The 57671-nt window shown below is 36.0% G+C and carries 58 protein-coding genes, 5 tRNA genes, 1 pseudogene and 1 riboswitch (1 of these 65 running past the window's edge); of the genes and pseudogenes, 46 read left to right on the top strand and 18 right to left on the bottom strand.

The annotated features are described in order from the left end of the window. The 4 genes from AC1DKZ_RS24500 to proC all read right to left on the bottom strand — a co-directional run. On the bottom strand, positions 1 to 1189 hold the 5' portion of the coding sequence (locus AC1DKZ_RS24500; RefSeq protein WP_476997229.1) for a peptide ABC transporter substrate-binding protein. 452 nt of this gene lie to the left of the window's left edge; 1189 of the gene's 1641 nt are visible here — the first part of the coding sequence; its start codon is at positions 1187 to 1189; its stop codon lies beyond the left edge, outside the window. A gap of 501 nt (positions 1190 to 1690) precedes the next feature. Further along, positions 1691 to 3331: a peptide ABC transporter substrate-binding protein gene (locus tag AC1DKZ_RS24495; RefSeq protein ID WP_113938329.1), complete on the bottom strand. Its 1641-nt coding sequence runs from the start codon at positions 3329 to 3331 to the stop codon at positions 1691 to 1693. 132 nt (positions 3332 to 3463) lie between these two features. Next, a riboswitch (SAM riboswitch) is annotated at positions 3464 to 3568 on the bottom strand. A gap of 154 nt (positions 3569 to 3722) precedes the next feature. After that, on the bottom strand, positions 3723 to 4556 hold the full coding sequence (locus AC1DKZ_RS24490) for an aldo/keto reductase (RefSeq protein WP_002063472.1): 834 nt from the start codon (positions 4554 to 4556) through the stop codon (positions 3723 to 3725). A 1-nt stretch (position 4557) separates the two neighbouring features. Then, positions 4558 to 5361 (bottom strand): pyrroline-5-carboxylate reductase, encoded by an 804-nt coding sequence (proC, locus tag AC1DKZ_RS24485; protein ID WP_002091431.1) that lies wholly within the window; start codon positions 5359 to 5361, stop codon positions 4558 to 4560. A gap of 196 nt (positions 5362 to 5557) precedes the next feature. Between proC and pnuC the strand changes: the two genes are divergently transcribed. Next, complete coding sequence (gene pnuC / locus AC1DKZ_RS24480; protein ID WP_002091429.1) at positions 5558 to 6208, top strand: nicotinamide riboside transporter PnuC; 651 nt, start codon at positions 5558 to 5560, stop codon at positions 6206 to 6208. Positions 6209 to 6275: 67 nt separating this feature from the next. On the opposite strand, the gene AC1DKZ_RS24475 is transcribed toward pnuC, so the two are convergent. From AC1DKZ_RS24475 to modA, 3 genes are all read right to left on the bottom strand, one after another. Beyond that, positions 6276 to 7127, bottom strand: a complete 852-nt coding sequence (locus AC1DKZ_RS24475) for a GRP family sugar transporter (RefSeq protein ID WP_002009926.1) — start codon at positions 7125 to 7127, stop codon at positions 6276 to 6278. A gap of 297 nt (positions 7128 to 7424) precedes the next feature. Beyond that, on the bottom strand, positions 7425 to 8099 hold the full coding sequence (gene modB / locus AC1DKZ_RS24470) for a molybdate ABC transporter permease subunit (RefSeq protein ID WP_002029397.1): 675 nt from the start codon (positions 8097 to 8099) through the stop codon (positions 7425 to 7427). A gap of 5 nt (positions 8100 to 8104) precedes the next feature. Further along, on the bottom strand, positions 8105 to 8911 hold the full coding sequence (gene modA, locus AC1DKZ_RS24465; protein WP_476997228.1) for a molybdate ABC transporter substrate-binding protein: 807 nt from the start codon (positions 8909 to 8911) through the stop codon (positions 8105 to 8107). A 144-nt stretch (positions 8912 to 9055) separates the two neighbouring features. On the opposite strand from modA, the gene AC1DKZ_RS24460 reads away from it, so the two are divergent. Further along, positions 9056 to 10003, top strand: coding sequence for a substrate-binding domain-containing protein (locus tag AC1DKZ_RS24460; RefSeq protein WP_404449348.1), 948 nt, complete (start codon positions 9056 to 9058; stop codon positions 10001 to 10003). 66 nt (positions 10004 to 10069) lie between these two features. Here the strand turns inward: AC1DKZ_RS24460 and AC1DKZ_RS24455 are convergent. Together AC1DKZ_RS24455 and AC1DKZ_RS24450 are read right to left on the bottom strand one after the other, a co-directional pair. Continuing rightward, positions 10070 to 10150 (bottom strand): annotated as a pseudogene (locus AC1DKZ_RS24455) (DUF3948 family protein); the annotation flags it as partial. Positions 10151 to 10575: 425 nt separating this feature from the next. Then, entirely contained in the window at positions 10576 to 11442 is an 867-nt protein-coding gene (locus tag AC1DKZ_RS24450) for a LysR family transcriptional regulator (protein ID WP_002063480.1), read from the bottom strand. 127 nt (positions 11443 to 11569) lie between these two features. On the opposite strand from AC1DKZ_RS24450, the gene AC1DKZ_RS24445 reads away from it, so the two are divergent. Further along, on the top strand, positions 11570 to 12538 hold the full coding sequence (locus tag AC1DKZ_RS24445) for a DMT family transporter (protein ID WP_476997227.1): 969 nt from the start codon (positions 11570 to 11572) through the stop codon (positions 12536 to 12538). Positions 12539 to 12559: 21 nt separating this feature from the next. After that, positions 12560 to 12700, top strand: a complete 141-nt coding sequence (locus AC1DKZ_RS24440) for a YrzO family protein (RefSeq protein WP_002063481.1) — start codon at positions 12560 to 12562, stop codon at positions 12698 to 12700. A gap of 69 nt (positions 12701 to 12769) precedes the next feature. On the opposite strand, the gene AC1DKZ_RS24435 is transcribed toward AC1DKZ_RS24440, so the two are convergent. Continuing rightward, positions 12770 to 12865, bottom strand: a complete 96-nt coding sequence (locus tag AC1DKZ_RS24435; RefSeq protein ID WP_002124767.1) for a DUF3948 family protein — start codon at positions 12863 to 12865, stop codon at positions 12770 to 12772. A 336-nt stretch (positions 12866 to 13201) separates the two neighbouring features. Here AC1DKZ_RS24435 and AC1DKZ_RS24430 point away from each other — a divergent pair, with 336 nt between their 5' ends. After that, on the top strand, positions 13202 to 13807 hold the full coding sequence (locus AC1DKZ_RS24430; protein WP_002063482.1) for a lysophospholipid acyltransferase family protein: 606 nt from the start codon (positions 13202 to 13204) through the stop codon (positions 13805 to 13807). Positions 13808 to 13877: 70 nt separating this feature from the next. Here AC1DKZ_RS24430 and AC1DKZ_RS24425 read toward each other — a convergent pair whose 3' ends face one another. Continuing rightward, positions 13878 to 13970 (bottom strand): DUF3948 family protein, encoded by a 93-nt coding sequence (locus AC1DKZ_RS24425; RefSeq protein ID WP_012260201.1) that lies wholly within the window; start codon positions 13968 to 13970, stop codon positions 13878 to 13880. A 305-nt stretch (positions 13971 to 14275) separates the two neighbouring features. On the opposite strand from AC1DKZ_RS24425, the gene AC1DKZ_RS24420 reads away from it, so the two are divergent. From AC1DKZ_RS24420 to AC1DKZ_RS24400, 5 genes are all read left to right on the top strand, one after another. Next, complete coding sequence (locus tag AC1DKZ_RS24420) at positions 14276 to 15253, top strand: LacI family DNA-binding transcriptional regulator (RefSeq protein WP_404449355.1); 978 nt, start codon at positions 14276 to 14278, stop codon at positions 15251 to 15253. A 160-nt stretch (positions 15254 to 15413) separates the two neighbouring features. Continuing rightward, positions 15414 to 15743 (top strand): PH domain-containing protein, encoded by a 330-nt coding sequence (locus tag AC1DKZ_RS24415; RefSeq protein ID WP_404449357.1) that lies wholly within the window; start codon positions 15414 to 15416, stop codon positions 15741 to 15743. 117 nt (positions 15744 to 15860) lie between these two features. Then, a complete protein-coding gene (locus tag AC1DKZ_RS24410; protein ID WP_002009911.1) occupies positions 15861 to 16697 on the top strand; it encodes a YitT family protein in 837 nt (278 codons plus the stop codon). A 260-nt stretch (positions 16698 to 16957) separates the two neighbouring features. Next, positions 16958 to 17314 carry a YxeA family protein gene (locus AC1DKZ_RS24405; protein WP_002009906.1) on the top strand — a complete coding sequence of 119 codons (357 nt, stop codon included), beginning with the start codon at positions 16958 to 16960 and terminating at the stop codon, positions 17312 to 17314. Between the two features lie 745 nt (positions 17315 to 18059). Further along, complete coding sequence (locus AC1DKZ_RS24400) at positions 18060 to 18830, top strand: TatD family hydrolase (protein WP_404449361.1); 771 nt, start codon at positions 18060 to 18062, stop codon at positions 18828 to 18830. 31 nt (positions 18831 to 18861) lie between these two features. Here the strand turns inward: AC1DKZ_RS24400 and AC1DKZ_RS24395 are convergent, their stop codons facing one another. Further along, complete coding sequence (locus AC1DKZ_RS24395; RefSeq protein ID WP_476997226.1) at positions 18862 to 20511, bottom strand: DUF2334 domain-containing protein; 1650 nt, start codon at positions 20509 to 20511, stop codon at positions 18862 to 18864. 248 nt (positions 20512 to 20759) lie between these two features. Between AC1DKZ_RS24395 and AC1DKZ_RS24390 the strand changes: the two genes are divergently transcribed. Further along, positions 20760 to 21293: a transglycosylase SLT domain-containing protein gene (locus AC1DKZ_RS24390; RefSeq protein ID WP_000713256.1), complete on the top strand. Its 534-nt coding sequence runs from the start codon at positions 20760 to 20762 to the stop codon at positions 21291 to 21293. Between the two features lie 11 nt (positions 21294 to 21304). Here the strand turns inward: AC1DKZ_RS24390 and AC1DKZ_RS24385 are convergent, their stop codons facing one another. Together AC1DKZ_RS24385 and AC1DKZ_RS24380 are read right to left on the bottom strand one after the other, a co-directional pair. Next, on the bottom strand, positions 21305 to 22099 hold the full coding sequence (locus tag AC1DKZ_RS24385; protein WP_476997225.1) for a DUF4931 domain-containing protein: 795 nt from the start codon (positions 22097 to 22099) through the stop codon (positions 21305 to 21307). A 133-nt stretch (positions 22100 to 22232) separates the two neighbouring features. Beyond that, positions 22233 to 22361, bottom strand: a complete 129-nt coding sequence (locus AC1DKZ_RS24380) for a hypothetical protein (RefSeq protein WP_002029408.1) — start codon at positions 22359 to 22361, stop codon at positions 22233 to 22235. Between the two features lie 420 nt (positions 22362 to 22781). Here AC1DKZ_RS24380 and AC1DKZ_RS24375 point away from each other — a divergent pair, with 420 nt between their 5' ends. From AC1DKZ_RS24375 to AC1DKZ_RS24345, 7 genes are all read left to right on the top strand, one after another. Next, entirely contained in the window at positions 22782 to 22916 is a 135-nt protein-coding gene (locus AC1DKZ_RS24375) for an RAxF-45 family protein (protein ID WP_002139888.1), read from the top strand. A 124-nt stretch (positions 22917 to 23040) separates the two neighbouring features. Then, a complete protein-coding gene (abc-f, locus tag AC1DKZ_RS24370; protein WP_113938338.1) occupies positions 23041 to 24927 on the top strand; it encodes a ribosomal protection-like ABC-F family protein in 1887 nt (628 codons plus the stop codon). Positions 24928 to 25080: 153 nt separating this feature from the next. Further along, on the top strand, positions 25081 to 26274 hold the full coding sequence (locus AC1DKZ_RS24365) for a sensor histidine kinase (protein WP_476997224.1): 1194 nt from the start codon (positions 25081 to 25083) through the stop codon (positions 26272 to 26274). Further along, positions 26271 to 26927 (top strand): response regulator, encoded by a 657-nt coding sequence (locus tag AC1DKZ_RS24360; RefSeq protein ID WP_063218196.1) that lies wholly within the window; start codon positions 26271 to 26273, stop codon positions 26925 to 26927. Before AC1DKZ_RS24365 ends, AC1DKZ_RS24360 begins: the two co-directional genes overlap by 4 nt. A 138-nt stretch (positions 26928 to 27065) precedes the next feature. Then, on the top strand, positions 27066 to 27998 hold the full coding sequence (locus tag AC1DKZ_RS24355; RefSeq protein ID WP_426951040.1) for an ABC transporter ATP-binding protein: 933 nt from the start codon (positions 27066 to 27068) through the stop codon (positions 27996 to 27998). 15 nt (positions 27999 to 28013) lie between these two features. Then, positions 28014 to 29210 carry an ABC transporter permease gene (locus AC1DKZ_RS24350; RefSeq protein ID WP_219300616.1) on the top strand — a complete coding sequence of 399 codons (1197 nt, stop codon included), beginning with the start codon at positions 28014 to 28016 and terminating at the stop codon, positions 29208 to 29210. Positions 29211 to 29221: 11 nt separating this feature from the next. Further along, a complete protein-coding gene (locus AC1DKZ_RS24345; RefSeq protein WP_219300614.1) occupies positions 29222 to 30367 on the top strand; it encodes an ABC transporter permease in 1146 nt (381 codons plus the stop codon). A gap of 15 nt (positions 30368 to 30382) precedes the next feature. Here AC1DKZ_RS24345 and AC1DKZ_RS24340 read toward each other — a convergent pair whose 3' ends face one another. After that, positions 30383 to 30580, bottom strand: coding sequence for a hypothetical protein (locus tag AC1DKZ_RS24340; RefSeq protein WP_000369259.1), 198 nt, complete (start codon positions 30578 to 30580; stop codon positions 30383 to 30385). A 348-nt stretch (positions 30581 to 30928) separates the two neighbouring features. Here AC1DKZ_RS24340 and AC1DKZ_RS24335 point away from each other — a divergent pair, with 348 nt between their 5' ends. The 5 genes from AC1DKZ_RS24335 to AC1DKZ_RS24315 all read left to right on the top strand — a co-directional run bounded on the left by AC1DKZ_RS24335 (position 30929) and on the right by AC1DKZ_RS24315 (position 36606). After that, on the top strand, positions 30929 to 32656 hold the full coding sequence (locus AC1DKZ_RS24335; protein ID WP_113938341.1) for an ABC transporter substrate-binding protein: 1728 nt from the start codon (positions 30929 to 30931) through the stop codon (positions 32654 to 32656). A gap of 107 nt (positions 32657 to 32763) precedes the next feature. Then, entirely contained in the window at positions 32764 to 33720 is a 957-nt protein-coding gene (locus tag AC1DKZ_RS24330) for an ABC transporter permease (protein ID WP_061689743.1), read from the top strand. A gap of 12 nt (positions 33721 to 33732) precedes the next feature. After that, the gene (opp4C, locus tag AC1DKZ_RS24325) at positions 33733 to 34653 is read left to right on the top strand and encodes an oligopeptide ABC transporter permease (RefSeq protein WP_476997223.1); all 921 of its coding nucleotides are present in this window, start codon (positions 33733 to 33735) and stop codon (positions 34651 to 34653) included. Positions 34654 to 34663: 10 nt separating this feature from the next. After that, positions 34664 to 35644 (top strand): ABC transporter ATP-binding protein, encoded by a 981-nt coding sequence (locus tag AC1DKZ_RS24320; protein ID WP_002091396.1) that lies wholly within the window; start codon positions 34664 to 34666, stop codon positions 35642 to 35644. Beyond that, the gene (locus tag AC1DKZ_RS24315; protein WP_476997222.1) at positions 35641 to 36606 is read left to right on the top strand and encodes an ABC transporter ATP-binding protein; all 966 of its coding nucleotides are present in this window, start codon (positions 35641 to 35643) and stop codon (positions 36604 to 36606) included. The genes AC1DKZ_RS24320 and AC1DKZ_RS24315 overlap by 4 nt, the downstream gene beginning before the upstream one ends. Positions 36607 to 36786: 180 nt before the next feature. On the opposite strand, the gene AC1DKZ_RS24310 is transcribed toward AC1DKZ_RS24315, so the two are convergent. Further along, positions 36787 to 37659 carry a Cof-type HAD-IIB family hydrolase gene (locus AC1DKZ_RS24310; protein ID WP_476997221.1) on the bottom strand — a complete coding sequence of 291 codons (873 nt, stop codon included), beginning with the start codon at positions 37657 to 37659 and terminating at the stop codon, positions 36787 to 36789. Positions 37660 to 38132: 473 nt separating this feature from the next. Here AC1DKZ_RS24310 and AC1DKZ_RS24305 point away from each other — a divergent pair, with 473 nt between their 5' ends. The 11 genes from AC1DKZ_RS24305 (at position 38133) to uvsE (ending at position 49452) form a co-directional block, all read left to right on the top strand. Next, positions 38133 to 38243, top strand: coding sequence for a DUF3948 family protein (locus AC1DKZ_RS24305; RefSeq protein WP_001058532.1), 111 nt, complete (start codon positions 38133 to 38135; stop codon positions 38241 to 38243). Between the two features lie 34 nt (positions 38244 to 38277). Next, positions 38278 to 38397: a DUF3948 family protein gene (locus AC1DKZ_RS24300; RefSeq protein ID WP_002074222.1), complete on the top strand. Its 120-nt coding sequence runs from the start codon at positions 38278 to 38280 to the stop codon at positions 38395 to 38397. A gap of 42 nt (positions 38398 to 38439) precedes the next feature. Next, positions 38440 to 38550: a DUF3948 family protein gene (locus AC1DKZ_RS24295; RefSeq protein ID WP_001083697.1), complete on the top strand. Its 111-nt coding sequence runs from the start codon at positions 38440 to 38442 to the stop codon at positions 38548 to 38550. 310 nt (positions 38551 to 38860) lie between these two features. After that, positions 38861 to 39979, top strand: a complete 1119-nt coding sequence (hppD, locus tag AC1DKZ_RS24290; protein WP_002140158.1) for a 4-hydroxyphenylpyruvate dioxygenase — start codon at positions 38861 to 38863, stop codon at positions 39977 to 39979. Between the two features lie 66 nt (positions 39980 to 40045). Continuing rightward, positions 40046 to 41002: a fumarylacetoacetate hydrolase family protein gene (locus AC1DKZ_RS24285; protein WP_476997220.1), complete on the top strand. Its 957-nt coding sequence runs from the start codon at positions 40046 to 40048 to the stop codon at positions 41000 to 41002. Next, positions 40968 to 42140 (top strand): homogentisate 1,2-dioxygenase, encoded by a 1173-nt coding sequence (locus AC1DKZ_RS24280; protein WP_113938346.1) that lies wholly within the window; start codon positions 40968 to 40970, stop codon positions 42138 to 42140. The genes AC1DKZ_RS24285 and AC1DKZ_RS24280 overlap by 35 nt, the downstream gene beginning before the upstream one ends. 233 nt (positions 42141 to 42373) lie before the next feature. Next, the gene (locus AC1DKZ_RS24275) at positions 42374 to 43648 is read left to right on the top strand and encodes an MDR family MFS transporter (protein ID WP_476997219.1); all 1275 of its coding nucleotides are present in this window, start codon (positions 42374 to 42376) and stop codon (positions 43646 to 43648) included. 300 nt (positions 43649 to 43948) lie between these two features. Then, positions 43949 to 45037 carry a D-alanine--D-alanine ligase gene (locus tag AC1DKZ_RS24270; protein ID WP_002009961.1) on the top strand — a complete coding sequence of 363 codons (1089 nt, stop codon included), beginning with the start codon at positions 43949 to 43951 and terminating at the stop codon, positions 45035 to 45037. Between the two features lie 60 nt (positions 45038 to 45097). Continuing rightward, positions 45098 to 46474: a UDP-N-acetylmuramoyl-tripeptide--D-alanyl-D-alanine ligase gene (gene murF / locus AC1DKZ_RS24265; RefSeq protein ID WP_219300598.1), complete on the top strand. Its 1377-nt coding sequence runs from the start codon at positions 45098 to 45100 to the stop codon at positions 46472 to 46474. A gap of 306 nt (positions 46475 to 46780) precedes the next feature. Further along, positions 46781 to 48397 (top strand): degradosome RNA helicase CshA, encoded by a 1617-nt coding sequence (gene cshA / locus AC1DKZ_RS24260; RefSeq protein ID WP_002063522.1) that lies wholly within the window; start codon positions 46781 to 46783, stop codon positions 48395 to 48397. A gap of 92 nt (positions 48398 to 48489) precedes the next feature. Next, positions 48490 to 49452, top strand: coding sequence for a UV DNA damage repair endonuclease UvsE (uvsE, locus tag AC1DKZ_RS24255; RefSeq protein WP_002029436.1), 963 nt, complete (start codon positions 48490 to 48492; stop codon positions 49450 to 49452). A gap of 183 nt (positions 49453 to 49635) precedes the next feature. On the opposite strand, the gene AC1DKZ_RS24250 is transcribed toward uvsE, so the two are convergent. Next, on the bottom strand, positions 49636 to 50184 hold the full coding sequence (locus AC1DKZ_RS24250) for a rhomboid family intramembrane serine protease (RefSeq protein WP_002139859.1): 549 nt from the start codon (positions 50182 to 50184) through the stop codon (positions 49636 to 49638). Positions 50185 to 50276: 92 nt separating this feature from the next. Between AC1DKZ_RS24250 and acpS the strand changes: the two genes are divergently transcribed. The 6 genes from acpS to AC1DKZ_RS24220 all read left to right on the top strand — a co-directional run bounded on the left by acpS (position 50277) and on the right by AC1DKZ_RS24220 (position 56221). After that, the gene (gene acpS / locus AC1DKZ_RS24245; protein ID WP_002029438.1) at positions 50277 to 50636 is read left to right on the top strand and encodes a holo-ACP synthase; all 360 of its coding nucleotides are present in this window, start codon (positions 50277 to 50279) and stop codon (positions 50634 to 50636) included. Between the two features lie 156 nt (positions 50637 to 50792). Next, positions 50793 to 51743, top strand: coding sequence for a LolA family protein (locus AC1DKZ_RS24240; RefSeq protein WP_002091373.1), 951 nt, complete (start codon positions 50793 to 50795; stop codon positions 51741 to 51743). 117 nt (positions 51744 to 51860) lie between these two features. After that, a complete protein-coding gene (gene alr / locus AC1DKZ_RS24235) occupies positions 51861 to 53030 on the top strand; it encodes an alanine racemase (protein WP_476997218.1) in 1170 nt (389 codons plus the stop codon). 311 nt (positions 53031 to 53341) lie between these two features. Beyond that, the gene (locus AC1DKZ_RS24230; RefSeq protein ID WP_000004570.1) at positions 53342 to 53629 is read left to right on the top strand and encodes an antitoxin EndoAI; all 288 of its coding nucleotides are present in this window, start codon (positions 53342 to 53344) and stop codon (positions 53627 to 53629) included. A 4-nt stretch (positions 53630 to 53633) separates the two neighbouring features. Further along, positions 53634 to 53984, top strand: coding sequence for a type II toxin-antitoxin system endoribonuclease NdoA (ndoA, locus tag AC1DKZ_RS24225; RefSeq protein WP_000635965.1), 351 nt, complete (start codon positions 53634 to 53636; stop codon positions 53982 to 53984). 68 nt (positions 53985 to 54052) lie between these two features. After that, entirely contained in the window at positions 54053 to 56221 is a 2169-nt protein-coding gene (locus AC1DKZ_RS24220) for a Tex family protein (RefSeq protein ID WP_002029442.1), read from the top strand. A gap of 57 nt (positions 56222 to 56278) precedes the next feature. Here the strand turns inward: AC1DKZ_RS24220 and cmpA are convergent, their stop codons facing one another. Then, on the bottom strand, positions 56279 to 56395 hold the full coding sequence (cmpA, locus tag AC1DKZ_RS24215; protein WP_001143642.1) for a cortex morphogenetic protein CmpA: 117 nt from the start codon (positions 56393 to 56395) through the stop codon (positions 56279 to 56281). 210 nt (positions 56396 to 56605) lie between these two features. Here cmpA and AC1DKZ_RS24210 point away from each other — a divergent pair, with 210 nt between their 5' ends. From AC1DKZ_RS24210 to AC1DKZ_RS24185, 6 genes are all read left to right on the top strand, one after another. Further along, positions 56606 to 57061, top strand: coding sequence for a SprT family protein (locus tag AC1DKZ_RS24210; RefSeq protein WP_016095131.1), 456 nt, complete (start codon positions 56606 to 56608; stop codon positions 57059 to 57061). Between the two features lie 114 nt (positions 57062 to 57175). Further along, a tRNA-Asn gene (locus tag AC1DKZ_RS24205) sits at positions 57176 to 57250 on the top strand. Between the two features lie 3 nt (positions 57251 to 57253). Beyond that, positions 57254 to 57344, top strand: a tRNA-Ser gene (locus AC1DKZ_RS24200). 8 nt (positions 57345 to 57352) lie between these two features. Then, positions 57353 to 57427, top strand: a tRNA-Glu gene (locus AC1DKZ_RS24195). 4 nt (positions 57428 to 57431) lie between these two features. Next, positions 57432 to 57507, top strand: a tRNA-Val gene (locus AC1DKZ_RS24190). Positions 57508 to 57531: 24 nt separating this feature from the next. Beyond that, a tRNA-Met gene (locus AC1DKZ_RS24185) sits at positions 57532 to 57608 on the top strand. Positions 57609 to 57671 lie beyond the last annotated feature (63 nt).

Below are 57671 nucleotides of genomic sequence, written 5' to 3'. Positions count from 1 at the left end.
AAGCATTATCACTTGTTAATAGTTCAATTGTTACTTTGTCAGTACCAAGTTCTTGTTTCGCTTTTTTCCAGTTTTCTTTTGCGGATTTCACATCATCTTTGACTAGATTTCCATTCTCTTTACGGAAGTCATTACCGTCTGGACTTTTTGCGAATTTCGCAGGAACCATTCCTTCTGCTGGGATTGCACCGTTATTTAAAATTGTTTCTACGTACGCTTTTTTATTCATTGCTTCGTTAATAGCGAGGCGTGCATGTTGATTTTTTAATACTGCATTTTTCTGATTTAGTCGTAAGAATTGGATACCGACTTCAGCACGTTCCTTGAAGTTGGTATCGTTCTTATACTTATCAACAAACTCCGCAGTTAAAGCAACGCGATCAATTTGTCCTGAATCATATAAGTTAACTTCTGTAGATTTATCTTTAACGACATTGAAGTTGATTTCTTCTAGTTTTACAGTTTTAGCATCCCAATAGTTAGGGTTCTTCTTCAATTGGAAGCTTTGTTCATGTTTCCAGTTATCTAATGTGAAAGCACCATTGTAAATTAAATGATTTGTTTCTAAACCGTATTTATCGCCTTGAGATTTTAAATAGTCTTCATTAATTGGTAAGAATGTTGAGAATGTCGTTAAGCTTAAGAAGTAGGGAACAGGGCGGTCCAGTTGTACTTCTAAAGTTTTATCGTCAAGAGCTTTAACGCCTAATTGATCGATCGCTGCTTCTTTTTGATTTATTTGTTTCGCATTTTTTATATCAAAGAATAAGAATGCATATTCAGCTGCTGTTTCAGGGTTTACGGCACGTTGCCAAGCGAATACAAAGTCTTTTGCTGTTACAGGAGTACCGTTTGACCATTTTGAATCACGCAGGTGGAATGTATATTTTGTTTTATCGGGACTTACGTCAACCGACTCAGCAACACCAGGAATCGGTTTATTATCTTCTCCCATTGCATATAAACCTTCAAAAACATTTCGCATTACGTTCATGGATTCCCCATCCGTTGCTTTTGCAACATCCATTGTTGGAATTTCTGAAGCAAATGATAAGTTAATCGCTTGTTTATCAAGTGCTTTATCATTCGCTTTTGCTCCGCCTGCATTATCTTTATTTCCCCCGCAAGCAGTTAGTAGTAGACTTGCCCCTAAAACAGATGCAACAACAGGTACAACTTTTTTCTTCATTGTTCTTTCCTCCCTAAATGTGTTGTTCGTAACGCCATAATGTCCATGTCTTGAAGTGTAGCTACAGAAGAGAAAACCTATTATAAATATGTGTATATAGGTAATCAGGTATTCTATATGTATATACATGTTGAACTATAATCTGACGTTATATGTTTCAACTTTGTAGACATTACATTTTGATGGTTAAATATTTCGTCTCTTTGATTATTTAGAATATTAACACTGGAAAGAACTATATGTCAATAATAAAAAGTGGAGTGTTAATTTCTTGGAATAATATATTGAAAAAGCAGATTTCCTCATATTAGGGAATCCGCTTTTAATATATTTTGCTAAAAAAACAATGGGTGTGGGTGGGAACACAATGATCTAAGTTGCATTTTATCCCGCATTAGCGGGCAGTAAGATCCTCACCTCAAAATTCAGTGAAAGCAAAGAAGTAAGGGGGGGCAACTGTCCGTAAAAGCCCGATTGGTGAGGGCTGATTAAAGTTTCACTTTATTTTTCGATTTTTGCCCACTTGAAGTTTAACTGGCCTGCAAAGTCTACTTGCACAATTCCTTTTACATAAGAACGTTCTAGATAAGATTCTCCTTTTTGGTAAAGAGGAGCGATAACAGAGTCCTTAAATAAGATTTTTTCTGATGCTAGTAACGCTTCCCAGCGAGCTTTTTCATCACCAGCCAAAGTAGTTTTAACTTTTTCAATTGTGTCATCAAACTCTTTATTAGAGTAATGATCTAAGTTGTAAGGGTTATTCGTCGTAAATAGTTCAAGGAATGTAATTGGATCAGCAAAGTCAGGGCTCCAACCGTCAATTCCAATCTCGTAGTCACCTTTTAATAAGAGTGAAACTTGTTGTTTACGTGGTTGCGGTTTTATATTTACTGTTAAGCCATCTAAATTCTTTTCTAGTTGCCCTTTTAGGAATTCACCAGTTTTCTTCTCAAGGTCACCATCACTTGTTAATAATTCTAATGTTATCTTTTCAGAACCAAGTTCTTTTTTTGCTTTCTTCCATAATTCTTGTGCAGATGTTGTATCAACTTTTGTTAAATCGCCGTTTGCAGTACGGAAGTCTTTTCCATCAGGCCCTTTTGCAAAGTTTTTCGGCACGAGACTAAAGGTTGGTGTAGAGCCATCATTTAATAACGTATTTACAAAGGATTTTCGATCAATTGTTTGATCGATTGCTTGGCGTGCAGAAACGTTTTGAAGTACTTTGTTTTGTTGATTCATACGTAAAAACTGTACGCCTACGTTCGGGCGTTCTTTAAAGTTAGCATCCTTTTTATATTTATCAACGAAGTCAGATGTTAGTTTTATACGGTCTAATTGTTTGGATTCGAATAAATTTACTTCTGTTGATTTTTCTTTCACAACGTTGAAATTGATTTCTTCGAGTTTGACATTATCTTTATCCCAATAGGTAGGGTTTTTCTTAAATTTAAAGCTTTGTTCATGCTTCCAATCGCTTAGTGTAAAAGCTCCGTTGTATAAGATTTTGTTATCTTCTAAAGCGTACTTATCACCTTGTGCTTTAAAGAATTCCTCGTTGATTGGTAGAAATGTTGGGAACGCCGTTAAGCTAATAAAATACGGAACAGGGCGCTCTAATTCTACTTCAAACGTATGGTCATCAACTGCTTTTATACCAAGTTGATCGGCAGGAAGTTCTTTGTTGTTAATTTTTGTTGCATTTTTAATATCAAAGAATAGAAATGCATATTCAGAGGCTGTTGCTGGATCGACAGCTCTTTGCCAAGCGAAGACAAAATCTTTCGCTGTAACAGGAGTGCCGTTTGACCATTTTGAATCTCGTAAATGGAATGTGTATTTCGTTTTATCGCCATTTATTTCATGAGATTTTGCAACGCCAGGGACAGGCTTGTTACCTTCGCCAAGATTATACAAACCTTCAAATACGTTTCTCATTACTTGACCAGAATCAGTATCTGTAGCACGAGCCGTATCCATTGTTCGTATTTCGGTAGGTGAAGATAAGTTTAAAACCTGTTTACTAGGTGCCTCGTCTTTTGCATTTGCTCCGCTCGCTTCGTTTTTATAACTACCGCAACCAGTTAATAAAATACTTACTCCTACAACTGATGCAATACCGGGTACAAACTTCTTTTTCATTTGATTTTCCTCCTAAATAATTAAGCTTGGATGATGATGAGGGAAATGAAAAATAAAAAATCCCTCTTTTCGTATTGAGAAAGAGGGATTTTTACGTACAAGTTATGCACCCGTATATAAACGAAGTCCCTCATTCTATCTTTCAAGCACAAAGCTTGCAGGAAGTGGCACAGTATTCAAAATGAACCTGCTGCCGAGGTTTCAAAGGGCCAGTCCCTCCACCTCTCTTGATACAATGAGTAAACAAATGAATTTTATTAATTTTTGTGTTTCTTTGATAATTCAAAATCTTACACCTTAGATAATGAAGTGTCAATCAAATGGAATATAGTTTAAATTTTCAGTTTTATTAAAAATAAAAAAACCACTGCATATGGCAGTGGTTTCCCTACTAGAAGTTAAAGTTATCAGGATCTGGACCAACGCGATGATTTTCATTTAAAGCTTGAATTGCTTTCATATCATCCGAGCTTAATTCAAAGTCAAAGATGTTTGCATTTTCAATAATGCGGTGTTCTTTAATAGACTTAGGGATTGTTACAACTTCATTTTGCAGATCCCAACGTAAAATAACTTGTGCAGTCGATTTATTATATTTCGTAGCGATTTCTTGTAATGTTGGGTGATTAAGTAGCTGCCCCTGCATTAATGGTGACCAAGCTTCAAGCTGGATGTTATGTTCTTTACAGAAGGCATGTAATTCTTCTTGTGCTAAACGTGGGTGGTATTCCACTTGGTTAACCATTGGTTTAATTTCTGCAATTTCAAATACGTCTTGCAAATGGTGAATATGGAAATTACTCACACCGATAGCACGAACACGACCATCTTTATAAAGCTGCTCTAAAGCTTTCCATGATTCAGTGTATTTTCCTTTTACAGGCCAATGTACTAAATATAGATCTAAATATTCTAGACCTAATTTTTCTAATGTAGTTTCAAATGCTTGTAGTGTTGACTCGTAACCTTGATCACTATTCCACACTTTTGAAGTGATGAATAACTCTTCACGAGGAATACCAGATTCTTGAATTGCCTGTCCAACGCCTTCTTCGTTTTTATATATCGCAGCAGTATCGATACTACGGTATCCATTTTTTATAGCTGCTTTTACAGAATCAATTACTTCTGTACCATCTTCAACTTTAAAAACACCCAAGCCGAACCAAGGCATTTTCACGCCGTTATGTAATGTTGTATAGTCGTTTAAACTTGTTAAAGTCATATTAATTCCCCCTAGCTTTTTTATTGGTCGCTTCAACTGCTTGTTGAATGACTTCTGAAAAATTATTTTCATATAGAACTTTTAAGCCTTCAGCCGTTGAACCTCCTGGTGTTGTTACTTGTTCGCGGAGCATAGCTGGATCCTGATTTTGCTGGAGCATAGCGGCAGAGCCAGCAATCATTTGAATGACAAGGTGTTTTGCTGTTTCCTCATCAATACCATAGCTTTTCGTTGCTTCAATTAACCCTTCAGCAAAGTGATAGAGAAAAGCGGGTGCACTACCAGTAACTGCGGTAAGTTGGTGAACTTCCTCTTCGGTACAAAACTGTGAGGTACCGATACCTTTTAAAAGAAGTTGTAACGTTTCTTGATGTGTTTCATCTACAGAATGTCCCGTCGTATATAAGGAGATAGACTTTCCAATTCCAGCAGCTGTATTTGGCATAATCCAAGCAACAGGTGTCCCTTGGGGAAGTCTTTCTTCTAGATAAGATGGTCCGATTCCGGCAGCAACTGTCACGACAAATTGATTAGTTAGAAGAGGGGATAGATCCGCTAATAGCTGTTCATGTGCGACAGGCGGCATTGCTAAAACGATTGTATCTACAGATTTAATATGCTGTTTCCAATCTGTTGTAATCGATAGATCATATTGAGTTTGTAATTGCGTTAGTTTTTCTATGTTACTTCGGTTGGAAACAATAATTTCTTCGATGTATTCTTTACTTGTTGTAAGTAGTCCAGCAAATATAGCTTCTGCCATACGACCGGCACCAATAAATAAAATTCGATGTTTATTAGGCATATCCTTTATTCCTTTCTGATGAGAATATGTTATAAAAAACGATACCATTTTTAAGAGAATTTTGTAAAAAGAAACGGCTTATCGTAAGTGGAATAGATGAGTGGGGAGTTTTACAGGAGAAAATTTATAGTAAGTATAAGAGTTATTTCTTATACTGTTGATAGGAAGTTTATTACATATCTGGGGAGAGATAAATATGGTTAGAAGTCCACTTTTTTTACTCATTTCTAGTATTATTTGCATATTAGTTGGATTCTATATCCGATCAAGTTATATTGAAATTTTCGCATCGGTTATGGGGATTATTAATGTTTGGTTACTTGCAAGGGAAAAGGTATCAAACTTTTTATTTGGGATGATTACAGTTGCGGTATTTCTGTATATTTTCACTACACAAGGCTTATACGCAATGGCAGTATTAGCAGCCTTCCAATTTATATTTAATGTGTACGGTTGGTATTACTGGATTGCGCGTAGTGGGGAGGAGAAGGTAAAACCGACAGTCCGCTTAGATTTGAAAGGATGGATTATTTATATACTTTTTATTTTAGTTGCTTGGATTGGTTGGGGATATTATCAAGTCCGTTATTTAGAATCGACAAGTCCATATTTAGATGCTTTAAACGCTGTATTAGGATTAGTAGCTCAATTTATGCTGAGCCGAAAAATCTTAGAAAATTGGCATTTATGGATTTTGTATAACATAGTTAGCATTGTGATTTATATTTCAACGGGCTTATACGTCATGTTAGTATTAGCTATTATTAATCTATTTTTATGTATCGATGGCTTGCTAGAATGGAAGAAAAACCATAAAGAGCGAGAACGTGTAAATAATTATATTTAGAAAATAATTGTAATCAAAAAACCCCCTGAAGCATATACGTTTCAGGGGGTTTAAATATAGTATAAATTTATGCTTTTGTCATACCAAGCAATACAGCGCCGCCGATAATTAAAACACTACCTAGAGCAATAAAGATCAATTGACGTTTTGTTTTCTTTTCACCTAAGAAGACAATCGCACCGAATGTTGAGATAACGATTCCAGTTTGAGATAATGGGAAGCTTGTCGCTACTCCGACACGTGGTAATGAAAGAAGTAAGAATAAGTTTCCTGTTCCCCAAAGTAAACCAGATACAGCATTACGAATTGCATATTTGTTAAATGGTTTATGTTTAGACGTCAGTACAACCGCACCAACGAACATACCAACTGCCTGTGGTAAAATAGCAGACCAACCATCAATGTTATACCAACGAATAATAATTACATATACAAGATAACCGAAAGTAGAAACAATTAAAGTAAGAAGTCCCTTTTTCAATTGTCCTGGTGGCTGTGCATTTTCTTTATCATCTAGTGATGTGAATACTACACCAACTACGATTAATAGGATTGCAATCGTTCCCAGAACAATCGTTGTAGTAGTAGTCCACTCACGAAAAGCGATAACTCCAAAGATAGAAGTTGCAACAAGTTGCATACCAGTAGAAATAGTTACAGTAGTTGAAACACCTAGTTTTTCAACTGTTTTTAATTGGTTTACTTGTCCTAAAGCCCAGAATAAACCTGAAATAAAGCCAACAATCAAGACTGTCATTGTTAAAGTTGGTTGAGTAAATACATACATAGTTGTTGCGAAGAATAGAGCACCGATTGTCATACCTACCGTTTGGCTATATGCACCACCGCCCATTTTTACGCTTACTAATAAGATGTTTCCCCATGCGATTGCAGGAAGAAGCGCTAATAAAATGTCCATTACAAGACTCCCTTCGGTTTTCTATACCAATATAATTACATATCGTTCTAACGATCGGTAATGCCCCACTAATAGAGTAGAAGATTACCGATCGCTAAAACAGGATGAAGAATTTACGATATAAATGCGTTTTCATTTCTTCATTTTTTGAAACACTTTCATATAATAACAGGAAATTACCTATTTTAGAAAGTGAATTCAAATAAAATGTATATTTAAATAAGGGGAAAAATTCAGTTATTAATCAAATCATTTTATTTTTCGGGAAATAAAAAGCAACTTTTGTCGAAAGTTGCTTTAAGAAGTAGTAATTCTTCTATTAATGAGTTGAATGCATAGTAAGAATAGAAGGGACATACTAATCGTTATGATTACAAGTGTCCAAGCTAGTTGCATATTACTCGCATCAATAGCCATATAAATCGCCGTTGGAATCGTCTGAGTTTTGCCAGGTATATTTCCTGCAAACATTAAAGTTGCACCAAATTCACCGAGTGCGCGAACAAAGCTTAAAATCATACCGCTAAGTAGTGCGGGGAATGCAAGCGGGAGTGTAACATGTAGAAAAACTTGATATTCACTTGCACCAAGATCGCGCGCGCCATCTTCAATTTGTACATTTGCGATAGAAAATCCTGTTTTTGCTGATTGGTACATGAGCGGAAATGCAACGACTGTAGAAGCAATGATAGCAGCAGTAGATGTAAACATAATGGACTGCTGAAATAATGATTCAATCCACTTTCCAATGGGACTGTTATTTCCAAAAATGATAATTAGAAAAAAGCCGATAACAGTTGGTGGAAGCACCATTGGTAATAAGAAAATAGTTTCTAGTAGTACTTTATATCGCCACGAGGAGCGCGCTAATGCTCGTCCAATAATCGTTCCTAAGATCGTAACGATTATTGTGGCGCACGCAGCTACTCGCAAGGATAGAAAGACAGGTGACAAAATTGCATCAAAGCTCATAGCGATTATGGCAGGATTGTAAATCCATATTTCTTAAAGATAGATTGTGCATCTTTTGATTGTAAATACTCATAGAATGAAGTCGCCTCTTTCTTATGCTTAGATTCCTTTATAACACCTAAAGGATAGTGGATTGGCTCATGAGAATTAGCTGCTACCGCTTCTACAATTTTTACCTTGTCTGAAACGAGAGCGTCTGTTTTATATACAATACCAGCATCAACATTACCTGTTTCTACATATGTTAACACTTGGCGAACATCTTTTGTAAATACGATTTTATTTTGAACGTCATTCCAAAGATTTTCATATGTGAGAGAAGCTTTTGCATATTTTCCTGCAGGTACAGATTCGGGTGTACCAAGTGCGATTTTCTTGATTTTCTCATCCTTTAAATCTTGAAATTTTGTAAGAGCACTATCTTTTGGAACGACTAGAACTAGTTCATTTCCAAGAAGGTTTTTCCCTTCTTTTTCATTAATAAATCCTTTTTTAACAAGAGTTTGGAATTTATCCTCTGCTGCAGAGAAGAATAAATCAGCAGGTGCACCTTGCTCAATTTGTTGTTGAAGTGCACCAGAAGCACCGAAGTTAAAAGAAAGTTTAATATTAGGTTCTTTTTCTTTATATTTTGTTTCAATTTCTTTTAGTGCATCTTGTAAGCTTGCAGCAGCGGATATAGTAAGTTCTACTGTTTTTCCTTCTTTGGCAGTTGATTTCTCTTTCTTTTCTCCGCTTGTACATGCAGCACTAAATATAAGAAGAAAAGAAAGTATAAGTGCCCCAATGGATCGTAATGTAAACTTATTCATAAAAAAATCCCCTTTTGTTTTGATATATTCAATTATAACTAATTATAACTAATTATAACTAATTATAACTAGTTATAATTGAATATAATTTGAACGGTATAGTTGTTTTTTAAAACTAGGAGAAATATTCTTTTCTTTGTTACAATGAAGGAAGAAAGTGAGGAATCGTCTATGGATCATCATTCCTACACAACGGAAGAAGTAGCAAAGCGATTAAAAGTATCAAAATTAACTGTATACGACCTAATTAAAAAAGGAGAACTTCCTTCTTATAGGGTTGGTAGACAAATGCGCATTGATGCAGCTGATTTAGAACAATATATAAAGCAAATGAAAACAGGGAAGGTACAATTTACTCCTGTAAAGAAGGACGAAATTAGTAGTTCGAATACACGCATCATTAGTGGTCAAGAACTAACGTTAGATATGTTGGCAAAGCATATAGAAAATCGATTGCCAAATTCTAATATATTGAGAGCGTATCAAGGTAGTTTAACGAGTTTAGTGAAGATGTACCAAGGAGAAGGAAGCGTCGTTAGTTTACACTTATTTGATGGTGAAACGGGTACATATAATGTTCCTTACGTAAAACGTATTTTAGTTGGACAACCATATATTATGATGAATTTATTAGCAAGAAATGTTGGGTTTTATGTGCAAAAAGGGAACCCACAAAATATAAAAACATGGGCTGATTTAGCTCAGTCATCTATACGATTTGTAAATCGAGAAAAAGGTTCTGGTATTAGGGTGTTAGTGGATGAGCAATTGCGAATTCAAAAATTAAGTAAAGAAGATATTAACGGGTATGAATGGGAAGAATCGAATCACCTTGGCGTTGCCTCGCAAGTCGCGAATGGAAAAGCTGATGTTGGGGTAGGATCAGAAAAGTTTTCCCAAATTGTGAACGTAGACTTTATTCCAATAATGAAAGAACAGTATGATTTAGTACTTCTGAAGAATAGAGAAAATGAGGAACTTATTGAGGTTATAAAAGAGGTTTTGCAATCTGAAGAGTTTCACAATGAATTAAAAGCAATTGGTGGATATGATATAAGCAAAACAGGCCAAATTATATATGAAACAAACTAAAAAGCTGCTTGTCTATAAGACGAGCAGCCTTTTCTATATATAAAGGGGGTTGGGGGAAACAAAGTGTTAAATAAGACTTTGAGCAAGTGTGTAAATGAAAGCTGTAAGAAGAGCTGCTCCACTTGCAAGTTCGATAAAGTGAAACTTTAATCAGTGAGGGCGGGGTATCCCTCGCTGATTATTAGTTGAACCAATCGGGCTTTTACGGGCAGTTGATCCCAAACCTAACTTCTTTGATTTCGCTGAATTTTGAAGTGGGAGTCTTACTGCCCGTTAATGCGGGATAAAGTCTGATTTGTTGAAGGTAATGTTGTTCATCATAATCTCTCCTTATTTGTTTAATGTTGTTGCAACAGCTTTTGCATCGACAAGTGCGGATAGCACCATGCCCATTGTATTGAAAAATTTGTTTGATTTCATTTTGTTCATCATGTGTATCCGCTCCTTTTCGAATTGTTGTTGCCCTGCTTTCTGTCTTAATTATATGAAATATGGCCGCCTGCAACTATCGAATTAGCTTACGGGAGGATTACACTTTTGTAAAAAAAAAGACATTCATGTAAGAATGTCTTTTAAAGCATATTGATATGATGGTGCTCTTTAATTGTTTTTAAAAAGCTGCGCATCGAATTGGTCATGTAACTATCTTTACGGCGTATGAAAACAGTTGAAATACTGCCGTATTTCTCCGGAATTGGATGGCAGTGGACTTTACCTGCTGTAGAAAGGTGCTGCACCGCAGACTGGGGGACGAGTGTAATCCCAAGACCGAGCGCTACGCTATTTAATATAGTTTCTAATATGTTAAATTCCATAATTCTTTTTGGTAGCAAACCTTCATCTTTAAGCCATCGTTCAAGCTTGGAACGGTATCCACATCCTTGATTAAAAACGAGTAGGGGCGTCGTAGTAAATTCTTCTATATGAAAAGCTTTATTTTGTGTAACAAGCATTAATTTCTCAGTACTAACATCGTATTGTTCAATTAGTGGATGTTTAATAGGACCTGATATAAAGGCGCCATCTAATTGATGATCAAGTACTTCTCTAATAAGTTCTTCCGTTAGACCGGCTTGTAATGATAAATCGACATTTGGATAGCTTTTATAGTAAGAAGACAAGATGGTAGGTAATGTACTGACTGTTTCGACTGTACCAATTTTTAATATGCCAGATGGTGTTTCACTATCTAAAAACACTTGTTTTAGCTCTTCAACATCTTGCAAAATTTTATGAACGTAAACGAGCATCTTTCTTCCTTCAGCTGTTAAAGTCATGCCTCGCTTATGACGGTAAAAGAGAGGTGTTTTCAGCTCGTTTTCTAATTGTTTAATACGTGCGGTTACATTTGATTGTACATAATTTAATTCCTTTGCTGCGCCGCTTACACTACCGCGGTCGGCAACGCTCTGGAAGATTTGTAAGTCTCGTAATTCCATTTTATGCTCCTCCTTGATGTTAACTATCATTATAAATGATATTTAACATCATTTTGAATCATTTTACGTGATATATTTTTTCTTTTACAATTCTCTTTGTGCAAATAGAAAGAAGCGGGGGATTGTGGTGAGAAAAGGTCAAATGATAATAGGTGCTTTGGCATGTTTAATTGCAAGTATGTCATGGGGAGCGATGTTTCCGGTTGCTGATCATGCTCTAGAATACATAGATCCATTTTATTTTTCGTTTATTCGTTATGGGGCGGTAGCAATTGTATTGATTGTATTATTGCTAATGAAAGAAGGAAAGAAGGCATTTCGCTTAGAAGGAAGAGGGAAGTTACTCGTCTTTTTTGGAACAATGGCTTTTACCGTATATAATGTATTAATTTTTCTAGGACAAATGTTAATGGGAAAATCAGGTGTAATGGTAGCTTCTATTATGGAGGCGCTTATGCCAATGATTTCAATTTGTATTTTATGGGGATATAAAAATATAAAGCCGAAGAAATATATGATAACGAGCATGATTATTGGGTTTGTAGGAGCTGTATTTGTTATTACGAAAGGTGATATGAGTTTCTTTTTAACATTGAAAGATAATATGTTTTCACTAGTATTTATATTTGTTGGTGTTGTAGGATGGGTTATTTATACGATGGGTGGTCAAACGTGTAGTGATTGGTCTACGTTACGTTATTCTACGTTGACCTGTGTATTTGGTACGGCTGTCACAGGAATTATAACGGTAATCATTACGGCGCTTGGATACGTTTCAGTCCCAAGTATGGAAACGATTTCTATTGTGAAATATGATTTATTATTTATGATGACATTACCAGGTATTGTAGCGCTACTTGCATGGAACTACGGTGTGAAAATCTTAACATCAATTAATGGTATTTTATTTATTAACTTTGTGCCAATTACTACTTTAGTTATTATGATGATACAAGGATATAAAATAACGACATTTGATGTATTAGGAACATTATTTGTTATTGCAGCGCTTATTCGTAATAATGTTTGTCAGAGAAAAGAAGAAAATATAAATAAACAAATTTTGCAAGAAAAGCAATTGCGTCAAGCTGTTTAATAGGCAACTGGAGGATTTTATATGTTAGAAAGTTTATTGTTTTTCTTTGCTGCTGGAGTTGCCTGCGAGCTTGCAGCAATTAATCGAAACGGTCGTAAAAATATAAAACAACAAGCTGAACTGATACAGCTTTTAAAAGACTTGAAGGAAAGAAAAAATTAAAAAGACGACCGGGCATAGACGGTCGTCTTTTCTATTATTATTTATATAAAGGGGAAAGGGGACACAAAGTTATATAAGCGTAGCAGCGTAAATGAAAGCAGTAAGAAGAATCGAGCCGCTAGCCAGTCCTAAAAAATCTAATTTGTTAAAAGTCATGTTATTCATTATAAATTCTCCTTACTTGTTTAATGTAGAAGCAACAGCTTTTGCATCGATAAGAGCGGAAAATACCATGCCCATTGTATTTAAGAAATTGTTCGTTTTCATTTTGTTCATCATATAGATCCGCTCCTTTTCAAATGGTTGTTGTTACTTTCTAACTTAATTGTATAAGATAGTGGAGGGAGTCACTATCGAATTAGCTTACAAGAAAATTACACTTTTGTAAGAATTGAAATTTAACAATAAATACTTATTTTTATTACCAACTCCTAAAACTTAGTGTTATAATCGTTGTAAGAAAATGATTATACTTCGGATATTCAGAAAGGAACGAAACAAATGTATAAACCAATTACATTTTCGTTGAAATATATATTTAAAATGGCTGGGAAGGTAGAAGTACAAGGGAGAGAGAAATTACCGGAAGATGGCCCTTACGTTGTTGCGTGTACACATACAAGTTTTATGGATGTTTTAATGTTAGCGGCAGGAATGTACCCAACCCAAATTCATTACATGGCAAAAAAAGAATTGTTTGAAGGGAAATTTAAAAATTGGTTTTTTAAAAATGTAAATGCATTCCCTGTAGACCGTGCGAATCCAGGGCCAAGCACATTAAAAATTCCATCACGTTTATTAAAAGAAGGAAAAGTAGTAGGGATTTTCCCGAGTGGGACGAGGTCATCAGAAGACGTTTCACTAAAAGCTGGGGCTGTTACGATTGCAATGCGTTCTAACGTTCCGTTAATACCGGCAGCTTATGTTGGTCCATCAAGTATAAAAGAATTGATAAAAGGAAAAAAAGCGCGATTAGTTTTTGGAGACCCAATTCAAATTGATGCTGAAGAACAAATAGATCGAAAAACGGCTATGAAGATGATGACAGATGAATTAAATGCAAAGTTTGAAGAACTAAAGGAAGTTTTGCAGCCGAATCAAAGCTAAAAAAGACGACCGGGTATAGACGGTCGTCTTTTCTATTATTATTTATATAAAGGGGAAAGGGGACACAAAGTTATAGTGTAGCAGCGTAAATGAAAGCAGTAAGAAGAACCGTGCCGCTAGCTAGTCCTAAAAAATCTAATTTATTAAAAGTGATGTTGTTCATAATGCATTCTCCTTACTTGTTTAATGTAGAAGCAACAGCTTTTGCATCGATAAGAGCGGAAAATACCAAGCTCATTGTATTTAAGAAATTGTTCGTTTTCATTTTGTTCATCATATAGATCCGCTCCTTTTCAAATGGTTGTTGCCCTGTTTCTGACTTAATTATATGAAATGTTGCGGAGAGTCACTATCGAATTAGCTTACAGGAAAATTACACTTTTGTAAGAAAAACGAATGAAAGTGTCATGATGAGAAGATTTGACATATGTTCATGTGATTCATTAAGTTAAAAGTAGAGGTGAGTGTATGGCTAATATTAAAGATATTGCAAAGATGGCTGGGGTTTCAGTTACGACTGTTTCGAGGGTATTAAATGATCATCCATATGTAAGTGAAGAAAAAAGGAAAGTTGTTTTAGAAATAGTTGAGAAATTGAATTACTCGCAAAATGCAAATGCTGTGCATTTATCAAAAGGGAAGACGAATATTGTTGGCGTGATTTTACCTTATATTAATCATCCATCTTTTGATGCGATGGTGGGTGGAATGATGGAAGTTGCGTTAGCTCATAATTACAGGGTGCTTCTTTGTCAAACGAACTACAATAAAAAAGAAGAAATGAAAAGTTTACATATGTTGAAAACAAAGCAACTAGACGGTCTTATCATTTGTTCTCGTGCTAATGAGTGGGAAACTATAGAGCCTTATGCAGCGTATGGGGCGGTTATTGCTTGTGAGGATAATGATATTGAAAGCATATCTAGTGTATATACAGATCATTTTAATGCCTTTCAATTAGGGATGAGTTACCTTATTGAAAAAGGTTATAAGAAGATTGGATATTGTACGGGAAGAAAGTTAGGGCCAAGTAGTAAGAAACGTTTTGATGCTTATAAACAACAGCTACAATTAATAGATGAAGAAGTGATGGAAGATTGGATTTTCACAGAATGCTTTACATTAGAAGATGGTGTAAGAGTTGCACATCAATTCAAGGAGATGGAGAATCCTCCTGAAGCATTAATAGTGGCAGGAGATGAAGTTGCTATTGGGATCATGACAGAAGTTGAAAAATTAGGTATTGAAGTTCCTGAGGATTTAGCGATTATTGGTTTTGATAATCAACCGATTTCTCAAGTTTTACAACTGACAACCATTGACCAAAATTTAAAGGGAATAGGTAAGACGGCTTTTGAAATGTTTTATAGGCAAGTAAGTGATGAGGGTTCTAAACAAGAAAAGATGGAAATTCCATATAAACTTGTGGAACGTTCTACAGTTTAGTCATAATCCGTTATGTGTATAATCACATAACGGATTATTTTTTGAAATGTCTTTGACAGGAAACGCGTTTCATACTTTATAAAAGAGTTACACCGGTCTGTAATAATCCATGGATTCTTTTCAAGTGTTAAAACAATGAATAGAATTTGGAGGGATATGCATGAATGAACTTTTATTAAGTATGAAAAAATATGTAGAGGATGACGAAAAGATTTTAGCGTTTGTCGTAGGGATATTTGAAAAGGATGACTTTACTTTATGTTATCAACATGGGATTTTTGTTGCCACTACTAGACGTCTTCTATTTTACGGGAAATTTCCGTGCTATCCTGCGATATTTGAAGAGTATTCGTATTTGCATATAGATGACATAGATTTCCGTCCATATTTCGAATGTACTTGTAATCGTGAAACCATTAGAGCTAAGTATATTCAGAGTGGGAGTGTGGAGCGCTTTGTCCGTACAGTTAGAGCGAATATGAATAATTAATCACCCCTTTGTTTAAACATAATATCTTGGTCTTTGTGAGGGAAAATGCGGAATAAAAACAACTTCTAAACCTCTAGGAGATAGTGATACAATGTCAAATGGGGGGAGGTATGAACTATGGTTAATCAACGTATAAAGGAAATAACACTAATTACAATTGGTTCATTATTATTCGCAATTGGTATTAATTACTTTGCAATTCCAAACCGTTTATCAGAGGGTGGAATTATTGGTTTAACAGTTGTTACGTACTATTTATTTGATTGGTCACCGGGAATTGTGAATTTTGGTTTGAATGCAATTTTATTAGCTGTAGGTTATAAATTTTTTGATAAGAAAACGATGGTTTACACAATTATAGGTATTGTGGAAACATCTTTGTTTTTATATGTTACAGAACATATCGAATATCAAGTAAATAGTGATACGTTACTAGCAGCTTTATTTGCTGGTGTATTTGTAGGTATCGGATTAGGCTGTATGTTCAAAGCTGGAGGTACATCAGGAGGATCGGCAATTTTAGCTCGACTAGCAAATCAATATTTAGGTTGGAGCGTTGGTAAAGGCGTACTTATTATTGATATCGTTGTAATTGCTGGCTCTGTATTTATAATAGGACAAGAAAAGGCAATGTATACACTTGTAGCTGTATTTGTCGGAGCGAAAGTAATTGATTTCATCGTGGAAGGTATGGATACAAAAACAGCTGTTACGATTATTTCGAATCAACCAGACTTAATTCGAGAGACTATTACGAAAAACATGACGCGCGGTGTCACTGTATTAGAAGGACGCGGCGGATATACTGGTAAAAATAAAGAAGTTTTATATATCGTTATTAATAAACAAGAGCTTGTTAAGTTAAAGCAAGTTATTAGTAGAGTTGATGAAGATGCCTTCGTTGTCATTCACGATGTGCGTGATGTACTTGGTGGTGGCTTTAAAGCAAGCTAAAAGGTGAACGAGAAAATTCGTTCATCTTTTTTTATCCCGCATTAACGGGCAGTAGAATTCCCACCTCAAAATTCAGCTGGAGCAAAGAAGTTAGGTGGGAGATCAACTGCCCGTAAACGCCCGATTGGTGAGGGCTGATTAAAGTTTCACTTTATTCTTACAAAAATGTAAGGGTAATGTAATGGGATTGAATGGTAGATTAAATTCCTGCTCTTTAGAATGGATGTATAAGTATCCTGCAGAGGAGGAAGATCAGTATTATGAAGAAAAAAATAATTACTACTGTAATAGCTATGGTAGTGATAGTAGTAGTATTACTACCTACGAAACTTGGACCAGTTATTGATAAATATAATCCGCTTTATACGACGAAAGAATACTATACAATTGTGGATGCGATTGGTCAGCATGTCGGTGATGAATGGTATGAATATGAATTTATTGCATTTGATGAACGTGGAAGAGAACAAAAAATAAAGAAGACTGTTAAGCATATGTTAAAGAGGGATGAAGCATTAAAGGTGTACGCAAAAGGACGCTACGGCGAGGCAATTGAAGAAATTGAAGCTGGAAATATTCCTATTAATGCGAAGAGTAAACTTTTAACGATGAGATAGCGAATTATACCCCCACCTATTTTTTGTCGAAAATAAAAATACTAGGTAAGGGTATTTTAGGTTCATGAAAAAGCCTTAGTCCATATGGACTAAGGCTTTTCTTATTATATAAAGGGGAAGGGGTACATTGTAGTAGCATGAGTGAAAGGTATAAGAAGAGTAGGCTACTAGCAATGTAATTTGGTTATGTGAGTATTCTTCTTATTTGGCTTACTTTCTAACCTTATTGTACAAAGTATAGGTAAGGGGAACTATCGAATTACATTACACATAGCTTACAAATATGTAAGACTCCTGTAATGCAATTCGATAGTTAAAAGATAGTAAATTTAATATAGTGTAACTAGAAAGTCTCATTTTATTACTTTCTGATTCGCAATGTTAATGAAGAATGAAAAACCAACTAATTTTTAATAGCCCTCATCTCTATTTAGATGAGGCTCTTTTTCAAACCTTACAACATTGTAAGGTTTACGTAAGTTAATTCGATAGTAAATTTGTCATATTTTTTGCATAATAGATACAAATAGATAAAAAATAATTAGGGATATATTAAGAAGGGAGAAAACTGGGATGCGTAAAGAAGAAGTAGTGAAGTTTCCAATTAAAGATTTCTGTAGCTACTTTACTGTTGCCGTAGTATGTATTGGATTATTTGATATAATAACAAATTTAATTGTTAACTAATATAGATGATAAAACAAGAAGGAAGACCCTTTCTTGTTTTTTTTATGGGGGCATAAAGATGAAATTGATTGATAGCCATATACATGTTGATCAATATGAGAATGAAGAGAAAAGTAGATTATTTATAGATGTGGAAAACAGTAAAGAGATACAAGGGCTTATTGCAGTATCTATGAATTATCAATCATGTCTAGAAACTTTATCTTTAGCAAAGCGATATCCTTTTGTACATCCAGCAATAGGTTTTCATCCGGAGCAGCCGATTCATAAAGAGGAATGTGAGCAAATTTATAAATTAATTGAAGATCATGTAGAGGAAATCGTTGCGATTGGTGAAGTGGGACTCCCATATTATTTAAGGAAAGAAGATGAAAATATTGCTATTGATCCATACATAGCGGTGTTAAAAAAGTTTGTGGAACTAGCTAGTAAATACGATTTACCAATTATATTGCATGCGGTTTATGAAGATACTGACACTGTATGTGGTTTACTTGAAGAATATAAAGTTTCGCGTGCACACTTTCATTGGTTTAAAGGAAGTGAAGAGGCAATGAAACGGATGATGAGGAACGGTTATTATATTTCTATCACACCGGATGTTTTACATAAGGAGAAAATTAGAAAAATAGTTTCGTATTATCCGCTTGAATATATGATGGTAGAAACAGATGGGCCGTGGGAATTTCAGAAGGATACGATGACACATCCTTATATGATAAAAGATGTATTACAAGAAATTAGTATAATAAAAAAAATATCAGTAGAGAAAGTTACTGAGCAAATATATGCGAATACGGTGCGATTTTATAAAGTTAGTGAGTCATAAAAAAACACCAAGCATCTCGCTTGGTGTTTTTTTATGACTCTAATTTTTTCGCACGTCTTAATAATAAAAGAAAGACAATTATAATGAACCCAATTATAAGGAAGAACCCATATTGTTTTATATAATCAATTATGTCATTCGCACTTGTTGGTTTTTTAACGTGAATGCCGTCTTTATTAGTAGTAATATGAATATCTTTCATTTTTACTTCATTCGTTTCTTTTTGTAAATCAATCCACTCTATGTTTGGAATACTTTCTAGTTCTTTTAATACTTCTTTTAATGGTTCAACGCCCAAGTAAGGATGATAAAATGCACCGATAATTCCATCAGATAGTTTAGTGATAGATAAAGCACGTTCTTTCATTTTTGCTATAGCTTGTGGCTTACCTTCTTCAATAAAGCCAACAGTTTCAGGAATTAATTTCATCCCATGTAAAAATGACGGTGTACTTATATAAGCCGGTGAGTGCATTGATTTCCAAGTTGTATCGTTTAGTTGTATTTGTCCTACATAAGTTGAAAAATATTGTGATAGTATTTCATATCCTTTTTGAGACATTGTATAGTGCGGAGCTTCAAAGGCAACTGGATATAATTTAGCTTCTACAAGCTCTGTAATCCCTTTTTCAATATGATCTTTAATATATTTTTCTTCGAAGGATTTTCCGTTTTCTACGTATTTATTATAGTCTTCTGTAGAATGAAAATCTTCTTTTGTCTTTGATTTTTCATGGTTCGGTTGGCGAATTGGTTGATCTGTTTTTACATCCCAAAATTCAAAACCTTCGCCAGTTTCACTATCATAAAACTGATGTGTGTAACCATGCATAACGATAGAGCCACCATTATCTCGCATAAAGTGTAAAACATCGATTAATTCAGAGTTATCCTTTAAATGTACTGTTTTTCCTGTGTCTGGATCTTTGTAAACAGGGATAACCGTAATCATATAAGGGAGCTTTTTCTCTTTTAGTAATTCAGCGATTTCTTTTAATTGCTTTACATCTACAGCTGGATGAACGTCTTCAAGGCGTAAATAAGCTGAAGTTTTATTTGTTTCAGGTTTTTGTCCGAAATAAGAAAATAACATTTCACCGACGTAATGAGACATCCAATCGAAAAGGTTTGGAGTTGCAACATAATAGGATGTTCCTTGCTGAATGATTAACGGATGAGTTCCATCAGCACTCAAGGCGTAAGCAAGAGTTGTTCCTTTTGTTTCAATTTTCTTCATTAAGCGTTCTTCATGTAATTCATTTTTTAACTGGTTAGTCGGATATTCTATAGTGTGAATTCGTATATCGGTTTCTTTCGAGGTAATGAAAGAAAAGCGATTAGATAATTGTTCAACATTTTGTCCTAAAACTAATATGGGACCTGAGAAGTTTTCTAGAAATTGTTTTGCTGCAATAGAAAAATCTTCTTTTTTCTCTCCGATATAAACAATATGTGTATAAGAAGATGATTCAGTACTTTCCTTTACTTCCTTTAAGCTTTTTACTGTTATATCTTTTGTAAAGTGCCCTAACTGAGTATTAAGGATTTGTACATTGTTTGTAATTTTGTTGTCTTCTGTACTATACAAAACGAGTACTTTTGATTTTGATGATGTTTGTGCAGAGGTATGTATAGGAATGAGTAGTAAAATGCTGAAAAAGATTAGTAGAGTTCTTTTCATTTATTTATGCTCCTATTCTATATATAGAATTCAATTTACAATTATATACAAGAAATAAGTTATAGTCCATGTAAGTTACATTTTTGCACGTATTTACCATATGTTTTTTCGCAAAATCGGTCTAAAGCATGATGATAATATGTATAGTAATTTGCTATGATTGAAAGGTAAGAGAATGATAGAGTGTTGGTAATTGTAAAAGAAAGGCTGAAAGGGGACAAATTTCAGCGGAGAAAGAGGTAGAGGTAGTGAAGAAATTCTTTGTAGGATTTTTAGTTGTTCTTGGAGTGTATTTATATTTCCAAGGAAAGTCTGAAGGAATGGGTAAGCTAATGAATGAGACAAGCTATGTTGATTCAGAAGAAGCAAAACAGATGAAACAAATCATTATAGAGGAAGCAAAGAAAGTAAACCTTCCGGAATGGATACCTCTTACAATTGCCGAACATGAAAGTAGGTTAAATCCAAGAAGTGTTGGAGATAACGGAACTTCATTCGGATTGTTTCAATTACACCGCGGTGGTGGGCTTGCGCCAGATCATTTAACTGATGAAGAGCTGAAAGATCCACGTACAAATGCGCAAATTGCAATGCCGCATTTAATGAAAGGTTATAAGCGCGGGGTGCAAAAGGGTTTGACTGATTTTGCATTACTGAAATATATAGCGAATACATCTGGATGGCCAGGGAATTTAGGACCAGAGTGGACGGATAACAATATGAAGTATAACATCGGATTAGAGGATGTATACTATCGAAATAAAGGTGTAATCAAAGAGTAGGTTTTCTATACCTACTCTGTTTTTTTATGAATAATTTCATCCTTTTCTTTCGTGAAATACTGCGCTAGTTGTATTTTCACATCTTCTAGTTTTGTAGAAACTTGCGGTATTTTATATCCTACATACAACGGTGAAACGACAAACCTAGGAACAACTTTACAAATGATTTTCCTGTTTAAGTGATAGAAGAATAAGTTATAACTACTACATCCTTTATGGAAATCTGTCAGTATGTAACGTACAGTTTGCTGAATATAATTGGCCATTTCATCTATAAATGCAATATCTTCAATGATGATATTAAATTCAGTAAAGCCGATAATAGGACGCCCTGAAATGTTGAGTTCAATGCGTTCATTTTTTTGAACAATTACCCCTTGGAAATTTGCTTCCTCAATATTTTCAAGATAGTCTACATGTTTCATTCCGATAATTTGCATATGTGCATGATGCAAACTTCCGCCTGAAAATGGACCATGATTTTTGTATAAAATCACAGAAGTGAATTCTTCATTTTCCTGTAAGTTTAACCAATGGAGAATAGAGAAGCGAATTAGTTTTCTCATATGTTCTTCTGTATATGTTGCGATATGGTCTTCGCAATTATCTGTTTCGATTAGCACGGTTTGAAAGGTATCCTTTAATGTAGGGAATTTATTTTTTAACCAAATAATAGAGCCCTCAGTTGCTAAAATATCCGTTAAATTTTCTCTGTCACAAAAAGGACATGCAGCGCTTCTGTTCCGAATGCTTTCTGGTTTTTGTTTACCGATATCGTTTAAAAAATATAGTTGTTGTGTATCCATTTGTATATGCCCCTTTAAAATATATGTAAAAATCCCGCTTAATATATTCGGGAAAAAGAGAAGGAAATCCTTTAAAGGGAATAGGGAAAAATAAAAGACAAGATATCCTCATTGCAATAGGGTACCTTGTCTTTTATTTTTTCTTTAATAGTGTGTATGGATAATATAGAGCATTTTCATTTTGTTTCTTTTTTCTATTTTTTATTGTGTATAAGGCAATTGCTGTACTTGCGATTACAATAATGGCTTTCTTCATATTCATATACCCCTTTTTATTGTTGGTTTAATTCTTGGCTAACTGCTTTCGCATCAACTAAAGCATGTAAGATCATTTTTACCATGTTCATCATATTCCTTCACTCCTTTTTATAGTTCGTTTAGTTCTTTTACAACTGCTTGTCCGTTCACTAATACCTCAAAGATTGCTTTTACGAGTTCTTTCATCATGATTGTTTCCTCCTTGTTTTTGTCTCTCTTGTTTATATCTTTATTGTATAGGGAGGCATCTTTTCGTACTATCGCTTTCCATTACGTGAACATAACAGTTTTGTAAGATTTGATGTCACTTATTGAAATGTTTAGTCTATCTTCATTATTTTCAGAAAAATGACTATTCAAACATAAATCGGGGAAGTATAATAAAGAAGTAAGTATTAAATTCCGTACGAAAGGAGTGAATGAGATGAAATGTTCTTTAGCTACGCGCGCAAAATTTTTAGATTATATCTATATTTGTCGTGCGATTTTTCATGATGTAGTTGTTAACGGGATACGTATGCCCTTTTTTAACAATTGCATAGTAGCTATTGAACGATAGAAGTCTCTTCACCCATTTTTGATAAACGTGTGAAAAGGGAGCTATTTGGCTTCCTTTTTCTATGACAAAAACCATGGGGAATGTTTCTTTCTCATGGTTTTTTATATTGAAAGGAGTACGGAAAATGACAATTTGTAGTGTAAATAATGTAAAGAAATCTTTTGGTGGAAACATCATATTTGAAAATATATCGCTTGAAATAAAGAATGGAGAACGTATTGGATTAGTTGGTCGTAACGGTAGTGGGAAGACAACTATCTTTCAGCTTCTAACAGGAATGGAGAGTTTGGATGCAGGAGCCATTCATATGAAGAAAGGTACATGCATCGGTCATGTAGCACAAATTCCAAAATTCAATAATGAAATGAATGTATATGATGTATTAAGCTCCGCTTTTAAAAAGGAAAAAGAGTTGGAGATAGAAATGCATGCTTTAGAAAAAAATATGGCAGAAGAACAGGAATCATCTGCTTTACAAAAATTGATGGAGAGATACGGAGTAATTCAAGAAAGGTACGCGTTTCTCGGTGGTTATGAAATAGAAGCGAATATTATGAAGGTAGCAAATGGTCTACAGGTGACGGAACTATTTCGAAGGTCATTTATGGAGATAAGTGGTGGAGAACAAACAAAAGTAAGCCTTGCGTATATGCTATTGCAGAAACCAGATCTACTTTTGTTAGATGAACCAACAAATCATTTGGACTTATTTGCAGTCGAGTGGTTAGAGCAATTTCTAAAAGAATATACAGGAACAGTTATGGTCATTTCGCACGATCGCTATTTCCTTGATGAAGTTGTAACGAAAATTTTTGATTTAGAAGATGGAGAAATTCACGTATATCATACGAACTATTCACAGTTTGTTGAGGAAAAGGAAGAAAGGCTACTTCAAGAATTTCAAGCGTATCAAGAACAGCAAAAGAAAATAAAGAAAATGAAAGAAGCAATTAAGCGTCTACGTGAATGGGCAAATCAAGCGAATCCGCCGAATGAAGGATTGCATAAGAGAGCGAGAAATATGGAACGTGCATTAGAGCGTATAGAGAAACTAAAGAGACCCATTTTGGATAGAAAACAGATGGGACTTCAGTTTGAAGGGCAAGAGAGAAGCGGGAAAGATGTTGTTGTAATGAAAGAAGTGAGTAAAGGATTTGCTGAACGATCTTTATTTGAGAAAGTAAATTTGCATCTTCGTTTTCAGGAGCGCGCAGCTATCGTTGGACGTAATGGTACAGGAAAAACTACGCTATTAAAACTATTACTAAAAGAAATGCAGCAAGATGCTGGAGAAATTCGAATTGGTAGTAGTGTGAAAATCGGTTATTTATCGCAACATGCGCACGGGAATATGAAGAACAATGTATTGGAAGCTTTCAGAGATTGCGTGGCTGTAACAGAGGGAGAAGCAAGACATATATTAGCGCGATTTTTATTTTATGGTCCAGCTGTTTTTAAGAAAGTAACGCAACTTAGCGGCGGAGAAAAAATGAGGTTAAGACTCGCGCAACTTATGTATCAAGATGTTAATTTTCTTATTTTAGATGAACCGACGAATCATCTTGATATTGAATCAAGGGAAGTTTTAGAGGAGGCCCTTGAACAATATAATGGGACTATTTTAGCTGTTTCACATGATCGTTATTTCTTAAATAAGTTATTTGAAAAAACATATTGGATTGATGAGCACAAATTATTTGAGTTTGCAGGGAACTATGCATGGGCTCGTCAAAAGTGGGAAGAAAGAATTGAGAAACAAGTAGCAAAACAGAAGCAGCAACAGCAAGGGAATAAAGTGTTAAAAGTAATGCCTATAAAAAAGAAGGAGTCTAGGAATTTAGAGGAAGTTGAAAACGAGTTAATGCATATAGAAGAAGATATATATGCACTTGAATGTAAAATGGAACATGTAGTTGATGTTGAAATGCTTGAACAATTGTATGAAGAAAAAACGAAAAACGAGTTTTTGCGAGCGGAGTTATATAATGAGTTAGAGAATATTGTGGAGTAAAGAAAATAGAATGAAAAAGAGCAAGTTGTTTTCTCATATTTTTGGGGAGGGCTTGCTCTTTCTAGTATAATGAAAGTAGAAAAATCGGTATAATTTTCTTGTTAATGTGATAAGAGAATGAACTTTAGGTCACTAAAACGTGGGGAGAATTTTATGTTAGGATATGCGCGGATTGCTACAATCGTCATGATTTGCTTAGTTTACGCAAATCATGTTTCACGTGAAACAGAAAATTTACAAATTTTTGTCGGTATTGCACTTTTTATTTATATTGTGAATCATATCTTGCTTGTAAAAGCAAAAGGGAGTAGGAAACTTGTTTTTTATACCTTGCTCACAAATGGTATTGTCACAGCGTTATTAGGTTTTTTATTTCCCGAGACATGTTTATATTTAATTATATTTGGAATTGATGCGGTAGGATTATTTATTCATGATTGGCGTAAAAGGATGACTTATTTTTTTATCGCTTTTTTCTTTCTTTGTTGGTTTATAAATATACTACATACGTATCAACATACAGAGAGTCTGGAATTGGAGAGTAATGCAATTAACTTTATGTTTATCATTTTCAGTGCTTTAGCTGGAAACTTAATAAAAAAACTTACAGCTGCGCGGAAAATGGTAGATGAGCAATATGAGGAATTAGCATTATCTCATACAGCTTTAAAAGAAGCACATGAACAATTAAGGCTATATGCCAAAGAGGTAGAGGAATTGACGGCGGTTCGGGAGCGAAATGATATTGCCCGAGAAATTCATGATACCGTGGGTCATAATATGACAGCTTTGCTTGTGCAGTTGCAACTAGCGGAAGCGCTATGGAAGCAAAACTCAGATACGACAGAAACGGTTTTACATACATGTTATGAACTGGCTAGAAAGTCACTTCAAGAAGTAAGAGCTTCTGTTCATGCTTTAAAAGAGGAAAGCAAACTAGGAAACATAGTAGAAAATATGCGTGGAATGTTGAATGAATATTCTAAAATGACGAAAGTACAAGCATCTTTTCGATTGCAAGGAGATCCTGTTACAATTCCATTGTCGCTACATCCTACATTACTTCGTATTATGCAAGAGTCTTTAACAAATGCAAAACGTCACGGGAAAGCGAGTTTATGTGAAGTGAGTTTAACTTGTTCAATGAAACAAGTTAAACTCTGTATTTCGGATAATGGTGTGGGAGTCAACGAGGTAGGTCCAGGCTTTGGTTTACTTAATATGAAAGAACGTGTAGAGGAACATGGTGGAACTATTCAATTTGAGAGTGAGATAGAAAAAGGCTTCCAGTTACAGATTGAATTTCCGCTTCAGGAGAAAACATGGGTAATAGGGGGAACGGTATGATTCGCATTATGATTGTTGATGATCAATCACTCATTCGCGATGGTTTAGCGATGTTATTAAATTTACGTCCAGAACTTGAAGTAGTGGGAACGGCTACGGATGGAGACGAAGTGATACAAAAAGTGAAAGAGCTACATCCTGAAATTATTTTGATGGATATTCGGATGCCTCGTATGAATGGTGTTGAAGGAACACGTTTAGTTAGAGAACAGTTCCCTCATATAAAGGTTCTTATGTTGACGACATTCAATGATAGTGAGCTTATTTTTGAAGCATTGGAGCAAGGAGCGAGTGGTTATTTATTGAAGGATATGGAGACAGATGCAATCGCGCAAGCAATTTTAACTGTGCATAGTGGCGGGGTTGTGCTTCCTCAGGATATAACAGCGCAAATTATAGAGGAATTAAAAAAGACGAAAGTGGCAGTAGAGTGTAACCCACCAGAACAACTAAAACAATTAACTGAGCGAGAAGTAGATGTTTTAAGAGCAATTGGACTGGGGTTAAATAATAAAGAGATTGCCGAAAAGCTATTTATTACCGAGGGAACTGTTAAGAATCATGTTTCTAATTTGATTAGTAAGCTAGAACTGAGAGATCGAACACAAGCTGCGATATACGCAGTAAGGTATGGCGTCACGATGTACACATGACTTTTGGCATATATAAGTGTGAAAAAGCAGCGGAATTTGCTGCTTTTTTATTTTGTATTTCTATCTTAAGGCTGATGGAGAAGAAAAGAAATTTTTCTACAATGAAAGTGTAGATGAATACAAAGGGGCTGAATCAATATGTTAGTCATAGATCATATTACGAAATCATTTGGCAAGAAGGAAATCGTAAAGAATGTTTCTTTTGAAGTGAAAAAAGGTGAAACATTTGGGTTGCTTGGACCAAACGGAGCGGGGAAATCAACGACGATATCAATGATTTGCGGGTTAATTCCATACGATAGTGGTGATATAAAAGTTGGTGGGAAATCTGTAAAAGAGTATCCATTAGAAGCGAAAAAGAAAATCGGTATTGTCCCGCAAGACATTGCGCTGTATCCGACACTTTCAGCAAAGGAAAATTTAATCTTCTGGGGAAAGATGTACGGTTTAAATGGAAAAGTTGCAAAAGAGCGGGCAGAGGAAGTGTTAGCTTACGTCGGTTTACAGGATCGGGGAAAAGATAAAATTGAAACATTTTCAGGTGGAATGAAAAGGCGTATTAATATTGGTGCAGCACTTATGCACGAACCAGAGTTATTAATTATGGATGAACCGACAGTCGGGATTGATCCGCAATCGAGAAATCATATTTTAGAGACTGTTAAAAAGTTAAATGAAAAAGGTATGACGGTCATTTATACGAGTCATTACATGGAAGAAGTTGAGTATTTATGTGAGCGAATTGCCATCGTTGATCATGGAAAGGTAATTGCACTAGGAACGAAAAGAGAGCTATGTAATCGTCTAACAGATGGGTTTATGGTGAAATTGCAATTAAATCGCTACAGTACGGAACTGCTACAAAAGTTGAAGGCACTACCTGTTGTTGAGCGGATTATTTTTGACGAAGATAGTAGCACGATTGATATTGGACTAAATGGTGGCGAGGCAATTGGCATAGTTGTTTCAGAAATTGTTGAAAACAAAGCTCAAATTTTAAAACTGGAAGTAAAAGAACCGAATTTAGAGGCACTTTTTTTACAATTAACAGGACGTTCACTTCGTGATTAAGGGGGTTAGTACGAGATGAGAAGTTTCATTATTGCATGGAAAGATTTAAAAATCCGTTTAATTGATCGGCGCGGATTTATGATGATGTTAATTATGCCACTTGTATTAACGGCCATTTTAGGTTCAGCATTAAGTAATGTATTTGAGAGTGGTGGACTACCGAAAACAGTAATTGGCTATTATCAAGAGGGAACGGATGAGTTTGCAGATGTCTTTCAAAAAGATGTATTGCAATCTAAAGAAATAAAAGATGATGTGAAAGTAAAGGTAGTTAATTCTCAGGAAGAGCTTGAAGATATGTTAAAGGGAAAGAAAATCGATGTAGGAATTGTCATCCCAAATAAATGGAGCGAACAAGTACAAGATGGAAAATTAAAAGAACCAAAGGTGCTTATAGACCCATCAAAAGATATACAAGCAAAAATTGCTGAGTCAATGATCCGCTCTTTTTCAGAACGTGTTCAAACAGTCGCAGTATCTACTAAAAGTGTTGTAACAGAATTAGCAAAATCTCAGCAGAGTGATGTAGCACAAGTTGCAAAAGAGGTAAGTGGAAGTCTACAGACGATAGCAACTGCAAGTGTGGGTAACATCCAAAAAGGAACGGTAGGCAAAAAAACAGTTGCAGCGATGCAATATTATGCAGCAGCAATGTTAGTCATGTTTTTACTATATAACATAACAGTAGGTGCAAAGTCAGTTGTAACAGAGCAACGAACTGAAACGTTGGCGCGTTTGTTCAGTACACCGACGAGCTCATTTTCAATTTTATTCGGGAAGTTTTTAGGTACATTACTATTTGCCTGTATACAATTTGGAATATTTATAGTTGCTACACACTTTATGTTTCATGTGGAATGGGGCGCAGATGTGTCTCAAATAGTAGTGTTGGGAATTTCTTATGCAATTTGTGTTTCTGGTTTATCTATGTTAATCGCCGCTTTTATTCGTGAGGAAAAAACGGCAGATTTAATGGGGGGAATCGGTATTCAAATACTAGCTATATTAGGAGGATCAATGTTACCGATTTACGTATTTCCCGATACACTTCAAACAGTTGCGAATATTGCTCCGAATAAATGGGCACTTACGAGCTTCTTAAATATTATGTCGGGAACATCTTGGGATGTGCTATTCCCTGTCATTTTAAGTTTATGTAGTGCAGGAATTATCTCCGTTATGATTGGAACGTTACGTTTACGTACGAGATAGGAGGGGAAATGATGAAGAAAGTTTGGGCGCTTTGTTGGCTAGAATTAAAACAAATTTTAATTAAGCCACAAAGTTATATACTCATGTTTGGAATGCCTATTATTTTTACACTCATTTTCGGTGGACTTTTAGGCGGAAGTGGGAATGAGAAAGTAAATGTTAGTTTAGTAGATAAAGATGGTTCTGTATTATCTGGCAAGTATTATGAGGAAATAAAGAAAAGTGATTTAATTTCTATAGAAAAGGTAACGTATAGGGAAGGGACACAGAGGATCGAAGATAAGAAATCATCTGGTATAATCATCATTCCGAAAGATTTTCAAAAGAGTATGCTAGATGGAAAAGTAGAAAATATCCAATTTCAAGCCAGTGCTGATTTTACGGGTGGAACTTCTGTAGAGCAAGTATTAGCAAGTGCATTAAAAAAGATGGAGATAGAAGTTAGTGCAGCAAGAGATTTTGAGAAGAAAAGTAACACTTCGTGGGAAACGATGTATGAAACAATTTATACAAAAATAGATCCTGTTTCGATTCAAAAAGAATTGATTTTACACGATGATCAAAAGTTAAATAACGTTACAGGGCGAGCGGCAGGTTTTTCAATTCTATTCGTCATGATTGTCATGTTAAGTGCGACGGGAACCATTTTGAAAGCTAGACAACTTGGTGTTTGGTCTCGTTTATTAGGGGCACCAGTTTCAAAAGTTCAAATACTAGCAGGATATATCCTTTCCTTCTTTTTAATAGGGTGGATTCAATTTGGTGTTTTAATGATATTAACGCATTCATTATTTGATGTGCAGTGGGGAAATTTATTAGGGGTTATTACACTCGTTTCAGTATTGCTATTAGCGGTTATTGGTCTAGCTTTATTATTGGCAAGTATCGTGAAAACAACAGAACAGCAGTCCGCACTAGGGAATATCGTTGTAATTTCAACGTGTATGATTAGTGGTCTTTATTGGCCAATTGAAATTGAGCCTTCATGGATGCAAGCGGCGGCAAATTTTGTTCCGCAAACGTGGGCGATGCGTGGCTTTACTGAGTTAATTGTAAGGGGAGGTACATTAGCAGATATAGGAGTATATATTGGTATACTCATTTTATTTGCAGGAGTATTTTTCGTAATTGGTTTAACAAGAATACGTTATGACTGAAAAAAGAAAGCAGAGTTACAGCTTTACGCGCTGAACTCTGCTTTCTTTTTGTGTGGTATCTTCCCTTGTTGAAATTATAATAGCGATCCCGAGCATAATAAAAAAAGCTAAAAAGAGGACGAACTTTGGGAAGAAAGGGAATAGTAATAACGCCCCGACTATCATGATTGTTAATAATACATAGTGCAGGACATATTGGAATAGGTTGTCCATATTTTCGCCCCCTTCTTGGTAGTTACTTGTTAATATTCTATGCGGGACTATTAGGTAATAGAATGAATTTTTTGCTAAGTTTATTTAAATTAAAGATTGATCAATAATTTCGAAAGAATTCTCAAAATATTTATATAGAAATAATTGACAAAATATACTGAAAGATATAAGCTAATAACCATAAAGTCTACCGGAAAGGTCGGAATAAGATCGTTACCCCTCAAAAACATCTTTTTTTACGTTTAAAACCGACTTTTCCGATTAGCTATGAAATGTTGCTGTGGGAGGCATACATTAGGCAAGCAGTTCATAAGGTGTAATTATTAAAAAAAAGTTAGGGTGGGGACAATGAAGAAAAAGACAAAAAAATGGGCTGGTGTATTTTCGGTATTACTGAGTAGTTCGCTTGTGTTATCTGCTTGTGGGGGACAGGAGGATACGGCTTCTACAGAACCAGTGCAAAAACAGGATTTAAAAGACTCTAAGATTGAAACAATTCCAGCTACAGATAAGAAGAAAAGCCCAGAAAAAGCAAATCAGCGCAAGGATACTTTTATCACGGCTATTTCTAAGCCAGGAGGCGTTTTCTTACCATATTTCCAAGAGAATGGTTGGGATGGAAACGTAACGTCTGTTATTTTTGCATCACTAGTAACAACAGACAAACAAGGTAAACCTACTCCAGACCTTGCAGAAAAATGGGATATTTCTGCTGATCAGTTAACATATACATTCCATTTACGTAAAGATTTAAAGTTTAGTGATGGTTCACCTTTAACAGCGGATGACGTAGCATTCACATTAACACTACTCCATGATAAAGCATATGAAGGTGGGGTGGATATTGCTCAGTATGCCATTAAAGGTGGGAAAGAATATAAAGAAGGAAAAGCAACTTCTATTGAAGGAGTTCAAGTTGTTAATCCACAAACAATTAAAATTATAACTGAAAAAGTTAATTCTCAGGCACTAACTGCTTTAGGTGGGTCAGTGTTATCAAAAGCTTATTATGGAAAAGAATATAAACAAAATACAAGTTTAGACTATTTAAAAGCGTTGTATGGGCAACCAATTGCTGCGGGACCATATAAATTTGAGAAATATGTTCCAGGTCAAGAAGTTCGCTTTGTTGCCAATGAACATTATTATGCAGGAAAACCGAAAATCAAAAACTTTATTTACAAAATAACATCAGGCGATACTGGATTCCAATTATTCCAAACAGGTGAACTGGATTATAGTGGATTTAGAGCAAATCCTGAAAATATAGAACAATTAAAAGGATTAGGTTTTGCGAATATTAATCTCGAGTCTTCTAGTGATATCGCTTATATTTATGTGAATAATAAGAAGCCATATTTGAAAGATAAGAAAGTCCGCCAAGCACTTACTTATGGGTTAGATCGTAAGAAGTATGTTGATACAGCTTTACAAGGATATGGTTCTGTTGCTAACGTACCAATTGCTCCAGTTTCGTGGGCATATACGGAAGAAGGAATTAATAAATATCCATACGACGTAGAAAAGGCTAAAAAATTATTGGATGAAGCTGGTTGGAAAGTAGGTTCTGACGGGGTTCGTGAAAAAGATGGTCAAAAATTAAAATTAACATACTACGCATCAAATACAGGAAAAACAAATGATATCTTTATTCCAATTGCAAAAGAAAGCTACAAAGCAATCGGTGTTGAAATAAATCCAGAGCTAATGGACTTTAATACGATGCTTTCAAAAGTGGGAAAAGGTGACTATGATTTAGCAGCGGTTTCAACACCAGGAATTAGTGATCCAAGTGAAGTGGTAAGTGACTACTTATCAACTAACCCAAAAAGTGATACAGGTTATAGTAATCCGAAAGTTGATGAATTAATTGTAAAAGGCATAGAGACGACAGATATTGAAAAACGTAAAGCAGTTTATAAAGAACTGTATAAAGAGTTAAGCGATGATCCACCGGTTATTTTACTAAACTATCGTAAACTACTTTACGCTCACAATGCACGTATACAAGGCATCAATCCAGAAAAATATGATGGTATTAGTTCTAACTTACCAGTGCTATCAGTTGAAAAATAAAGATTAACTGAAATAATAGAAGACATTTTTTCATACAGCAAGGAATAAACGCTGCTTTGAAAAAATGTTCTTCTATTTTTAAGTAAATAGGATTGGGGAGACAAAAGGTGAAAACATACATCATTCGTAGGTTTCTACAAATGATTCCTACATTGTTTGGTACGTCCATTATTATCTTTTTCTTATTTGCACTCTTGCCAGGTGATTATATTGATTCGAATCCAAAGTTAACACCAGAGAGAGCTCAAGAATTAAGGGAACTGTATGGTTTAAATAAGCCGATTATTGAAAGATACTTTCACTGGCTAGGTAACGCACTGCACGGTGATTTTGGCTTCTCATTACAATATCAAGAACCAGTAACATCATTACTTAATAAGTTCATTTGGAATACATTTATTGTTGCAGTTGCAGCTTTATTTTTCACTTGGATTATTGCTCTTATAATTGGTGTTGTTTCAGCAACAAAACAGCATTCATGGTTTGATAGACTTGTAACAATTGGTGTTTTTGCTGCAATGTCATTCCCATCATTTTTTATAGGATTGTTCTTAATTAAATTATTGGCAGTTGATTTAAATTTATTACCAATTGGCGGCATGATTGATATTGGAAGTAATTCGACAGGTATCACATACATATTGGAAGTATTACGTCATATGATTCTGCCTGTATTTATTTTAACGCTTCTCGGTGTAGGGTCATTAACACGATATTTTAGAACAGGTATGTTGGATGTTGTAAGACAAGACTATATTCGTACTGCACGTGCAAAAGGGTTGAAAGAAAGAAAAGTTATTTATAAGCATGCATTGAAAAATGCAATTTTACCAGCGATTACTTTACTTGCGTTTGAATTACCAGGCTTATTTTCTGGCGCAATTATTATTGAACAAATCTTTAACTGGCCAGGGATTGGAAGTATTCAATTAGAAGCATTGAACTTTCGTGATTATACAGTATTAATGGCATTTACGATGTTTCTTTCTTGTTTAACAATTATGGCGAACTTTTTTGCAGATATTGTATATGGGCTTGTTGATCCACGAATTCGACTGAAGTAAGGGGGGGAAGATATGGAGACTATTACAACAATAAAGAAAAAGAAAGAACCGAAAAAAAGAAACGAATCATCACCATGGCGTCAAGCCTATAAAAAAATAAAGCAAAATAAGTTGGCATTGTTTGGTTTATACATTTTAGTATTTATGTTTTTATTTAGTTTCATTGGTCCAATCTTTTCACCATATGCTTCGGGGACAGTACAAGTAACGCAAATCAATAAACCACCTAACCTTTCACATTGGCTCGGAACAGACCAATTAGGACGGGACATTTTAACTAGGCTTATGCAAGCAGGACGTATTTCATTAACAATCGGTTTAGCATCGATGTTACTATCTGTTATACTCGGTGCTCTGTTAGGAGCCATTGCTGGTTTTTATCGTGGCATTGTAGACCATCTAATTATGCGTATTGCAGATGTGTTAATGTCCATTCCAGGATTACCGCTGCTTATTATAATGGGGGCAATTTTATCAGAATGGAAACTACCATCAGAATATCGGTTATATGTCGTAATGATTATTTTAAGTTTAGTAGGATGGCCAGGACTTGCACGCCTCGTACGAGGTCAAATTTTAACGCTGCGGGAGCAAGCATTTATGCAGGCAGCGGACGTCTTGGGATTAAAAGATTCTCGTAAAATTCTCCATCATTTAATTCCAAACGTTTTTCCAATATTAATTGTTGTAGCGACGTTAGGTGTGGCAGGATCTATTTTAAGTGAGTCTGCACTAAGCTACCTAGGTCTTGGTGTTGTCCCGCCTACACCATCGTGGGGAAATATGATTAGCGCAGCAAACTCATTAATCGATTTCCAAAAGCGTCCGTGGTTATGGATCCCGCCTGGTTTTGCAATCTTCATAACAGTTGTATCAATTAATATACTTGGCGATGCACTTCGTGATGCATTAGATCCAAAGATGAAGCGGTAGGTGAGAAAGCATGAGTAGAGCAGTAGTAGAGCTAAAGGATTTACAAACACACTTTCAGACGGAAGAAGGTACAGTAAAGGCTGTCAATCATGTTAGCTTTTCAGTTCGAGAAGGTGAAACAGTTTGTGTAGTAGGCGAATCAGGTTGCGGGAAAAGTGTAACGGCTTTATCTATTATGGGACTTATTGCTGAATCTGGCGGCATCGTTGGTGGTGATATTCTTTATGAAGGAAAAAGTCTTTTAGGAATGAAAGAGAAAGAACTTCGTAGTTTAAGAGGAAATGATATCGCGATGATTTTCCAGGAACCGATGACATCGCTTAATCCGGTCTTTACTGTTGGAGAGCAAATTGTTGAGACGTTAAGAGAGCATGAGCTACTTAGCAAAAACGAAGCATACAAAAAAGCAATTGAATTAATTCGTAAAGTTGGTATTGCTCGTGCTGATGAAATTGTCCATTCTTATCCGCACGAATTAAGCGGTGGCATGTTACAACGTATTATGATTGCTATTGCACTTAGTTGTAATCCAAAGTTATTAATTGCAGATGAACCGACAACAGCTCTGGACGTTACGATTCAAGCGCAAATATTAGATTTACTAAGGCAAGTAAAAGAGGAATTTAAAACATCGATTTTATTAATTACACATGATCTAGGTGTTGTAGCAGAAATGGCCGATTATGTTGTCGTTATGTATGGCGGGAAAGTTATTGAAGAGGCACCGGTACTAGAGATATTTCAAAATCCGAAACATCCATATACGCAAGGGCTGCTAAAATCAAAACCAGTAATGGGGAAACGAACAGATAAACTTTATTCTATTCCAGGGCAAGTTCCAAATTTAGTTGGCTTAGATGAGTTTTGCTACTTTAGTGGCCGCTGTGAACATTGCATGGAAATATGCAAAAATGAAGCGCCAAATCTTAATGTGCATGACGAGGATCATAAAGTAGCTTGTTGGTTATATGAGGAGCGTGCTGGGCAATGAGTGAACCATTATTAGAAGTGAAGAACTTAAAAACGTATTTTCCGATTAAGGGCGGCGTATTTAGTAGAACGATTGGACATGTGAAAGCGGTAGATGGGGTAAGCTTTACAATTGATAAAGGAGAAGTGTTTGGCCTTGTAGGAGAGTCTGGAAGTGGGAAAACGACGATAGGGAAAACAATTCTCCGTCTCGTTCAAAAAACAGAAGGTGAAGTGAAGTTTAAAGGTCAAGATGTTCATGCTTTATCAAATGAGGAGCTGAGAAAGCATCGTCCTAATATGCAGCTCGTCTTTCAAGATCCATTTAGCTCATTAAATCCAAGAATGAGAATTGGAGAAGCGCTTGGTGAGCCAATGTTGGCTCACGGACTAGCGACGAAAGAAAATGTCCGTGAAAAGGTGATAGAAGTATTGGAGTTATGTGGTTTAGCGCCGTATCACATTGACCGGTACCCTCATGAGTTTTCCGGTGGACAACGTCAGCGTATCGTTATTGCAAGGGCAATGGTATTAGATCCAGAATTTATTGTGGCTGATGAGCCTGTTGCGGCATTAGATGTATCTATTCAAGCGCAAATCATTAATTTATTTAGTGAATTACAGGAGAAAAAGGGATTGTCCTATTTATTCATTTCACATGATTTAAGTGTTGTGGAGCACTTATGTACGAAAATTGGAATTATGTATTTAGGAACTATTGTGGAAACAGCACCACGTGATGAGCTATTTGCGAATCCACTTCATCCATATACAAAAGCATTATTATCAGCAGTCCCAATACCTGATCCAACGGTTAAGCGAGAACGGATTATTTTAGAAGGGGATATTCCAAGTCCGGCAAATCCGCCGTCAGGTTGCCGTTTTCATACGCGCTGCCCCTTTGCTACAGATATTTGTAAAACGAATGTACCAGAATTCCGTAATGTGGGCGAAGATCATTTTGTTGCTTGTCACCATGTGTAAAAAAAGGACTCTTTCACTTTTTGAAAGAGTCCTTTTTTTACCCCGCATTAACGGGCAGTAAGACTCCCACCTGAAAATTCGACACATGCGGGGAAGTTAGGTGGGAGATTAACTGCCCGTAAAAGCCCGATTGGTTCAACTAATAATCAGAGGAACCCCACCTCTGATTAAAGTTTCACTTTATTTACTAGATGAAGTTTGTTTCAATACAAATTGCTCAATTGCATGAGCAACACCGTTTTCATTATTTGTTAATGTAACAACGTCACATAATTTTTTTACGTCTTCTTCAGCATTTCCCATTGCAACTGATAAGCCGGCTACTTGTAACATTGGCACATCATTAAAGTTATCGCCGATTGCAACAGTATCTTCAATTGGTATATTGAAATAAGCTGCTATTTCTTGTAGGCCGTTCCCTTTATGACCATGCTTATCCATAATTTCTACATTAGTAGGAGCTGATGCGGTAACTGAAATATCCGTATCTTCTTGTAAAGTTTGCAATAGCTGCGAACGATGAGCAGCATTAAATGTCAAAATAAAGAATTTAGATATTTCTAATTCTGGATTATTTACGACATCTTCGATTTTTTGGAAATCAGTAATTAAGTTTGATTTCTTTTGTTTTTCTGTAATTCTTTCAAGTTCCTCAAGTGTAACATCTAGTGTATGCTTGTTTTCTTCGAATGCCTGCATAACTTGATCTTGCCATGTATAAGGAGAGTAAACCCCTTTATTTGTGTACAACTTATATGGAAAACCTTCAGATTCTAGTAATTTTGCAAGCTTGTATACTTTATCATTTTGTAAACAACGCGAGTTAATTACTTTTCCGTCCACATAAACAATTGCCCCATTGCTTGCTCCAACTGGAAGAGATAGTTTATATTCTTCCAATAATTTCAAAGCATCCTCTTTCGCGCGGCCAGAACAAATCATTACAATATGACCAGCCTCTTTTGCGGTTTGGATAGCTTGTAAGTTCTCTTTGGAGATTTCAAGATTAGATGATAGTAGTGTACCATCCATATCTAGTGCGATTAATTTCAAAATGACCACCTCTTTGTTTCCATTATACATAGTTATATAGAGGAAACATATAAACTTATCTTGGAAAGATAGTATTTTATCCCGCATTAATTTTTAGTAAAAGTGCGATTGGTGAGGGGGAATAATTAGTAGGGAATGGAACTCTCGTTGATTAAAGTTTCACTTTGGTTTTTAACAAAATAGAGATGAATAATATTATATTTCGCTTTATGACCTTAATGTTACACTAGTGTTACAAATGTAATTGTAGTAGAAAACGCATTAAAACAAGGTTTTTGAGTGTTTATTTAAAAAACGTAAAAAAAGTGTAATAAAATTTACGTAATTATATTGCAACGTAATAATAGTTATGTTACATTAATGTTACAAACGTTACGTAATTAATTTCAATGTAACGTTAACATGAAAACTATGAACTAAACATTTCTTATAAATTACATATAGATAACTTACAAAAAAGGAGAATGAATGATATGAACAACGAGCAAGTATTAAACGTAACAAAAGGTGACTTCTTAGGATCAGCAAGCGGWGCRGTAGTATTAACAGCATTAATCGTATTTCTATCAAGCGTATTAGTATAATAGAAGTTTTGTAAYAAAAATAAGAGAAGGGAGAATGAAAATTATGAACAACGAGCAAGTATTAAACGTAACAAAAGGTGACTTCTTAGGATCAGCAAGCGGWGCRGTAGTATTAACAGCATTAATCGTATTTCTATCAAGCGTATTAGTATAATAAAAGTTTTAAATTGTACAAAATGAAAGGAGAATGAGGAATATGAACAGTGAACAAGTGTTACAAGTAACAAAAACAGATTTATTAGGATCATTAGGCGGAGCGGTAATATTAACATCATTTATTCTATTCCTTGCAAATATATTAGTATGAAAAATATAAATACAATCATTCAAAAAAAATAAAGACTCTAACGTATTAGTAAGTAGTTAATATGTTGGAGTCTTTTTTGTTTTCCTCTCATATATACCTTCAAGCATTAATATTTTCCCCTTACTTTAAAGAGAAAAAAGTCGAATTTTATATGTAAGAAAAAAAGAGGAATTTGACAGAAAAGATAGAAAATTTTAAAGGTCGGAAATTGTTAGCTTGCTAACTAATTTCTATTAATTGATGTTGGAAGCGTTTTCGGTTGGTTTTAAGTATGGACCATTTAATCTATTTACAGGGGGATGAAGATATTATGAAACAAAAATCTATGGATACGCTAGCTGCACAAATGGAGGACTTTTTTCCGGTACGTGATGTAGATCATTTGGAATTTTACGTAGGGAATGCAAAGCAATCAAGTTATTATCTTGCGAGAGCGTTTGGATTCAAAATTGTAGCTTATTCTGGATTAGAAACAGGAAACCGTGAAAAGGTATCTTATGTTCTTGTGCAAAAAAATATGCGTTTTGTTGTGTCTGGAGCTTTAAGTAGCGATAGTCGTATTGCAGAGTTTGTAAAGACTCATGGTGATGGAGTGAAGGATGTGGCTTTACTTGTTGATGATGTTGATAAAGCATACTCTGAAGCTGTAAAACGTGGCGCTGTTGCGATTGCTCCTCCTGAAGAGTTAACAGATGAGGAGGGTACCTTGAAGAAAGCGGTTATTGGTACGTATGGTGATACAATTCATACGCTTGTAGAGCGTAAAAATTATAAAGGAACATTCATGCCAGGATTTCAAAAGGTAGAGTTCAATATTCCATTTGAAGAATCCGGTTTAATTGCTGTAGACCATGTCGTTGGTAACGTTGAGAAAATGGAAGAATGGGTTAGTTATTATGAGAACGTCATGGGATTTAAACAAATGATTCACTTTGATGATGACGATATTAGCACAGAGTATTCGGCATTAATGTCAAAAGTTATGACGAATGGAAGCCGTATTAAGTTTCCAATTAATGAACCAGCAGACGGAAAAAGAAAGTCACAAATTCAAGAATATTTAGAGTTCTATAACGGAGCGGGTGTACAGCATCTTGCTTTATTAACAAGTGACATTGTAAAAACAATTGAAGTGCTTCGTGCGAATGGCGTGGAGTTTTTAGATACGCCAGATACGTATTACGATGAGTTAACTGCACGAGTGGGGAAAATTGATGAAGAAATTGATAGATTAAAAGAATTGAAGATTCTAGTAGACCGTGACGAAGAAGGTTATTTATTACAAATCTTTACGAAACCAATTGTAGATCGTCCAACTCTATTTATCGAAATCATCCAACGTAAAGGTTCTCGTGGATTTGGCGAAGGGAACTTTAAAGCGTTGTTCGAATCAATTGAAAGAGAACAAGAGCGTCGCGGAAATTTATAAAATTTGTATCCACCAGCAAGAGTTCCTTTGTTGGTGGAAATTTCATTTTCATAGGGAGGAATCACGATGAAATTTGTTACATTTCGTCTCCCATCGAAAGAAATGCGAGCTGGATGGCTTGAAGGTGACAAAGTAATCGATATGAATCTTGCGAGTGATGGACAATTACCTTCTTCTATGTTCGCCTTTTTAGAGAAAGCAGATGAGTATGTAGAAGTATTGCGTAATATTAAGAATCCTGAAAAGGGTATATATTCCTTAGAGGAAGTTCAATTAGCAGCGGCAATTCCTAATCCGAGTAGCATTCGAGATTTTTATGCATTTGAACAGCATGTAAAAACAGCCCGCGGGAGAAGAGGGCTAGATGTTGTACCTGAATGGTATGATATCCCGGTTTTTTATTTTACTAACCACCGTGCTGTTATTGGGCCAGATGATTTTGTTATTGGTCCGAAGAAGTCTAAAAAGCTTGATTATGAGTTAGAGATTGCTTGCGTAATTGGGAAAGAAGGACGAAACATTTCTCGTGAACGAGCAGAGGAATATATTTTTGGTTACTGCATTATGAACGACTGGAGTGCAAGGGACTTACAAGCAACAGAAATGAAAGTGGGACTCGGTCCAGCGAAAGGAAAAGATTTTGCAACTTCATTAGGAGCGTATCTCGTTACGAAAGAGGAATTAGACGTTTATCGTAATGGTGATCGTTATGATTTAGAGATGACTGCTCATGTAAATGGGCAACTGTTATCAAAAGGGAATTTCCAAGATATTTATTATGCATTCTCTGAAATGATTGAACGTGCTTCGGAAGATGTTACGTTATATCCAGGGGATGTTATCGGGTCTGGTACAGTGGGAACGGGCTGTATTTTGGAGCTTGGTACGGAAGAGTGGCTGCAAGATGGAGATGTTGTAGAGCTGTCGATTACGGGTTTAGGTACGTTACGTAATACGGTCAAAAAAGAAATGGAAGCAGGTGATGGGCATGTTTTATCGTCACATGGGGGAGCTACCTCATAAACGACATGTACAATTTCGTAAAAAAGATGGATCGCTTTATCGTGAGCAGGTAATGGGGACAAAAGGTTTCTCTGGTACCCAGTCTATTTTGTATCATCATTATATGCCAACAGAAGTAGGGCATGCGGCATTATCGCATTCTTGTCAGTTACAGTATGAAGAGGATGTTACTCTTGCTCATCGCCACTTCCGTACGAAAGAAAATAAAAAAACTGGTGATGCAGTAAGCGGAAGAAACTTTATGCTTGGGAATGAGGATTTATTAATTGGAGTAGTGAGTCCAACAGAAAAAATGGATTATTTTTACCGTAATGGTGATGGCGATGAAATGTTATTTGTTCATTATGGAACAGGAAAAATTGAAACGATGTTTGGAACGATTCACTATAGAAAAGGTGATTATGTAACAATTCCAATTGGAACGATTTATCGTGTTATTCCAGATGAGGGAGAGACTAAGTTTCTTGTTGTAGAGGCAAATAGCCAAATTACAACACCAAGTCGCTATCGCAATGAATATGGGCAATTGTTAGAACATAGTCCGTTTTGTGAAAGAGATATGCGTGGACCGGAGAAATTGGAGACATATGATGAAAAAGGTGAGTTTGTCGTAATGACAAAGTCGAGAGGTTATATGCACAAGCATGTGTTAGGGCACCATCCGTTAGATGTTGTTGGATGGGATGGGTATTTATATCCGTGGGTCTTTAATGTGGAGGATTTTGAACCAATTACAGGTCGTATTCATCAGCCACCACCAGTACATCAAACATTCGAAGGGCATAATTTCGTCATTTGCTCTTTCGTACCGCGTTTATACGATTATCATCCAGAATCTATTCCGGCACCATATTATCATAGTAATGTGAATAGTGATGAGGTACTGTACTATGTAGAAGGTAATTTTATGAGCCGAAAAGGTGTAGAAGAAGGTTCTATTACGCTTCATCCAAGCGGGATCCCGCATGGGCCACATCCAGGGAAAACAGAAGCGAGTATAGGGAAGAAAGAGACACTTGAACTGGCTGTTATGATAGATACATTCCGTCCGCTTCGTATTGTAAAACAAGCACATGAGACGGAAGATGAAAAATATATGTATAGCTGGATTGAAGAGGGTTCATATACTGCGAAATAAGTAAAAAGAGGCATGCTCACTACGGGAGCATGCCTCTTTTATGGAATCGACATGTATAATAATACCGAAAAAAGTTATAGAAAGATATATAGAAAGAGTGATAAAGATCGTGCATATTCAGAAGAATTTCTACTTATTTCGACAGGGATTGTTATGGCTAGATTTCGTGTTTGAAAATTTACATTTTTCTAATTATATATAATATAATTGTTGGGGAACTAAGGGGGGAATTTATGAAAAATACATGGCGTGAGTTAAGAGAGATGGATCGTAACGTATGGATTCGATTTATCGGTGAGACATTGAACGGAATTGCGATGATGATGTTAATGCCTTTTTTTGCACTATATTTAAAAGATAAGGTAGATTCTTTATTACAAGTTGGAATCATTATGGCGCTTTCTCCAATAGCTGCAAGCTTTGGCTCGCTTATAGGCGGAAGAATAGCTGATATATATGGAAGAAAGCCAATTATGATATTTTCAATGGCGAGTAATGCGTTATTAATGCTCGGTTTTTTATTTATCGAAGGATTTATTCCATACGCTATTTTATCTATTTTTTTAGGGTTAAGTAATTCTTTATTTCATCCAGCAGCATCAGCGATGGTTGCAGATGTGACGGCGCCAGAAAAAAGAACAGAAGCATATGGTTTATTGCGAATGGGACACAATATTGGTGCTGCAATTGGACCGATAATGGGAGCATCAGTAGTTGTTTTATCAAAGAACCTCGTGTTTATTATTGCTTCATCCGCTATGTTGTTTTATGCGCTACTAGTGTTAGTACTTATTAAAGAAACAATGCCAAAAATTACGGATATGACGGAAAAAAGTAAAGAGCAGGAATCCGGAGCAGTTTGGAAAATTTTAATGAGAGATAAGGCGTTAATGATTTATTTGTTAGCGGGGATCATTATTTCTATGGGGTTTTCTCAAACAGAAGGCATGTTACCGCTTCACTTTGATAACGAAATGAAGGATATTTTTGGAGTCAACAATCCATACCCATATTTAATGGCATTAAATGGTCTATTAGTTGTTTTATTCCAATTTCAAATTTCAAAATGGGCGACAGATAAACCTGTTGGAAAGACGATGTTATACGGTGCGTGTTTGTTCGGAATTGGTTTGTTTTTTATAGGATGGTTACCGAAGTGGTTTGGAGAATATGATACAAATGCTACAATTATTTTAATGACGTTAATGTTTGTTTATGCCATATATACGTTAGGCGAGATGATTATGTCGCCTGTACAGATGACGTTTGTAGCGAATTTGGCCCCTGAGCATTTGAGAGGAACCTATATGGGGGCGGCGAGTTTGCAGTGGATTACAGGAAGTGCATTCGGTCCACTTCTTGGTGGTTTTTTATTGGATCGTTTGCTTGGTCACTACTTATTTACAATTTTAAGTGTAGGGTGTGTAGTTGCAGGCTTTGTATATGTTTCTTTAGATCGTCTTGTTGAGCAGAGGCGAAAAGATACGCCTACAAAACAGTCTTCTTAATAAAATAAAACTTTAATCAATGTTTTTTCACCCTCCACAAATGGTAGGGTAATATAGATGACATACACACAAAGTGGATTTCTACATATTTTAGGTACATAACTAGATTAGATAGCAATTTTGCTCTAAAGTTTAATTTTGTTTAGGTGTGTAGAAATTAAAGAGAAAAAGTGTAGAAAACCAATAAGTGGTGTCTTTTAATTATTTGTGGAAGTTACATTTTATTTCAAATAGGAACTACCTATTTTTATAAAAAGTGCTAAAATAGAAAAATGAAAACAATTGGTTAGGGTGATTTCAGTGACAAAAATTAAATTAGGTTTATTATACGGTGGAAAATCAGCTGAGCATCAAGTTTCGTTACAAACGGCTCTTGCTGCTATTAAAGCATTAAATCAAGATAAATTCGAGATTCATCCAATTTATATTACAGAACAAGGCCAATGGATGCGTGGAGAGCGTATTGAAGGCGAAGTAACAAATGTTGAGGCATTACAAATGAGTGGGGAAGAGAATACAATTTCTCCTGTATCATTAAGTACAGAAATTATCCCAACGGCAACTTCTAAACAAGAAGATGCAATTGATGTTATTTTCCCATTATTACATGGACCGAATGGCGAAGATGGAACAGTACAAGGGTTATTAGAATTACTAAACATTCCATATGTAGGTAACGGTGTATTAGCATCATCTGCTGGTATGGATAAAGTTGTTATGAAAAATATCTTTGCAGAAGCTGGATTGAAACAAGCGAAATATGCATCTTTCATTCGTAGCGCATGGGAAAAAGATCGTGAAACAGCGTATGAAAAAGTAGAAGAAGTATTAGGATATCCTTGCTTCGTAAAACCAGCAAACCTTGGTTCAAGTGTTGGTATTAATAAGTGTAACGATCGTGAAGAGCTTGAGAATGCATTCGAAGAGGCATTCCAATTTGACCGTAAAATTATTGTAGAAGAAAATATTGTAGGTCGTGAAGTAGAAGTTGGTGTATTAGGTAATGATGAGCCGAAATGTTCAGTTGTAGGTGAAATTGTACCGAAAAAAGATTTTTATGATTACAAATCGAAATACATCGATGGTGATACAGCGTTAATTATTCCAGCTGAAATGACAGAAGAAGAGTCTAATGTAATTAAGCGAGATGCAATTATCGCATTCCAATCATTAGATGGTTCGGGCTTAACACGAGCTGATTTCTTCTTAACGAAAGATGGAGAAGTATATATTAACGAAGTAAACACAATGCCAGGATTCACGCCGTTTAGTATGTTCCCTCTATTATGGCAACATACAGGGTTACCGTATCCGGAATTAATTGAAGAGCTAATTCGCTTAGCGATTGAGCGTCACGAAGAAAAACAAAAAATTAAATATACAATCTAACAAAAAAGGAGGAAGCACTATTCGAAGGAATAGTGCTTCCTCTATGTAAGGAGTGTTTTCATGATAAATCGAACGTTAAAACAAGTAGAGCAGATGATAAATGGTACTGGATTAGCAGAGCAGTATGAGGGAATTACTATACAAGGAGTGTCTATTGATACGAGGAAAATTGAAAATGGAAATTTATATGTTCCAATTCAAGGTGAACGTTTCGATGGACATGCTTTTGTAGACAAAGCTGTTGAAAATGGGGCGATTGCTACATTATGGATGAAAGATGTAGAAAACCCACCTGAAAATCTTCCGGTTATTTTTGTAGAAGATACACTAGCAGCATTGCAAATGTTAGCGAAAAACTATCGTGATCAATTGGATGTAAAAGTTATTGGCGTAACGGGTAGTAATGGTAAAACATCTACGAAAGATATTGTAACAAGTATTCTTGCGACTAAATTTAAAGTTCAAAAAACAGAAGGTAATTTCAACAACCACATCGGTTTACCTCTTACTATTTTAAATTTAGAGGAAAATACAGAAGTAGCTGTATTAGAAATGGGCATGTCAAGCCGAGGAGAAATTGAATTTCTATCTAAGTTAGCTCGTCCTAATGCAGCTATTATTACGAACATTGGTGAGGCGCACTTAATGGATTTAGGCTCTCGTGAGGCGATTGCTGAAGCGAAGTTAGAAATTGTTACAGGTTTACAAAAGGGTGGCGTGTTCGTATATAATGGAGATGAGCCGCTATTAACGAATCGTGTTCCAGAAATGAATTTAGCAGCTGAAACAGTTACATTTGGTGATGCGAGAGCAAATGATTACTATCCAACTACTGTAACATTGCAGGCTACTGGGACACACTTTAAGATGAACAGGGATGAAACTTTGTCATTCTATTTGCCAGTACTAGGAAAGCATAATGTATATAATACGCTTGCTTCAATGGCAATTGCAAAACATTTTGGTGTAACGTGGGAAGAAATGAAACAAGGTTTAGTAACACTTCAAATGACAGGTATGCGTATGGAAATTGTAAAAACAGATAGTGGTTTAACAATTATCAATGATGCTTATAATGCTAGTCCAACAGCTATGGAAGCTGCGTTCCACCTAATGAATGGTTTAGATGGATTTGCTAAAAAAATTGTTGTGCTTGGTGATATGTTAGAACTTGGAAATCAAGAAGTGCAATTTCATTATGAAGTAGGTAAATTAATTGATCCAGCAAAAATTTCATATGTATTCACATATGGTAAATTAGGGGCTCAAATTGCTGAAGGTGCAAAAATTAATTTCCCTAAAGACCGTGTAAAAGCGTATGATAGTAAAGAAGAGTTAATAAAAGAGTTGCAAGCAGTAGTCGGTACGAAAGATGTTGTATTAGTAAAAGCATCTCGCGGCATGAAATTAGAAGAAGTAATTACGATGTTGAAATAATTGGTGTATATAAATAGGGATGATAGCCACGAAAATAGTGGAAACTTATAATAAGCGCTTACAGTAAACGATAAAAAAATAAAAGTAAAGAAAAAAGCTCTGAATATGAAATAAGGTAACAGTTGGGGTTTGCTTTTTACACCTACAAAACTTATAATTGATAAAGTGTAATAACGTTTAGAAGTATTTTCGTGAAGAATATACGCCCGGTTATATACGTAAGTATTCAGGAAAATGGCTTTTCCGCAAGTTCGGAAAACGCCTTTTTTTAAATGATAAGTATAGGATAGAAAAGGAGAAGTAACATTGACAACATTTCGAGAACTAGGATTAAGTGAGTCTTTACTACAATCTGTTGAAAGTATGGGCTTTGAAGAGGCTACGCCGATTCAAGCTGAAACAATTCCACATGCATTGCAAGGTAAGGATATTATTGGGCAAGCGCAAACAGGTACAGGGAAAACAGCAGCATTCGGATTACCACTATTAGATAAAGTGGATACAAATAAAGAAGCAGTTCAAGGTATTGTTATCGCGCCAACGCGTGAATTAGCAATTCAAGTTGGAGAAGAGCTATACAAAATTGGTAAACATAAACGTGTTCGTATTCTACCAATTTATGGTGGTCAAGATATTAACCGCCAAATTCGTGCTCTAAAAAAACACCCACACATTATTGTAGGTACGCCGGGTCGTATTTTAGATCATATCAACCGTAAAACACTTCGCTTACAAAACGTAGAGACTGTTGTTCTTGACGAAGCGGATGAAATGTTAAACATGGGCTTCATTGAAGATATTGAAGCGATTTTAACAGATGTGCCAGAAACACATCAAACATTATTATTCTCAGCGACAATGCCAGATCCAATCCGTCGTATTGCTGAGCGTTTCATGACTGAGCCTCAACACATTAAAGTAAAAGCAAAAGAAGTAACAATGCCAAACATTCAGCAGTTCTATTTAGAAGTGCAAGAAAAGAAAAAGTTTGACGTGTTAACACGCTTACTAGATATTCAATCTCCAGAGCTTGCAATCATATTCGGTCGTACAAAGCGTCGTGTTGATGAATTATCAGAAGCATTAAACTTACGTGGTTATGCAGCAGAAGGTATTCACGGTGACTTAACACAAGCGAAGCGTATGTCTGTATTACGTAAATTTAAAGAAGGTACTATTGAAGTTCTTGTTGCAACAGACGTTGCTGCACGTGGTCTTGATATTTCAGGCGTAACACACGTATACAACTTCGATATCCCACAAGATCCAGAATCATACGTTCACCGTATCGGTCGTACTGGCCGTGCTGGTAAAAAAGGTATTGCAATGTTATTTGTAACACCACGTGAATCAGGACAATTAAAAAATATCGAGCGTACAACAAAACGTAAGGTTGATCGTATGGACGCACCGACACTTGACGAGGCGTTAGAAGGTCAACAACGTTTAATCGCTGAAAAACTTCAAAGCACAATTGAAAATGATAACTTATCATACTACAAGCGTATTGCAGAAGAAATGTTAGAAGAGAATGATTCTGTAACAGTAGTAGCTGCTGCTTTAAAAATGATGACAAAAGAGCCGGATACAACTCCGATCGCTTTAACATCAGAACCACCAGTTGTTTCAAGAGGTGGCGGTGGCGGTTCTAAAAAACGCGGTGGTAACGGAAGTGGATACCGTGATGGTAACCGTAATCGTAGTCGTGATGGACGCGGCGGTGGCGATGGTCGTAACCGTGATCGCAATCGTGATGGACGTGGAAGCGGAAGTGGCGATGGTCGTAACCGTGATCGTAATCGTGATGGCGGTAGCCGTGATGCTGGTAGCCGTGATGGTAACCGTGGTCGTAAAGGTGAAGGTCGCCCTGGATCTTCAAATGGACGCGGCGAAAGAAAACATCATAGCCGTCCACAAGCTTAATAAAAAAGAGAATGCCCTTTGCTGGCATTCTCTTTTTTTATTTCTGTAATTGTGCATACTACATAGTAACTCGTATAGAAATGAGGTGCTATATGCTTGTAAGACTTGGGTATGTTGCGATGAGTGTACATTTGAAGAATGCTTCTCCATCTCAAACGATGACATATGCACAGTTTCAGCGGATTGATGATCGAGAGGCTGCGATTCGTAAACTTGAAAGAATCGCTAATTCGAATTTGGAAAATTGTTTACGGTTATTAAAACATAATAAAGGGCATGATATATCTTTCTTTCGACTTAGTTCCAAGCTTATTCCTTTAGCGAATCATGAGGAGTTGTTAGATTGGAACTATATTCGTCCTTTAAAAGAAAATCTGAAAGAATTAGGTGAATATGCAATTCGTATGAATATGCGAATTGACTTCCATCCAGATCACTTTGTTGTACTAAATTCACCTGAGGAGAGTATTTTCAAACAATCTGTAAAGACATTGCAGATGCACAAAAAATTGTTAAAGGGTATGGGAATTGAACATAAGCAACGATGTGTATTACATGTGGGAGGAGGTTATAAAGATAAGGAGCTTGCATTAGAACGCTTTATAGAAAATTGGTCAACTGTTCCAAGAGGTATTCAAGAGATGATTATATTAGAAAATGATGACACGACCTTTTCTTTAGAAGAAACATTGTATTTAGGTGAGAAATTAGACATTCCAGTGGTGTTTGATTTGCACCACCATATGATGAATAATGACCAGGAAGATTGGCATGAAGATTGGGCGCGTGTTGTACATACGTGGGAATCGTCTTTGTTACCAGTTAAAATGCACATCTCCAGTCCTAGAGATGGAAAGAACCCGAGAGCACATGCAGATTTTATTGATGTAGATACTTTCTTATCTTTTTTGAAAAAGATAAAGGGGAGTGTTCCGCGAATTGATTGTATGATTGAGGCGAAGAAAAAGGACGAGTCTTTATTTCAACTAATGAGAGAGTTAAGTAAACAAACAGATGTGGAAATTATCGATGGTGCGAGCTTCTATATTAAATAAGCTCTGCGCCATCGTTTTTTTTTTTTTTTTTTTTTGTCCCGCTATTTGCCGGGCAGTAAGACTCCCGCCTCAAAATTCGGCGAATGCGAGGGAGTTAGGTGGGAGCCGGGCTGCCCGTAAAAGCCCGATTGGTGCGGGCTAATAATCAGTGGGGGATGGAAAATATACCCACTGATTAAAGTTTCACTTTATTAAAAAAGGGGTGCACATGCCGCCGATTATTAAGCCGGTTAAATGGCTTATAGGATTGGCAGAGGGATTAAAGAAAGTAAATAGTAGTAATATAAGTATCATTATTGAAAAAATAGCGATGTCTCTTGGTTTTGAAGAACGATATCGACTATACAATAAAAATAATTGGGCGCCTAGTAATCCGAAAATACCACCAGATGCTCCGGCGTGAATATATTCAAGAGGCATAATAATATAAGAAGAAATATTCCCGAGAATGCCAGAAAGGAAAAAAATAATGATGAAAGAAAAGTGTCCTAGTTGTTTTTCGATAGAAGAACCAAATACAAATAAACAAATACTATTAGAAAGGAAATGTTGTAAGTCTACGTGTACAAGTAAGGAAGTTATGACACGCCACCATTCTCCTTTAGCGATATATTCATTGTAGGCTGCCAGGTGAAAGAGGGAAAAGTCGCTCAATATAATCATGACTAATTGTATAAGAAGTAAAGAAATGATAATCGGTTGTAAGGAAATGCGAGTGGATGGTATTAGCATGTTGTTAGTATCACTCCTTTTGCATCAGAAAGATTCTCTGTTATTCTTACAATATGAATGAAGAAAGCTAAATAGAAGAAGGGGATTTTGAAATGATTATAGGGATTGGAATCGATATTATTGAGTTAAATCGAATTGAAAAAATGCTAGATGGAAAGCTTAAATTTATGGAACGTATTTTAACTGAAAGAGAACGTGGTGTTGCCGAGGGGCTGAAAGGAAGTCGTCTTACAGAATTCGTAGCTGGAAGATTTGCAGCAAAAGAGGCGTATTCTAAAGCGGTAGGGACCGGTATCGGGAAAGAAGTGAGTTTTTTAGATATTGAAGTAAGGAATGATGATAGAGGTAAGCCGATTATCATTACAAATACAGAGCATATTGTTCATTTATCAATTAGTCATAGTAAAGAATTTGCCGTTGCTCAAGTTGTTTTGGAAAGCTCGTCACGCTAGTCTGCATATTTTATATCTTTGTCTCATATATTTGAGGTAGCGATAAGGAAGGCATATCTTCCATTCATTTATAGGGGCAAAGGGGCTGAAGTGATGAAAAGGCGTCTGTTTTTAGTTCTTGTCGGTTTATTGACCGTTTTTGTGTTGGCGGGTTGTATGGAAAAGAAACAAGAAGATGTTGTGAGAGATTTAGAAACGAAAGTTAAAAGTATGAAGAGTTATCAAGCTGAAGCGAAATTATCTATTAAAACAGGAAATGAACCTCAAGAGTACAATGTAGAAATTTGGCATAAAGAACCTTCGTATTATCGTGTGAATTTGCAGAATGCGAAAAAGGATCAGAGTCAAATTATTTTAAGGAATGATGAAGGTGTATTTGTATTAACACCGGCACTTAATAAGAGTTTCCGTTTTCAAAGTGATTGGCCGCAAAATAGTAGCCAGGCTTATTTATATGAATCACTTGTAAGAGATATTTTGCAAGATAAGAAAAATCTCTCTTTCGAGAAAACAGATAAGTATTATGTGTTTAAAACAAAAACAAATTATCAACATCAAAATATGTTGCCGAAACAAGAGATTAAGCTGAATAAAAGTGATCTAACGCCAGTTTCTGTGAAACTGATGGATAATGATCAAAATGTCCTTGTAAAAGTAGATTTCACTAAAGTAAAATTTGATGCAAAGTTTGATAAAGGTGCATTTGATACGAAACAAAATATGTCTAGAGCACAAGTGGATGTTCAGACGGCAGCGAAAGAAGACAAACCGTTTGCTATTTTGTATCCACGTGATACACCGCAAGGTATGACTTTGAAAGAGGAAGAAGAGTTGAAGACAGACAGTGGCAAGCGTGCAATACTCACATACACTGGAAGTAAGAAATCCTTTACTTTAATACAAGAAAAGTCAAAAGTTGCAGAGGCCTCATCGGCGGTAAGTGTAAGTGGAGAGCCGGTTGATCTTGGTTTCACGATTGGTGCATTGACGAAAGACTCTGTAACGTGGTCACATAACGGAGTAGAATATATGCTCGTGTCTAAAGGTTTAGAGCCGAATGAGTTGTTGATGGTTGCTCGTTCGGTTACAGCGAAGCAGGTGAAGTAAACTTCTTAGACGTGGTGATATATGTGCACCACGTCTTTTCTTAGTTTGAAGGTGGATTTCATAAAAGAAGCATATAAAAGAATAAGCTTCGCATATCGTGTATAAGGAAGTGTATTTATGGAAGAAGCGCCGTTTTACCGTGACACTTGGGTGGAAGTGGATTTAGATGCGATCTATAACAATGTTACGCATATTAAAGAGTTCATTCCAAGTGATGTAGAAATTTTTGCTGTAGTTAAAGCGAATGCATATGGGCACGATTATGTACCAGTGGCTAAAACCGCATTAGAAGCAGGGGCAACAAGATTAGCAGTTGCTTTTTTAGATGAAGCTTTAGTGCTTCGGAGGGCTGGTATTACTGCACCGATTTTAGTATTAGGTCCTTCCCCTCCTCGTGATGTAAATGTTGCTGCTGAAAATGATGTAGCATTAACTGTTTTTCAAAAAGAATGGGTAGAAGACGCGATAAAGCTCTGGGATGGTTCATCAATAATGAAATTCCATATTAATTTTGATAGTGGTATGGGGAGAATTGGAATACGCGAACGCAAAGAATTAAAGGGGTTCTTAAAGAGTTTAGAAGGCGCGCCATTTTTAGAGTTAGAAGGAGTATATACACATTTTGCAACATCCGATGAGGTTGAGACTTCTTACTTTGATAAGCAATATAATACGTTCTTGCAGCAGTTAAGTTGGTTGAAAGAATTTGGAGTGAACCCTAAATTTGTCCATACAGCCAATAGTGCTGCAACGTTAAGATTTCAAGGGATTACATTTAATGCAGTGCGAATTGGTATTGCGATGTATGGACTATCCCCATCTGTAGAAATACATCCTTTTTTACCGTTTAAATTGGAACCGGCGTTGTCACTTCATACGAAAGTTGCTCATATTAAGCAAGTGATTAAAGGGGATGGGATTAGTTATAATGTCACATACCGAACGAGAACCGAAGAATGGATTGCGACAGTTGCGATTGGGTATGCAGATGGCTGGCTTAGAAGATTGCAAGGGTTTAAGGTACTTGTAAACGGTGAAAGAGTACCGATTGTAGGGCGAGTGACAATGGATCAATTCATGATACATCTTCCTTGTGAAGTGCCACTTGGTACGAAAGTTACACTCATTGGGAGACAAGGTGATGAGTATATTAGTGCTACCGAGGTTGCTGAATATTCCGGGACTATTAATTATGAAATTATTGCAACGATAAGCTTCCGTGTACCGAGAATATTTATACGACACGGTAAAGTTGTAGAAGTAATCAATTATTTGAACGATATATAGAAGGAGGTATTATTACTCAGCATCTCGTCATTTGGAGGAGTTTCACTAATAAAGTATAGGCTCTTTTTCGCTGGGGAGCTTCTTTTTATACTTGTTATTAATATAAGTTGCAATGAAATATTACTGAAGGATTGCTTTATTTCTTGTTTGAAAGAGATAAAAAGTAAAAGAAGATGAATGTTTTATTTATGAATTGGAAAACATAAGCAAGGAATAAGGAAGTCTTTGCAACAGGCTCCATACAATGGTATTATTACAATAGGTGTCATATATATATTTGGGTGTGTAGTTGACGGTGGAGGTGTATTTTTGTGTCCGAATCAAGTGTAACTACTGAAATCGTGGTTCGGTTGCCAAAGCAAATGGTAACGGAATTGGACGGAATTGGAAAACAAGAGAATAAGAATCGCCATGAACTAATTTGCCAGGCAACACAACTGTTATTGCGTCAACATAAGACGAAGAAACGCTACCAACATGAATCAATGCGACGTGGGTACATTGAAATGGGAAAAATTAATCTTGGTATTGCATCTGAAGCTTTCTTAGCAGAGTATGAAGCAGCTCATACAGTAGAACGCTTAGTTAGCGGGGGGTAATATTTTGATTGTAAAACGCGGCGACGTGTATTTTGCAGACCTTTCCCCAGTTGTTGGTTCTGAGCAAGGAGGCGTTCGTCCGGTTCTTGTCATTCAAAATGACATCGGAAATCGTTTTAGTCCGACTGTGATTGTAGCGGCTATTACTGCACAGATTCAAAAAGCGAAATTACCCACTCATGTGGAAATTGATGCGAAAAAGTACGGTTTTGAGAGGGATTCTGTTATTTTACTTGAGCAGATTCGAACAATCGATAAGCAGCGCTTAACGGACAAAATCACTCATTTGGATGAAGTGATGATGAGTCGTGTAGATGAAGCGTTACAAATTAGTTTAGGACTAATAGATTTTTAAATCGGCAGTTTAAGTTGCTCTCTTTACAGGGCAACTTTTTTTTATTATAGAGGAGGTTACGGTTGGATATGGAAATGGTAGATAATCGACAAGGGTTAATGAAAATGTTAGTGAAAGAATTAGGCTTTACAGAAAAGCAAGTTCGTCATGTTATTCAATTAACAGAAGAAGGTAACACAGTTCCATTTATCGCTCGTTACCGAAAAGAATGGACAGGGTCTCTTGATGAGGTGCAAATTCGTGCAATCTTAGAAAGATGGCAATATATGATGCAACTAGAAGATAGGAAAGAAGAGGTTCTTCGTCTTATTGGTGAAAAGGGTAAACTAACCGAGGAGTTGCGTCGTCATATTGTTGCTGCAACAAAACTTCAAGAAGTAGAAGACTTATATCGTCCATATAAAGAAAAAAGAAGAACGAAAGCTACAATTGCTAAAGAAAAGGGATTAGAACCGTTAGCTGAGTGGCTATTATTATATAAAAAAGAAAATCCAGCAGAGAAGGCTATGGAATTTGTTAATGCAGAAAAGGAAGTGGCGTCTGCAGAAGATGCGTTGCAAGGTGCGCAGGATATTATTGCGGAACTTGTTTCGGATAATGCGGCATATCGTAGTTGGATTCGCAATACTACTTTCCGAAAAGGGATTATGTCTTCATCTGTAAAAGATAAAGAAAAAGATGAAAAAAATATATATGAAATGTATTATGGCTATGAAGAACCGTTGCAAAAAGTAGTGCCGCATCGTGTACTAGCTATGAATCGTGGTGAAAAGGAAGACGTATTAAGAGTTTCTGTTATCACGCCAATTGAAGAAATTCTTCAGTTTTTACATAAAAAAATGATTCTTGATGAAGCTTCTAAAAGTGCGCATTATGTACAATTAGCGATGGAAGATGGATATAAGCGATTAATTCAACCTTCAATAGAAAGAGAAATTCGTAAAGAATTAATGGAAACGGCCGAAGAACAAGCGATTCATATTTTCTCTGAGAATTTACGTAATTTATTATTACAACCTCCGATGAAAGGGAAAGTTGTGTTAGCGGTAGATCCAGCATATAGAACCGGTTGTAAATTAGCTGTAGTAGATGATACAGGGAAAGTTCTTCACATAGATGTTATTTATCCGCATCCGCCTGCTCGTAAATATGAGGATGCAAAAACGAAAATCATTTCAATTATAGATAAATATGAAGTTGAAATGATAGCGATTGGAAATGGTACAGCTTCGAGGGAAACGGAAGAATTTATAGTAGATGTATTACAAAATGTAGAGCGAGATGTATTTTACATTATTGTAAATGAAGCGGGTGCTAGTGTGTACTCAGCATCTGATGTAGCTCGCGAGGAGTTTCCAAATTTACAGGTTGAAGAAAGAAGTGCTGTTTCAATTGGGAGACGTCTACAAGATCCGCTTGCAGAGCTTGTGAAAATTGACCCTAAATCTGTTGGAGTGGGGCAATATCAACATGATGTATCTCAAAAGAGATTAAATGAATCATTAACATTTGTAGTAGAGACGGCAGTTAACCGAGTTGGTGTTAATGTAAATACAGCTTCAGTTGCATTGTTGCAGTATGTTTCGGGATTATCAAAAACAGTTGCGAAAAATATTGTAGCTAAGCGTGAGGAAGATGGGAAATTCACGAAGCGTACTGAATTAAAGAAAATCCCACGTTTAGGTGCAAAAACATATGAACAATGTATCGGGTTTTTACGTATATTAGAAGGAGCGAATCCGTTAGATCGCACAGGGATTCATCCAGAACAATATAAAAATGTTGAATTGCTATTGAAGAGCTTAGGGTTATCAAAGAATGATGTGGGGAAACCAAACTTGCAAAAGAGTTTCGAAGGAGTAGATATTTCTAAATTATCTCAAGAGACGGAGATTGGTGAGCCGACATTAGTTGATATTATGGATGCTTTAATTAGCCCGGAGCGAGATATGAGGGATGAGTTGCCAAAGCCACTTCTGAAAAAAGGGATTTTAAAATTAGAAGATTTAAAGCGTGGTATGGAATTAGAGGGAACGATCCGCAATGTTGTTGATTTCGGTGCCTTTGTTGATATTGGTGTGAAGCAAGATGGTTTAGTACATATTTCTAAACTAAGCAAACAATTTGTAAAGCATCCATTAGATATTGTATCCGTGGGACAAATTGTAAAGGTATGGGTAGATGATATTGATACGAAAAAAGGTCGTGTTGCATTATCAATGTTACCGATTGAATAGTAAGAAAAGAGAGCAGATGAAACTGCTCTTTTTTTATGAACTGGAAAGTTTAATTGATTATGAGCTTTGATGTATTTTACTATAATAAAACCAGCATTCATTTAGTAACTTGATTTGATACCGGTTTTTCTCAAAATATGCACGTTGCATTTGCTTCTTTAGCCACGTGGGCATAGGAATCCCTCCTTGTTTAATCCTGCTCTCAAAAAAAGTAGCTCCTTTTAGTTAAAGTAACTTTGATGAGAGGTTGGTGAGTGGATTTCTAGCAATGCTGCATTTTTAGAAATCACGCTTCTTGAATGAGGATGGGTATATGTACTATTTACTATATGTATAAGAAGGGAGAAAAGTGTGGAAATATTTTTTAGTTTAGGAGGAATGAGAATGGATGAGCAAGAAATTCAGCGGTTAGTGGAAGAGGTATCGTTACAATGCTTTGGAATGCCGTTTTTACATAAAGCGATGTTTAATAGTAGGTTACGTACAACTGGTGGGCGCTATCTATTGAAGAATCATAATATAGAATTGAATTATCGATATTACGAAGTATATGGAAAAGAAGAGTTAGTCGGGATTGTTAAACATGAGCTTTGTCATTATCACTTACATATCACAGGAAAAGGGTATAAGCATCGAGATAGAGATTTTCGTGAGTTATTAAAGAAAGTAGGTGCACCACGTTTTTGTAAACGAATGATTAGTGAGGAGGAAACGAGAGTTTCTATGTATGAATGTATGGGGTGTTCTTTTCAATATGTAAGAAGACGTCAAATAAATACACAAAGATATGTATGTGGAAAGTGTAAAGGACAACTAAAACTGGTAGTGAAAACATCTTGACAGTGAAAACGCAATCCAGTATATTATAAACATGTCACGTTTGCGCAAGATGTTGTGAAAAAACTTCTTGACTTACGATGAGAATTTTTATAAGATACAAATTGTCTTCATTATTCCGCAGTAGCTCAGTGGTAGAGCTATCGGCTGTTAACCGATCGGTCGTAGGTTCGAGTCCTACCTGCGGAGCCATACAGAGAAGTACCCAAGTGGCTCAAGGGGCTCCCCTGCTAAGGGAGTAGATCGCTAACGCGGTGCGAGGGTTCGAATCCCTTCTTCTCTGCCATACATATTGGCCCGTTGGTCAAGTGGTTAAGACACCGCCCTTTCACGGCGGTAACACGGGTTCGAATCCCGTACGGGTCACCACTTCGGAGGATTAGCTCAGCTGGGAGAGCACCTGCCTTACAAGCAGGGGGTCGGCGGTTCGATCCCGTCATCCTCCACCATATAAATTATATAAATAATATTATCGCGGGGTGGAGCAGTACGGTAGCTCGTCGGGCTCATAACCCGAAGGTCGCAGGTTCAAATCCTGTCCCCGCAACCAAATGGTCCCGTGGTGTAGTGGTTAACATGCCTGCCTGTCACGCAGGAGATCGCCGGTTCGACC

The organism is Bacillus sp. 05T21 (genome assembly GCF_056396785.1).
Note: the sequence above shows the minus strand (reverse complement) of the source record. Positions and strands in the feature narration are given on the sequence as shown.

Coding starts and splice junctions, on each gene's coding strand:
- AC1DKZ_RS24425 (WP_012260201.1), bottom strand. CDS start 13,970: ATGAACAACATCACTTTTAATAAATTAGATTTTTTAGGACTAGCTAGC.
- AC1DKZ_RS24360 (WP_063218196.1), top strand. CDS start 26,271: ATGATTCGCATTATGATTGTTGATGATCAATCACTCATTCGCGATGGT.
- AC1DKZ_RS24405 (WP_002009906.1), top strand. CDS start 16,958: ATGAAGAAAAAAATAATTACTACTGTAATAGCTATGGTAGTGATAGTA.
- modB (WP_002029397.1), bottom strand. CDS start 8,099: ATGAGCTTTGATGCAATTTTGTCACCTGTCTTTCTATCCTTGCGAGTA.
- proC (WP_002091431.1), bottom strand. CDS start 5,361: ATGCCTAATAAACATCGAATTTTATTTATTGGTGCCGGTCGTATGGCA.
- opp4C (WP_476997223.1), top strand. CDS start 33,733: ATGGAGACTATTACAACAATAAAGAAAAAGAAAGAACCGAAAAAAAGA.
- AC1DKZ_RS24350 (WP_219300616.1), top strand. CDS start 28,014: ATGAGAAGTTTCATTATTGCATGGAAAGATTTAAAAATCCGTTTAATT.
- AC1DKZ_RS24460 (WP_404449348.1), top strand. CDS start 9,056: ATGAAGGAAGAAAGTGAGGAATCGTCTATGGATCATCATTCCTACACA.
- AC1DKZ_RS24395 (WP_476997226.1), bottom strand. CDS start 20,511: ATGAAAAGAACTCTACTAATCTTTTTCAGCATTTTACTACTCATTCCT.
- acpS (WP_002029438.1), top strand. CDS start 50,277: ATGATTATAGGGATTGGAATCGATATTATTGAGTTAAATCGAATTGAA.
- AC1DKZ_RS24340 (WP_000369259.1), bottom strand. CDS start 30,580: ATGGACAACCTATTCCAATATGTCCTGCACTATGTATTATTAACAATC.
- AC1DKZ_RS24400 (WP_404449361.1), top strand. CDS start 18,060: ATGAAATTGATTGATAGCCATATACATGTTGATCAATATGAGAATGAA.
- uvsE (WP_002029436.1), top strand. CDS start 48,490: ATGCTTGTAAGACTTGGGTATGTTGCGATGAGTGTACATTTGAAGAAT.
- AC1DKZ_RS24250 (WP_002139859.1), bottom strand. CDS start 50,184: ATGCTAATACCATCCACTCGCATTTCCTTACAACCGATTATCATTTCT.
- AC1DKZ_RS24410 (WP_002009911.1), top strand. CDS start 15,861: ATGGTTAATCAACGTATAAAGGAAATAACACTAATTACAATTGGTTCA.
- AC1DKZ_RS24220 (WP_002029442.1), top strand. CDS start 54,053: ATGGAAATGGTAGATAATCGACAAGGGTTAATGAAAATGTTAGTGAAA.
- AC1DKZ_RS24415 (WP_404449357.1), top strand. CDS start 15,414: ATGAATGAACTTTTATTAAGTATGAAAAAATATGTAGAGGATGACGAA.
- AC1DKZ_RS24355 (WP_426951040.1), top strand. CDS start 27,066: ATGTTAGTCATAGATCATATTACGAAATCATTTGGCAAGAAGGAAATC.
- pnuC (WP_002091429.1), top strand. CDS start 5,558: ATGGTTAGAAGTCCACTTTTTTTACTCATTTCTAGTATTATTTGCATA.
- hppD (WP_002140158.1), top strand. CDS start 38,861: ATGAAACAAAAATCTATGGATACGCTAGCTGCACAAATGGAGGACTTT.
- AC1DKZ_RS24295 (WP_001083697.1), top strand. CDS start 38,440: ATGAACAGTGAACAAGTGTTACAAGTAACAAAAACAGATTTATTAGGA.
- AC1DKZ_RS24240 (WP_002091373.1), top strand. CDS start 50,793: ATGGAAAAGAAACAAGAAGATGTTGTGAGAGATTTAGAAACGAAAGTT.
- AC1DKZ_RS24475 (WP_002009926.1), bottom strand. CDS start 7,127: ATGGACATTTTATTAGCGCTTCTTCCTGCAATCGCATGGGGAAACATC.
- AC1DKZ_RS24435 (WP_002124767.1), bottom strand. CDS start 12,865: ATGAATAACATGACTTTTAACAAATTAGATTTTTTAGGACTGGCTAGC.
- AC1DKZ_RS24320 (WP_002091396.1), top strand. CDS start 34,664: ATGAGTAGAGCAGTAGTAGAGCTAAAGGATTTACAAACACACTTTCAG.
- AC1DKZ_RS24345 (WP_219300614.1), top strand. CDS start 29,222: ATGAAGAAAGTTTGGGCGCTTTGTTGGCTAGAATTAAAACAAATTTTA.
- AC1DKZ_RS24440 (WP_002063481.1), top strand. CDS start 12,560: ATGTTAGAAAGTTTATTGTTTTTCTTTGCTGCTGGAGTTGCCTGCGAG.
- modA (WP_476997228.1), bottom strand. CDS start 8,911: ATGAATAAGTTTACATTACGATCCATTGGGGCACTTATACTTTCTTTT.
- murF (WP_219300598.1), top strand. CDS start 45,098: ATGATAAATCGAACGTTAAAACAAGTAGAGCAGATGATAAATGGTACT.
- AC1DKZ_RS24495 (WP_113938329.1), bottom strand. CDS start 3,331: ATGAAAAAGAAGTTTGTACCCGGTATTGCATCAGTTGTAGGAGTAAGT.
- AC1DKZ_RS24280 (WP_113938346.1), top strand. CDS start 40,968: ATGTTTTATCGTCACATGGGGGAGCTACCTCATAAACGACATGTACAA.
- AC1DKZ_RS24275 (WP_476997219.1), top strand. CDS start 42,374: ATGAAAAATACATGGCGTGAGTTAAGAGAGATGGATCGTAACGTATGG.
- AC1DKZ_RS24430 (WP_002063482.1), top strand. CDS start 13,202: ATGTATAAACCAATTACATTTTCGTTGAAATATATATTTAAAATGGCT.
- AC1DKZ_RS24450 (WP_002063480.1), bottom strand. CDS start 11,442: ATGGAATTACGAGACTTACAAATCTTCCAGAGCGTTGCCGACCGCGGT.
- alr (WP_476997218.1), top strand. CDS start 51,861: ATGGAAGAAGCGCCGTTTTACCGTGACACTTGGGTGGAAGTGGATTTA.
- AC1DKZ_RS24285 (WP_476997220.1), top strand. CDS start 40,046: ATGAAATTTGTTACATTTCGTCTCCCATCGAAAGAAATGCGAGCTGGA.
- AC1DKZ_RS24210 (WP_016095131.1), top strand. CDS start 56,606: ATGGATGAGCAAGAAATTCAGCGGTTAGTGGAAGAGGTATCGTTACAA.
- AC1DKZ_RS24420 (WP_404449355.1), top strand. CDS start 14,276: ATGGCTAATATTAAAGATATTGCAAAGATGGCTGGGGTTTCAGTTACG.
- AC1DKZ_RS24375 (WP_002139888.1), top strand. CDS start 22,782: ATGAAATGTTCTTTAGCTACGCGCGCAAAATTTTTAGATTATATCTAT.
- AC1DKZ_RS24380 (WP_002029408.1), bottom strand. CDS start 22,361: ATGAATATGAAGAAAGCCATTATTGTAATCGCAAGTACAGCAATTGCC.
- AC1DKZ_RS24385 (WP_476997225.1), bottom strand. CDS start 22,099: ATGGATACACAACAACTATATTTTTTAAACGATATCGGTAAACAAAAA.
- AC1DKZ_RS24335 (WP_113938341.1), top strand. CDS start 30,929: ATGAAGAAAAAGACAAAAAAATGGGCTGGTGTATTTTCGGTATTACTG.
- AC1DKZ_RS24315 (WP_476997222.1), top strand. CDS start 35,641: ATGAGTGAACCATTATTAGAAGTGAAGAACTTAAAAACGTATTTTCCG.
- AC1DKZ_RS24490 (WP_002063472.1), bottom strand. CDS start 4,556: ATGACTTTAACAAGTTTAAACGACTATACAACATTACATAACGGCGTG.
- cmpA (WP_001143642.1), bottom strand. CDS start 56,395: ATGCCCACGTGGCTAAAGAAGCAAATGCAACGTGCATATTTTGAGAAA.
- abc-f (WP_113938338.1), top strand. CDS start 23,041: ATGACAATTTGTAGTGTAAATAATGTAAAGAAATCTTTTGGTGGAAAC.
- AC1DKZ_RS24365 (WP_476997224.1), top strand. CDS start 25,081: ATGTTAGGATATGCGCGGATTGCTACAATCGTCATGATTTGCTTAGTT.